Genomic DNA, 57671 nt, shown 5'->3' with positions numbered 1-57671 from the left:
AGATCAGTATGTAACTTTTCCAATTCTATTAATTTAAACGTTCTGAGATGGCCACGCAATGTGGAAATATCGGTAATTTTATCGTGTTTACTGGATACCTGAAATAAATCATGTGGTCCCAGATAGCAGAGCATATGGCTTTCTGGATGAAACAGTAAATCGCCCTGACGCTGCTCAAAAAAGTCCGCCAGTCGAAGTATAAAACCAGGCGTGAGCAGTTTCGCCATTTGCATCGGATCGCTGCCAAAGAAATTTAATTTCTGGTTGGTGCGAATGTCGCTGCTGTGCCAAGGATAAGCATAAGGATAATGAAATTTCTTTCTGGAGGTAGTCACGGCTAGCCCCTGAATCTGAACATCAAAAACAAATACCCCCCAAAGGTCTTTATGTACCTGGGTCAGTTTGACCGGTTGACCTTCCTTATTGCGTACCTGAACTTCGTGCACATAATGATATTGAAAGACCAGAACCTGATGTTGTTGACCATCTTCATCTTCCCAGACAGTGCTGGCATAGCGTGAAATTTCATTACTCAGAGAGCCTTGATTAAATACCGGGAACAGACGTTTTAAATGGCTAATAAAATGTACGGGATTGAGCGGAATCGAGATATGTTGTGGCTGCTTCTGAAAAGCCAGCTGGTATTTTTTGGCGAGCGCCTCATCTTCCAGATAGCGAATAACTTCATCCAGTGGCTTTCGATGTTCATAGCTGATATAAGCCCAGAACAATAGTAGACAGCCGAAGAAGACACCGCTTTGCATCCAGATATTGGCAGGTGCTACAAAAATGCAGCCAATCAGAAAGAGTCCGATTCCGGCCAGAGCAAGCGGTAAATTATTTTCAAATTTTAAGCTAATTGGGCCGTTCCATGGATGCAAGCCATCCAATAATTCCTGATGGCTTTTGGCCTGACGACCCAAATCCCAGAGCCGGGCGATGTTGCGAAACACAACTTCATTTTTCTTACGTCGAATATGAATGGAATGCTGCACAGACTCGATCGGCATCGGGAGGGTTCCTGCTGATTATTGCGCTTGATCAATCAGCATGGCATCGCCATAACTGAAGAAGCGGTATTTGCTTTCAACCGCGTGCTTGTAAGCATTCAGGATGTTTTCGCGGTTAGATAAAGCCGAAACCAGCATGAGCAGGGTAGATTCCGGTAAATGGAAGTTGGTGATTAGACGATCCACCACTTTGAACTCATAACCCGGATAGATAAAGATTTGGGTATCACCGGTCCAGCCTTTCAGTTCACCACCATTGGCCTGAGCCGCACTTTCAGTCGCACGGGTTGCGGTCGTACCCACAGCAATTACTTTATTACCGCGTGCTTTAGTGGCTTTGATCAGCTCCATAGATTCATCCGACACCTGACACCATTCGCTATGCATGATATGGTTTTCGATATCATTGGTACGAACTGGCAGGAAAGTACCTGCACCGACATGTAAGGTCACAAAGGTTTTCTGAATGCCTTTTTCTTCCAGTTTTTTCAGCAACTCTTCATCGAAATGCAGCGAAGCGGTAGGAGCAGCAACACTGGCCAGTTTAGTTGGATCATTAAAGACAGTCTGATATCGAACCGTATCAATTTCTTCTGCTTCACGATTGAAATAGGGGGGAATTGGCAGTGCGCCGTATTTGTCTAGAACATCTAAAATCGGCTGAGAAAATTCGACAATAAACAGATTTTCATGACGGCCTTGAACGGTGACTTTAACTTCATCTGGACCAATAAATAATTCTGCACCGGCTTTGGGTGTATTGCTGGCCTTGATATGACAATGCGCAATGAACTGATCCATCATACGCTCAACCAGTACTTCAACTGCACCACCAGACGCACGTTTACCTTTCAGGCGCGCTTTCATCACTTTGGTATCGTTCAGAACCAGCAAATCGCCTTCATTCAATAAATCCAAAATATCGGTGAACTGGTGATCGTGATATTGGCCTTGTGCATCAAGGTGTAACAGGAGAGAAGCACTACGTTGTTCAAGAGGATAGCGAGCAATCAGCTCATCAGGGAGATCGAAACTAAAATCAGAAAGTTGCATGACAATTTACGATAAAAAAACTGCGGCTAGTATAAACTTTTTTCTTTTTTATGGCGGGAATTGCTCGATTATAAAACAAAAAAATAAGAATTGTTTTAAAATTAGGCAAATGTGTTTTTTCTGCGTTGACAAGTTTTTGAAACAGAGTAATATAGCCGTCATCCACTCCCGAGGTGGTGAAATTGGTAGACGCGGCGGACTCAAAATCCGCTGTCAGAGATGACGTGTCGGTTCGAGTCCGACCCTCGGGACCAAGATTCTGAAAAACCCCAAGCATATTAAGTCTTGGGGTTTTTTTTATTGCCTAAAAATAAGCATGTGGATGCGAACTTCTTTGATTGATCGCATTCTTTATCTTTAATTTGGTAAGGCATCTCTCAGAATAAGTACCTTAATCAGCACTTTAAATTCAGTTATTTAAATAAACAAATTGTCTTTATTCTGAATAAAAAAAGCCCCACTCACCAAATTTTTCTTTCTCAATATTAAAAAAGAAATTTGAAGAGTAGGGCTGGATGCTAGGGTCTTAATAAATTAAGAAAATTCACCTTGAGAGCGTTCTTTAGCCCAGTCACGCAGGATAAATTTCTGTAATTTCCCGGTTGAGGTTTTTGGAATCTCGGTAATCACTACATCTTTAGGTACTTTAAAACGCGCCAGATGTTGCTTGCAGAATTCGATAATCTCTTCTGCTGTAGCAGTTTGTCCTGCTTTCAGTTCGACAAAGGCACATGGTACTTCCTGCCAGCGTGGATCTGGTTTTGCCACCACGGCTGCCGTGAGAATAGCAGGATGCTGATAGAGCACTTCTTCCACTTCCAGCGATGAAATGTTTTCACCACCTGAAATAATCACGTCCTTAGAGCGGTCGGTAATTTTTGCATAACCATCAGGTTGGCATACTGCCAGATCGCCAGTATGGAACCAGCCACCAGCAAAGGCTTCTGCAGTTGCTTCCGGATTCTTTAAATAACCTTTCATGACGATGTTGCCACGGAACATGATTTCCCCCATGGTCTGACCATCATGTGGCACTTCCTGCATAGTGTCAGGATCAAGCACTTTCATGCCGTCTTGCAGTGGATATGGTACACCTTGACGAGAATGCAGTTGTGCTTGTTCCTGAATCGACAGGTCTGACCAGCCTGCCTGAGACGCACAGAGCGCAGAAGGGCCGTAGGTCTCAGTTAGACCATAGACGTGAGTCACATTGATACCGATATTGCGCATGCCCTCAATGATTGCAGCAGGAGGCGCAGCACCGGCTACCATCACTTCGACACGATGATCAAACTTGGTCTTTTTCTCTTCAGGAGTATTGATCAGCATAGACAGTACAATTGGTGCACCGCAGAAATAATCCACTTTATGTTCAGCAATGAGTTTAAAGATCAGTTCCGGATCAACCTTGCGTAAGCAGACGTTCGTACCACCATTGGCTGCCATGGTCCAGGCAAAACACCAGCCATTACAGTGGAACAGCGGTAAGGTCCATAAGTAAGTGGCACGCGGCATCATGCCACAGGCAATGATATTACTTGCTGCATTAATATAGGCGCCACGGTGATGGTAAACCACGCCTTTCGGATTGCCTGTAGTTCCAGAAGTGTAGTTCAGGCTAATCGCATTCCACTCATCATCCGGTAAATGCCATTCAAAATTGGCATCGCCTTGAGCCAGCCAGTCTTCATATTCAATCTGGCCGATACGGGTATCTTCACCCTCAAATTCCTCATCAGCCACGTCAATCACATAAATGTCTTGCTGTGGAACCAATGCCAAAGCTTCTGTTGCAACTGCAGAAAATTCTGGATCGACCAGTAGTACTTTGGTCTCAGCATGTTCCAGCATGAACGCCAAAGTTTTGGCATCCAGACGGGTATTTAAAGTATTCAGGACCGCACCCGCCATTGGCACAGCAAAGTGTGCTTCAATCATTGCAGGTACGTTTGGCAATAAAACTGAAACGGTATAATTTTTACCGATGCCTAAATTTTGGAGTTGGTGGGCAAACTGACGGCAACGATTGTATTTTTCACGCCAGGTAATACGACGCTTACCATGAATGATCGCGCTTTGATTCGGGTAGATATAAGCCGCGCGATCGAGATAGCGTAAAGGTGACAGCGCTACAAAATTGGCAGGGGTGCGCGGTAATTCATCGTATGCCTTAACCATTGTAAAACTCCGTTCTATATTTATTTTTCATATCCTGTTAAAAAAGATATGCAATTCTTGGAAGTCTTGCAGTTATGCTTTAGTCGAGTGAGAATGCATAATTTTAAAAAATTAAATAATTGAATGTTAATAAAATTATTTTTAAGCACTGATTTTTTTGAACCTATGGGTTCCCATATTTGCCTTTTTAGGTATTTTACTCTAAATGAGTGTTAAAAATAGCCTCAGCCAAGGAATAATAATGAAAATACAACAGGCGGATGCAACATGGCGCAACTGGTCAGGAAGCCAATACAGTTCTCCTCAAATTTTCGAGCCTAAAAAAATCAATGAATTACAAACTCTGGTGAAGTCACATGCGCAGATTCGTGTGGTTGGTGCAGGACATTCATTCAGTGCGCTAGCCAAAACCGATGAGGTATTGATTCGTCTGGATCATTTCAAAGGCGTGATAGATGCAAATGAAGCGACAGCTCAATGTACTGTACAGGCAGGTACGCATCTATATGAACTGGGTGAATATCTGGTTCCTCTTAATCAGGCTTTGGTCAACCAAGGGGATATCGATCAGCAAAGTCTGGCGGGTGCAATCTCGACCGGTACACATGGCACGGGAATTGATTTACCGTGTCTATCTGCTTTCGTTCAAGGCTTTGAGTTACTGACTGCAGATGGCGAATTATTGTAATGTAATAAGCAGCAAAATACGGAAATTTTTCAGGCGGGGCGGGTGGCACTGGGCAGTCTCGGAATACTCACTAAAATTAACCTGCAAAATCGGCCGAGTTATAAATTAAAAGAACAGATCTGGTTATGTTCGTTAAAAGACATATTTTCCAATATCGATCAATGGAAACATCAGCATCGGCATATTGAGTTTTGGGCTTTCCTGCATGCTGATCAGGTCATGCTGAAAACACTAGATGAAACGGATGAAGTCCTTCAGCCGAGAAAAGAAAGCTGGCCATCAGAAGACAGTTTACTTATGTTATGTTCTGAATTGACACGGTTATTGCCGTCTAAAAATCCTTATCTGCAAAAGCTGCTCGGTGTTTTTGTCCAACCGACCTGTTTTGTGGATTGGTCCAGTCAGATTTTCCCTACACCGCGCAATACCCGATTTAATGAAATGGAATACCAGATTCCTGTCGAACTAGGCTTGCAGTGTCTGGAAGAAGTGCTGCATTGTTTAAGGCAGCATCGTGTGCCGATGCTCTTTCCGATCGAGTTTCGTTATGTCAAAGCGGATGACATTTGGCTCAGTCCATTTTATCAGCGGGATTCAGTTTCAATTTCTATCCATCAGTTTTATAAGCAGGATTATCACGTCATTTTTAATCTAGTGGAACCAATTTTTCAGAAATATCAGGGGCGACCACATTGGGGAAAATTGCATAGCATGCATGCCGCATCACTGCGCGACTTATATCCAAGATGGGATGAATTTATGGCGCTACGTCAGCAGCTGGATCCGCAAAAAAATGGCTGAATCCCTACTTAAAACAACTGTTTCTGGTTAAGTAAGAGGAGTAGAAGATGCGACCAACTTATTTTCAGCAACTGACTCAAGACCTAAAACAGCAGGGTACGGGTGCACCACAACTGATTCTGGATTTGGCTCAGTATCAACATAATCTGGATGTTGTGCAGGCAAAATTACCTCCGCAGTTAAAGCCTCGTCTGGCGGTGAAATCTCTGGCCAGTCAGCAATTACTACAATTCGCTAGTGAAAAGTTGAATACCCAATGTTTTATGGTATTTCATCTGCCCCATCTTCGGGAAATTATCGGAGCATTTCAGCAAGCGGACATTTTGCTCGGTAAGTTAATGCCGATTCATGCAGCGCAGCGCTTTTATCAAAGCCTGTTTAGTCAAAAGGGCTTAAATCCTCAAGTAAATATTCAATGGCTGATCGATAGTCAAGCACGCTTGGAGCAGTATCTGCAACTCGCGCAAAGTCTGAATCTCTGCCTGAATGTGAATATTGAAATTGATGTAGGCCTACATCGTGGAGGAGTAAGCAGTCAGGAGCAGTTTGTAGCCATGCTTAATTTAATTCAGCAGCATCCACTGTATCTAAAATTTTCCGGATTAATGGGCTACGATGCGCATGTAGCCAAACTGCCAAAAATTCTCAAAAAACCTGAAAAAAGTTATCAGCAATCACAGCAGATTTATCAACAATTCAAGCTGACGCTGCAACAGCAATTTCCTGATTTATGGCATGAAAATCTATGTTTTAATGGTGGCGGCAGTCCGACCTTTATGCAGCATTGCCAGCAGAGTGTCTGTAATGATCTAGCTTTTGGTTCCATGCTACTTAAACCCAGTGATTTTGATCTGGCCAATCTCTCTGCTTTAAAATGTGCCTTGTGGATTGCCACACCAATTTTAAAAGTGCTGCCTTATAGCCAGATTCCTGGTCTGGAAGTATTTAATCATCTACCGCATCAATAGACCTCTTGCGAAAGTATCGTTTTACCTAATTTTTGAATTGGCTAAAACCTTATAAAATGTAGCTTTGGGCTGTTTAAATTTTGACTAACGCAAGAAGTCTAATATAAAGCGCTATTCGTTTATGGTGGTTACTGGCAGGCGGACTATTATTTTCCAGAAAAAAGCCAGCCGCATGTTTTATATGGACGCAGTAGCAATCAGGAAATGGTTCTGGTACCGAAATCTTGTGAACTGAAAGTCGATGATTACGTGTTTTTAAGGCCGACCCAAAGTGAAGCCATCATTCCTCAGTTTTCTCAATTGTATGTCTATGCTGAAGGGTAATTTGAAGCGTGGCAAACCTTGAGAGAATAAATAATTCTTGAGCGAATAATCATCTTAACTCATTGCAGCTCAAAAGAACTTTTTGGTGATAAATCCTATTTTTATTAGGGAAAAGGTTTAATCATTGGCCCAAGCCGTGTAAAATTCTAGGTGATTTTTTATTTATCCACCGTTTTTATCTTTTGAGGTTCTCCCTCGATCATAATCTCGCGGTGACATGCTCCATGGTACGGGGCATCACTCCTTAAGGATTTCATATGCCAATTATCACTTTGCCAAATGGCGATCAAAAACAGTTTGATCACGCCGTATCTGTGATGGAAGTTGCTCAAAGCATCGGTCCTGGTCTAGCAAAAAATACTGTTGCAGGTCGTGTAAACGATCGTCTAGTGGACGCGTGCGATCTGATTACTGAAGACGCAACCTTACAAATCATCACGCCTAAAGATGAAGAAGGTGTCGAAATTATTCGTCACTCTTGCGCACACTTGGTGGGTCATGCCGTTAAGCAATTGTTCCCAGAAGCAAAGATGGTCATTGGTCCAGTCATTGAAGAAGGTTTCTACTATGATATCTGGATGCCACGTCCATTTACTTTAGATGACATGGCTGCGATTGAAGAGCGTATGAAAAAGCTCATTGATCAAGACTATGATGTCGTGAAAAAAATGACCCCACGTGATGAAGTGATTGCAGAATTCACAGCCCGTGGTGAAGAATACAAATTGCGCCTGATCGCAGACATGCCTGAAGAAACTCAAATGGGCCTGTACTACCATCAGGACTATCTGGATATGTGCCGTGGTCCGCACGTACCAAATACCAAATTCTTAAAATCATTCAAGCTGACTAAAATCTCCGGTGCTTATTGGCGCGGTGATGCGAAAAACGAACAGCTGCAACGGATCTATGGTACAGCTTGGGCTGACAAGAAACAGCTCGCAGCTTATATCAAACGTATTGAAGAAGCTGAAAAACGCGATCACCGTAAAATTGGTAAAGCCTTAGACTTGTTCCATATGCAGGAAGAAGCACCAGGTATGGTGTTCTGGCATCCGAACGGCTGGACCATTTATCAAGTGCTTGAACAATACATGCGTAAAGTTCAGCAAGAAAATGGTTACCTTGAAATCCGTACACCACAAGTAGTTGATTTCACGCTTTGGGAAAAATCAGGTCACGCAGCGAACTATGCTGAAAACATGTTTACGACTCATTCAGAGAACCGTAACTATGCCGTGAAACCGATGAACTGTCCTTGTCATGTGCAAGTGTTCAACCAGGGCTTAAAATCATATCGTGATCTTCCAATCCGTTTAGCGGAGTTTGGTTCATGTCACCGTAACGAGCCGTCAGGTTCTTTACACGGCATTATGCGTGTACGTGGCTTTACCCAAGATGATGCGCATATTTTCTGTACCAAAGAACAAATCGGTACTGAAGTTGCAGACTTTATCAAATTGACACTAGACGTATACAAAGATTTTGGCTTCGAAGAAGTACAAATGAAGTTGTCGACACGTCCTGAAAAACGTGTGGGTGATGATGCACTTTGGGATATGGCAGAAAAATCTTTGGCAGATGCTTTAGATGCTGCTGGCCTGGATTGGGATTTACAACCAGGTGAAGGTGCATTCTACGGTCCGAAGATCGAATTCTCATTGAAAGACTGCTTAGGCCGAATCTGGCAGTGCGGTACCATTCAATGTGACTTCAACCTTCCAGAACGTCTGGATGCCTCTTATGTCACTGAAGATAACGATCGTGATCAGCCTGTAATGTTGCATCGTGCAATTCTTGGCAGTTTCGAACGTTTTATTGGTATACTGATTGAGCACTACGCGGGCTTTATGCCACCTTGGTTATCACCAGTGCAAGCGTGTGTAATGAATATTACTGATGCTCAAGCCGAGGCTTGTGAGTCAGTCGTCGCGAAACTTAAAGAAAACGGAATTCGTGCAATTTCTGACTTGAGAAATGAGAAAATCGGCTTTAAGATTCGTGAACGTACTTTAGAGCGTATTCCTTACTTATTGGTACTTGGGGACCGTGAGGTAGAGGAAGGTACGGTGAATGTCCGTACCCGCTCAGGAAAAAATTTGGGTACTATGTCAATCGACGCTTTCGTTGACTTAGTAAAAGCAGCCGTAGCCGAACGCGGCCGGTACATTGTGGAGTAACAGCGATTAAACAGCCTGACCGTAATCAACAGGGCGGAAAATCAAACCGTCCTGCCTTGAATGATGAAATTCGTGCAAAAGAAGTCCGTCTTGTAGACGAAAATGGTGAGCAAAAAGGTATTGTTAACCTTGCAGAAGCATTGCGCGCAGCTGAAGCTGCCGATCTTGATCTTGTTGAGATCGTAGCCAATGCTGAGCCACCTGTCTGCAAAATCATGGACTTCAACAAGCATTTGTTTGATCTGAAACAAAAGCAGAAAGAAGCGAAGAAAAAACAGCATCAAGTCCAGGTGAAAGAAATCAAGCTACGTCCTGCGACAGATGTAGGTGATTACAACGTAAAACTACGTGCAATCATCAAATTCCTTGAAGAAGGAAACAAGGTAAAAATTACTTTGCGTTTCCGTGGTCGTGAAATGGCTCACCAGCAACTGGGTCTGGCTCAACTGCAAAAAGTTGAAGCAGACGTAGTTGAATATGGTGTAGTTGAACAAGCACCAAAAATGGAAGGTCGTCAAATGGGTATGCTGCTTGGTCCTAAAAAGAAAAAGTAAGCATCTCTTGATGAAAAAAGCCCTGTATTTGCAGGGCTTTTTTATGAGGTAACTTTGTCCCGTCCTGAAATAAGTTTACACCTTAAGAGACTTATTTTATGGAACATGCACAAGAACAACGAGTTAAACGCACACAACGTGATTATAGCTTCGCCTTTAAAATGATGGTTGTACATGAAGTAGAAAAAGGGCAAATTACTTATAAACAAGCTCAGGCAAAATATGGTATTCAAGGAAGATCAACTGTGCTGGTATGGTTACGCAAGCACGGACAACAGGATTGGACTTCGAATATGCCGACTTCTTCTAAACGCCAATTGACACCCCAACAACGAATCCGCCAATTAGAAAAACAGTTAGCCGCAGAAAAGCTCAAAACTGAATTTATACAGGATGTGATTTATCACATTGATAAAGAGTGTGGGACTGATCTTGGAAAAAAGTATACCGAGCACGTTTCAAAGATTGGCAAAGCCAAAGAAGACTAAGCGTTTCACGTTATTGTCAGTGGTTAGGAATCACTCGACAAGCTTATTATCAAGCAGAAAAACGTGCTCAAATGACTGCACAAGTAACAGAACAAATACTCGAGTTGGTTATGGAGTATCGCTGTCTCATGCCAAGTATCGGAACACGTAAGCTGTATTGGCTTATTAAAGGCAAATTGTTGCAGCGTGGTTTAAAGTGTGGACGGGATCAGTTATTTAAAATATTGAAAGAAAATAATTTATTGATTCGCCCCAAGCGTCGTTATACAAAAACTACGGATAGCAAGCATTGGATGAAGAAGCATCCAAATTTATTAAAGGATTATTCAGCGGTGCAAGCCAATGAAGTCTTTGTCAGTGATATTACCTATGTTGAGAGTGCTGAAGGCGTACATTATTTATCCTTAGTGACAGATGCTTATACCCGCCAGATTAAAGGTTATAAGTTATCGAATGATATGCGTGCAGAGAATGTTGTGCAGGCACTACATATGGCGATGCAGCATGTGACAGATCGGGCAGCCAGGATGATTCACCATTCAGACAGAGGCTCTCAGTATTGCTCTGAACTATATCAATCGGCATTACGCCATTATGGGGTATGTCCTTCTATGACAGATGGAGGAGACTGTTACCAGAATGCATTAGCAGAGCGGATTAATGGAATATTAAAGCAGGAGTTTTTAACTACACGATGTCAAACCATGAAAGAGTTAGATCACTTAATTGCGGAATCTATCATGATTTATAATTGCTATAGACCACATTTAAGTTTAAATATGAACACCCCGAATCAGACGTATGAGCAAACTAAAACCGAGCTAATTGCTTAACTCGGTTTGAAGTGGAATACTGTCAATCTATTTCAGGACAAGACACTTAATCTTTTATTGAGCAGGGTAGGATTTTCCTGCTTCTACAATCGGAATATTGGCCTCAGTGGGTACATAAATTATTTGTTGAATACGACCTTCTCGTAGGGCTTCACCAAATGCACCAATAAATTCCTGCTTGCGATATTCAGGATAATCTTTAGCTGCCTGCCCAACGAGTTTAATGGCTTCTGCACGCAGTTTGGCACTTTCCAGTTCCGCTTTTGCAACTTGCACTTGAATCATTTTGGATTGTTCTGCTTCAGCCAATGCTGCCTGACCATCCATGCCTTGTTTCCAAACTTTATAATGTGGCCAGCCAAACAATAGCAGTAAAATGACAATCAATAAAAAGAACAGCAAGCTCAATAGCATGAAAGGACTCAGGGCGTTGCGACGGACATAATTCATAGTGCACCTACGGCAGATTTTCTTATCTATGGTATTTATTGAATGTTTTATTCTGTTTCAGAAAAAGCATAGCCGAAATTTTATGTAAATCAAATATATGTAGTGATAGGGGAAAGTCCTAACCAGAACACCATTTTTTTAATAACTGCTTTTATTCTTTGAAATCTGATGAGATAAATTTCTTTCAGCTTAAACCATATAATTAAAAGTGTTTTTGAATCAGCCTTTATGATCTTAAATTCCAAGCACTGTACATGGCTTGAATAATTTCCTTAGCTTGCTGACGAGAAAACATCGATAAATAAATCCGGAATAATCTTAAACAGAGCCGGTCGCGCCAACTGGGCTGACAAAGAATAAAATCGAGCGTGCCATCTCGCTGATTAATTTGATGAGCCGGGAGTCTGGTTAGCCAGCGTTTGGTACGGGCTTTAAGTGAATCATATTGAGGATTGATAAAGCTGTAATGGACAGCTTCACGATATAAACACAGGCTGATCCGGTATCCTGCCAAAGTGTAATAAATTGTTCGCGAGGTGATTTTTAGTTTAATGCTATATAGCAAGAGCGATAGCATCAGGAAACCCAGCATATAGCCATAAAAGCTTGGAGACTCCTGCCATAAAAATACCAATCCTCGAACAAAACTGGAAGGAGGATCTGAAGTATGAAGGTACAAAGTCATCAAAATCCCAATGGGATAGCAAAGAAGGAGAAGTCCCATATGTTTCATCGTCTGGGCACTTTGATGAAACAGAATGATGTCTGATGTGTTCATATTGTTATTTTTATGATGGATGAAAATTGAACACTTTCAAGCTTAAGGATTCTGTCCTAAAAAAGAAAGACCCGTTCGGGCCTTTCTTTTGATTGTTGATCAGCTTTGCTGCTCGTTAGATTTATTTTTTTCAGCTAACAGTTTTTTGCCAATCGGAATCTGACGAGGCAATTTTTCTTCCGGCACATTGCGCTGCAATTCGATTTTCAATAAACCATTTTCAAATTCAGCGTGTTGTACCTCTACATGTTCATCCAGACGTAAAGACAGCTTGAATGAACGGTGGGCGATACCTTTATGTAGGAATTCCACAGCCGTATCTGAATTTTCTTCCATCGCTTTACCGCTAATGGTCAGAACCTGATTTTCCAGATTGATCTCTAGCTGGTCTTCATTGAATCCGGCAGCAGAAACTACAATGCGGTAATTGTTGTCGCCGGTTTTTTCAATGTTGTAATGCGGATAGTTTGGTACCTCACTTTGCATTGCATAATCAAAAAGGTCATTAAAGCGGTCAAAACCGATACTACGACGGAATAGTGGGCTAAGACTGAAATTGCTCATTGATCTTACCTCCTGATCTCAGAAAAGTTTTATAAACAACATGCAATTCTTAAATATGAACTCAGTGATTAGAAACAATCTCCTGAATAGATCATTGCTCTATTTCTAATATAGGATTGAGGCGAAGCTTTTCAAGACTCAAGATTTAAAAATATTTGAACCCATCTTGAGCTAAAAATAATGCTTTGAATTTAGCGATTTTACTGCCGAATCTATAACAAAATATGCGGAAGTGGGGCTTTAAATCATGCTATAACTAGATCAAGTTTCAATAATGTCATGTAAAAACGAAAAGGTAACAGGTAATCACATGATTGATCTCTATTATTGGGGAACGCCCAATGGCCATAAAATTACCATCGCATTAGAAGAAATGGGCTTGGAATATAAAATTTTCCCAATCAATATTCTGGAAAATGACCAGTTTCAACCTGATTTTTTACGTATCTCTCCGAACAATAAAATTCCTGCGATCGTGGATCAGGATGGCCCGCGTGGCGAACCGATTTCAGTTTTTGAATCTGGCGCGATTCTGCAATATTTGGGTCGTAAAACCGGCCTGTTTTATCCGGATGATGAGCAGCAACGTGTTGAAGTTGAGCAATGGCTAATGTGGCAAATGGGTGGCTTGGGTCCGATGCTGGGACAGAATCATCATTTTAGCCGTTTCGCTCCTGAGCGTATCCCGTATGCCACTGATCGTTATGTCAATGAAACCAAGCGTCTATACGGGGTTCTGAACAAACAGCTGATTGGTCAGAAGTATGTAGCCGGTGAGTATTCGATTGCGGATATGGCTATTTTGCCATGGGTGTTACGTCATGAATGGCAGCAGATTGATCTGGCGGATTATCCGGAAGTACAGGAATATGTGACACGCCTGACTGCGCGTCCAGCGGTGCAAAGAGCGTTAGCAATACAGGTCAGATAAGTCTGGCCTTTGTGCTAAACTAGATAAAAGTAGATTAAACCACCTTTGGGTGGTTTTTTATTGGGTGAGTGTATGAAAGATTTTTTCCTGAACTTTACTAAAATCGTGGAAACGAATCCTCGAATTTACTGGAGTATTATTTTCGGTATTGCGGCTTGTCTGCTGCTGTTCATTGCTGAAATTGTGCATGTGGATCAGGTGATCAGCGCCTTGAATACCAAAGATCGCCAGATTTTAAATGCAGCTCTTGAGCCGATCACCCAGAAATATCAATGGTCACGTATTTTGGTCATGGTTATGGCTATATTCTGGGCGAATTGGGAATATCTTAAAGCCAAGAAAAAACTGGGTTTAAGCCGTTAGTCTCGGGATGTCCCTGTTTCTGCTCTTTCTTGCCGCTTTTGGTGCAGCCACTTTATTACCGCTGCAGTCGGAAGCGGTTTTGCTGGGTTTATTATGGCAAGGGAGCTATTCGACGGCTTTACTTATCATGATCGCAAGTGCTGGAAATATCTTGGGTTCCTGTGTGAACTGGTATCTGGGGTTTAAGATTGAGCAATATAAACATAAAAAATGGTTTCCAGTCTCTGAGCAGCAGATGCTTAAAGCCCAAAGTACCTATCAGAAATACGGCTATTGGTCATTATTGCTGAGCTGGGTGCCGATTATTGGCGATCCAATTACGTTAATTGCTGGCTTGCTCAAGGAAAATTTTGCCCGTTTTATTTTGATAGTCAGTATTGCCAAAATTGGACGTTATTTGTTTGTCTATTGGGCGTATGCGATGTTTTAAAAAAGAGGCGTAAAGCCTCTTTTTATTTGTATTCATCATTAGTGCACAATATTTTCCTGATTGAAAATCCTACGCACATCAGAACTAAAAATTATTTTTCAGTTCCTTTGGTAATATCAATTCCAAACAGATCCTTGGTTCTTGCCCAGCTGATGGACACCACCAGTAGGGTCATGCTGCCACCAAACACTGTAGCCATAATTGTGCCCATATATTTCGCAGCCAGACCGGACTCAAAAGCACCCAGTTCATTACTAGATGAGACAAACATGCCGTTTACTGCAGCAACCCGGCCACGCATATTATCGGGTGGGTAAATCTGTAAAATCGTCTGGCGAATCACTACAGAAATACTGTCACAGGCGCCGGTCATGGCAAGAGCAAACAGAGATAGCCACATCGAGTTAGAAAAGGCGAATAGCAGGGTAAAGACTCCGAATCCTGCGACTGCAAGCAGCATATTACGCCAGGCATGTTGCGTAGGCGGAAAACGGGTCAGGGCAATCATGGTTATCAGTGCGCCAATTGAAGGGGCAGCCCGTAAATACCCCAAACCTTCAGGACCAACCTTTAAAATATCCTCTGCAAAAATCGGTAAGAGGGCAATCACCCCACCAAACAGTACCGAAACCAGATCTAGGGAAATCGACCACAGTACAATTTTGCTGTTCCAGATAAAACGGAAACCATCACCCAGACTATGCAGGACATTTTCAGTTTCAATTTTAGGAAAATCGCGCTTTTGCAATAAGTTAATCAGAACAAAACAGATGCTGACCAGTACTGCGACAGTTAGAAGACTGGTTTCCCGACCTAAAAACGCCAGCATAAAACCATCGAGCATCGGCCCGATAATTACCCCACTTTGCCAGCCAATTGTGGTCCAGGTTGCACCATTGGCATAGAGTGCACGTGGAATCAGAAAAGGTTTCAGTGAAGTTGCTGAAGGATTATAAAAGCCACGAATGGTACCCAGACAGAAAATGACGGCATAAATTCCCCAAGATAATTGACTGGTGCTGAGCTTTCCCAAGCCGTGATAATGAAACAGTGACCAGAGAATAAGCGGCATCGGAATGGCGAAAAATAAACAGATTTTCATAATGGTCTGCTTATTAAAGCGATCCGCGACATATCCACCCCATAAAGAAAGGGAAATAAAAGGAGTCGCTTCTGCTAGACCAATTAGTCCTAAGGTCAGCGGGTCTTTGGTAATCTGATATAGAGAATAGGCAACAATAATTTCCTGAATCAGAATGGCTAAAGTCAAACAAAACTGATTTAAGGTGACAATGGAAAAGTCTCGATAACGGAGTGCGGCAAACGCATCGGGCTGAATGTGCATAAAGAGCTGCAACTGAAAAAATTGACAAATTATAAAGTGATATCGCAAGCAGTATATAAATTCATCATTCAATTCTTATCGTAAAAAATGCTAAGTTTGCAGATTCATCAAGAAAAAAAGACTAGTGCTTTTGTTTTAAGCAAAGATGCATTAGAATATCGGCTCCCTTACCTGCAGGGCGTTCTTGCAATGGTGCAGACGTGCCGAACAGGTGTTCAAAAGAGGTTGTTATGCCTAAGATGAAAACTCGCCGTGGTGCAGCTAAACGCTTCAAAGCGACTGCTAACGGTTTTAAGCGTAAACAAGCGTTCAAACGCCACATTTTGACCAAAAAATCTGCTAAGCGTATTCGTCAATTGCGCGGCTGTGTAATGGTTCACGTAAGTGACGTTGCTTCAGTTCGTCGTATGTGCCCGTACATCTAAGGAGATTATAAATGGCTCGTGTAAAACGTGGTGTACAGGCTCATCGCCGTCACAAAAAAATTCTTGCTCGCGCTAAAGGTTACTATGGTGCTCGTTCACGCGTTTACCGCGTAGCGTTCCAAGCGGTAATCAAAGCTGGTCAATACGCTTACCGTGACCGTCGTCAGAAGAAACGTCAATTCCGTGCTCTATGGATTGCGCGTATCAACGCTGGTGCACGTCAAAACGGTTTATCGTACAGCCGTATGATCGCTGGCTTGAAAAAAGCTCAGGTTATCATCGACCGTCGCGTACTTGCTGACATCGCTATGCATGACGCAGTTGCGTTTGCAGCTCTAGCTTCTAAAGCTAAAGATGCGTTGGCTGCATAAGTCTTTATGACTTAGAAAAAAGACCGCTTTTAGCGGTCTTTTTTTATGTTTAAATAAAATCAGTGGGATCTTTGATTTTTTAAATCATTTATTTATTGATTTGGTGGAGATTAAGTCTCCACCAAGCCAAAGTGATTATTTATAGACAATATATTTTATTAAAGCCCGAAATAGTAGCCAATCAAACAGATCACAATCGTGATCAGAATCAGTTTGATCACACTTGAAGCACCGGTTTTATGGTGACTTTGTGGTCGTTCGGCTTTAGAGACTTTGACTGCGCGATCTTCAGTACTCATGCCCGCAAAAGGATCAGGCGCCACTTTAGGAGTAAGTTGTGCAGTTTTATAATGATTGGCCACTTTCATAATAAACTTGGCACTGATTTCATCAATTTTTTGCGCAAAGTGGCGCAGGTTTAATTGCTGCTCCGGATTTAGTACCTGACCATCATCATTATAAGGGTGTTGAATCTTAGTCTGAATAAAATCACTTAATGCATCCAGACGATATAAGGTCTGATGAGCATAATCAGATGAATAATCCGTTGGAATCAAAGCTAGGTGACTCGGATTTTCTGAGTGAGACTGAATCGTTGGGGTAGTACCGTAATAAGGCAATCCAGTATAAGCAGGCTCAGTAAATCCTTGAGCTAAATGGTGTGCAAATAATTCCTGTTCAGTATAGGAATGAATATCATCCCAGTTTGGTTGTACCAGATCAGCATCAATTCTTTTAGCCAGTTTACTGTTCAGTTCATAACGCCAGAATACTTCATGACGTAAAGGTGACTTCTGAGCTTCTGGTGCTTCATAATCATTATCAGCGGTATACCATTCAGCCAGCTCCTTACCGATCATCCAGGCGGTTTTACCTTGAGCATGATGACTGATAATCACATGAGCCAAAGGAACCAGCTCGACATTGGCATTAGGGTTATTTTCATCTTCCAGCAAGTGTGAAGAATGCAGACTAATACGACGAACACCTTGTTTTTTCAGGCCTTCAAGCCAGATTTGAAAGTGCTGTGCCAGTAAATGCTGGGAAATCAGATCACGAAAAGTTAAATGGTACTGATTAAAAATGGAGTGATTCAGCCAGCGGCTGAAACTGAGATCCTGAGTTAAAAACTCATTGCCATAAGTGACGAGGGTCAGTTGCTGTTTCCAAATTTGATCGAGTGCCATAGTGATTTGATCTGATTGATATTATGTTTATCTTATACTTTTTATAATTCATGATGCTATTCTAATTTTCATTAAAAGCGCACTTCATCAACTCGCCTAAAAACTGTTAGAATATGGGGTTTTTTAAAAATATTTCTAACCTGTTGCTTTGAGAGTTACTATGTCACTGGAAGCCCTGACCACTGAAGCGCTCGCTGCGATTGCAGCAGCTCAAGACCTTGCTGCACTTGATCAAGTACGAGTGCAATTTACGGGGAAAAAAAGCCAGCTCGCGGAACAATCTAAGTCGCTGGGGAAAATGGATCCTGAACAACGTAAAGCGTTTGGGGCACAAATTCATGCAGTTCGTGAAGCTATCACGGGTGCTTTGACACAACGTCAGGCTGAACTGCAGAAAGCTGCACTAGAGCAAAAGCTTGCTAGTGAAACAATTGATATTACCTTGCCCGGTCGTGGCCAACAGGTGGGCAGCACCCACCCAGTGACCCAAGTACAAGAACGTATCTGTCAATTCTTTACCAAAGCAGGTTTTACAGTAGCGACTGGTCCAGAAGTTGAAGATGACTATCACAACTTCGAAGCATTGAATATTCCGGGCCATCACCCTGCACGTGCCATGCACGACACTTTCTACTTTGATGTAAACCATTTATTGCGTACGCATACTTCAGGTGTGCAGATTCGTACCATGGAAACCCAGCAGCCACCAATCCGTATTGTGTGTCCAGGCCGTGTATATCGTTGTGACTCTGACCAGACGCATTCACCAATGTTCCATCAGATCGAAGGCCTATACGTTGCTGAAAATACCAGCTTCGCTGAATTGAAAGGTTTATTGGTTAACCTGCTGAATGAATTCTTCGAAAAAGATTTGAAAGTACGTTTCCGTCCGTCTTATTTCCCGTTCACTGAGCCAAGTGCTGAAGTGGATATTATGGATGAACGTGGCAAGTGGTTAGAAGTTTTAGGTTGCGGTATGGTGCATCCAAATGTACTTCGCGCTGCGGGCATTGATCCCGACAAATACAAAGGCTTTGCATTTGGTTTAGGTGTAGAACGTTTTGCAATGTTGCGTTATGGCATTAATGACCTGCGTATGTTCTATCAAAACGATGTGCGTTTCTTACGCCAGTTTGCTTAAAGGATTTAAACCTCTCCCTGACCTCTCCTAAAAGGAGAGGGGGCTGTCCTTATGTGACTCAGGGTTCTCCCCCTTTGTAAAAGGGGGAGTTAGAGGGGGATTTAAAAGATTAATTTATAGGTTTTAAAGAAATGAAAATTAGCGAAAATTGGCTGCGCACATGGGTTAACCCAGCCATCGATAGCGAAAAACTGTCTGACCAGTTGACTATGCTTGGTCTTGAAGTGGATGAAATTGCACCTGCGGCAAAACTGTTTACAGGTGTGGTTGTTGGTGAAGTCCTGACTGTCGAACAGCATCCAGATGCCGACCGTTTACGTGTTACCACTGTAAACATTGGTTCAGGTGAACCTCTACAAATCGTGTGTGGTGCACCTAACGTACGTGCGGGTATGAAAGCACCAGTAGCTACCATCGGTGCAGTATTACCAGGCGATTTTAAAATCAAGAAAGGCAAACTGCGTGGTGTTGAATCTCAAGGCATGCTATGCGGTGCTTCAGAAATCGATCTTGAAGATAAAATCGATGGTTTGTTAGAACTGCCTGCAGATGCACCGGTGGGTGTGAATGTTCGTGAATATTTAGACCTTGATGACAACGTGATTGATATCAGCATCACTCCGAATCGTGGTGACTGTTTCAGCATTCGCGGGATCGCACGTGAAATTGGTGTGATTAACCAGTTGCTGGTAACTCCACCTGAAATTAAAGAAGTAGCTGCAACCATCACCGATCAAAAGCAAGTCGTTGTTGAAACTCAAGGTTGCCCACATTATTTGGGCCGTATCATCAAAAATGTAAATACCAAAGCACCAACTCCTGAGTGGATGGAACGTGCATTAGTCCGCGCTGGTATCCGTCAGCACAGCATTTTGGTCGATATCACCAACTATGTATTAATGGAACTGGGTCAACCTCTACATGCGTTTGATGGCGGTAAGGTTCAGGGTTCAGTACATGTACGTCAAGCGACTGCAGGTGAAAAGCTTGTTCTATTAAATGAACAGGAAGTTGAACTGCAAGATGATGTGATGGTAATCGCAGATGATGAAAAAGCATTAGCGATTGCAGGGATTATGGGGGGCTTGTCTTCATCAGTAACTGATGAAACCACTGAAATCTTCCTGGAATCAGCATTCTTTGCGCCATTGCATATTGCGGGCCGTGCTCGTCGTTTCGGTCTACATACTGATGCGTCACAACGTTATGAACGTGGTGTCGATTTCGAACTTCCTATGATTGCAATGCATCGTGCTTCTCAGTTGATTGCTGAGCTTGCAGGCGGTGAGTTTGGTCCAATCATTGTAGCTGAAAAAACAGAGCTGTTACCAAAGCGTGAAGCGATTGAGTTAGAACAAGCGCAAGTCGATCAACTATTAGGTTATACAGTTGAATCAGATTTCATTACAGATGCTTTAACGCGTTTAGGTTGTGAAGTGACTGTAAAAGCTGAAGGTCAGTGGTCAGTGATTCCGCCATCCCACCGTTATGACATGGCAATTTACCAAGACCTGATTGAAGAGGTTGCCCGTATTCACGGTTATGACAATATTCAAATCAGCTTACCGGTCATTGATGTGAAATTGGCGAAATATGAAGACCAATTCGAACTGACTCAGCTTCGTCAAACAGCCGTGACCTTGGGCTATCAGGAAGCGATCAGCTTCAGTTTTGCTGACCTGAAACTGGAAAAACAGTTAAATCCAGAAGTCAATCCATTGGCATTGGCTAACCCAATTTCAAGCGATTTGGCAGTGATGCGTTCAACTTTACTGTCTAGCCTGATTCCATGTGTACAGTACAACGTCAATCGCCAGCAGAACCGTGTACGTTTTTTCGAACTCGGTCTGCGTTTTGATTACCAGAATGCGGCTTCAATTCATGATCTGAAACAGATTCCAACTTTTGCCTTGATTGCTACTGGTTCACGTACGCCTGAAACTTGGCATGGTAAAGCACAGCCAATGGATTTCTTTGACTTCAAAGGTGACATTGAGGAAATTCTGGCAGCTGCGCGTCTGGATGTGGAATATGTACGTTCTGAACGTAGCTGGTTACATCCTGGTCAATCTGCAGAAATTTTAGTGAATGGTCAGTCAATTGGTTATTTAGGTCGTTTACATCCCTCACTTGAAGACGAACTCGATTTGGCGACGACTTGGGTCGCTGAATTAGATCAATCGGCTGTTTTGCAAACTTATGTATCTAATTTTACAGAATTATCACGTTTTCCATCGGTTCGACGTGATATTGCGCTTTTAATTAGTGATAAGATTAATGTTAGCGAAATTCAGGGACTTATCGAAAAAACAGGTGGAGAGCTGCTAGGCTCGACATGGTTGTTCGATGTGTACACTGGACAAGGAGTAGAAGAAGGGAAACGCTCACTGGCATTTGCACTTCTCTGGCAGCATCCAAGCCGTACACTGGAAGATGCTGAAATTAAATCAGGTATGGATAATATCCTTCAGGTGTTGGAAAACACTTACCAAGCGACATTGAGGGCTTCATGACAGCATTAACAAAAGCAGAAATGGCTGATCATTTAAGTGAGCTCACGAGTTTAAACCGTCGTGAAGCTAAACAAATGGTCGAGTTGTTTTTCGATGAGATTAGCCAAGCGCTAATCTCGGGCGAACAAGTAAAATTATCGGGTTTCGGTAACTTTGAGTTACGTGATAAGCGCCAACGTCCAGGCCGTAATCCGAAGACGGGTGAAGAGATTCCGATTTCTGCACGCCGTGTTGTTACGTTCCGCGCGGGGCAGAAGTTCCGTCAACGTGTGGGGAATGAGCAGATCAATTGATCTGCTTTTTTTTTATATCTAACATTTTTATTTTTTACATAAAAAAAGAGAGCCAAAGGCTCTCTTTTTTGTACTGAATAATCGTAAAGATTATTGAGCAGCAGCTTCAGAAGCAGCAGTAGCGTCAGCAGCAGCGTCAGTAGCAACAGCAGCAGCAGCGTCAGCTTCAGCAACAGCAGCAGCGTCAGAAGCAGCAACTTCAGAAGTAGCTTCTACAGCAGCAGCGTCAGCAGCAGCTTCAGCTTCAGAAGCAGCTTCTACAGCTTCAGATGCAGCTTGGTTAGCGTCAGCAGCAGCGTCGTCAGCTTTTTTAGCACAACCAACGAAAGCTAAAGTAGTAGCAACTGCAGCAGCAATAGCGATTTTTTTGAATAACATGGCATCACTCTCTAAAAAATTGAGATTAAAAAAACCAAAGTCAGGCTGTAATATGCTTTTATTATTCCTAATAATGTTAGGGACTAACAACGCAGGAGCAGTCTAACTGGTCTGCAAATATGCTATCACTGCGCATTTTTAATTGCTACTAGGTGAGCATCAAAAACAGCGAAAAAACGATAAAAATTAAGGGTTTTTTAACAGAAAATAACAATTAATTGAAAGATATAGATTGGAGAAAGGCTTATTAAGCTTATAAAAATTATACAGTTATTTATTTGTTTACTTTAATAATCAAAAACTTAAAAAGAAGTTTACAGATAACTCAGTACATTGTTTTATTGTGTAACATACGTCAACCATAAAAAAAAGGCCACCTTGAATGGTGACCTTTCTGATAATTTTAGTTCGATGCTTTGCGTTTCATTTGATCAAAAAAATCATCATTGGTTTTGGTTTCTTTCATGCGGTCAAGCAAGAATTCCATCGCGACCAGTTCATCTTGGGTATGCAGAAGTTTACGAAGAATCCAGACTTTACGCAGTTTGTCTTCGGACATTAAACGTTCTTCACGACGCGTACCGGATTTCTTGATATTCATCGCAGGGAATACGCGTTTTTCCGCAATACGGCGATCCAGCGTGATTTCCTGGTTACCTGTACCTTTGAATTCTTCGTAGATCACTTCATCCATTTTACTGCCGGTTTCAATCAGTGCAGTAGAAATGATTGTAAGAGAACCGCCTTCTTCGATATTACGTGCAGCACCAAAGAAACGTTTAGGACGCTCAAGTGCATGTGCATCTACACCACCGGTCAGTACCTTACCTGATGAAGGAATCACAGTGTTATATGCACGTGCCAGACGGGTAATCGAATCCAGCAGAATCACCACATCTTTCTTGTGTTCAACCAGACGTTTAGCTTTTTCAATCACCATTTCAGCCACTTGAACGTGACGGGCAGGGGATTCATCAAAGGTAGAGGCGACCACTTCACCACGAACAGTACGTTCCATTTCGGTGACTTCTTCAGGACGTTCATCAATCAAAAGGACAATCAGGAAGCATTCAGGGTTATTACGAACAATCGATTGCGCGATGTTCTGTAATAGCATGGTTTTACCAGCTTTTGGTGGTGCTACGATAATCGAACGTTGACCTTTACCAATGGGTGCCACCAGATCGACGACACGTGCAGTTAAATCTTCAGTCGTACCATTACCAAGTTCCATCACTAATTGTTCAGTAGGGAACAATGGAGTTAAGTTTTCGAACAGGATTTTATTACGTGAATTCTCTGGGGTATCGTAGTTAATCTGATTGACTTTAAGCAAAGCAAAATAACGCTCACCCTCTTTAGGCGGACGAATGGTTCCCGTAATGGTGTCACCGGTACGCAGGTTAAAGCGTCGAATTTGTGATGGGCTGACATAGATATCGTCAGGACCTGCCAAATAAGAGCCTGCTGCAGAGCGTAAGAAGCCAAAACCATCTGACAAAATTTCTAGAACGCCATCACCAAAAATCTCTTCGCCATTCATCGCATGGCGTTTTAAGATGGCAAAAATAATGTCTTGCTTACGGTTACGAGCCATACCTTCAAGGCCCATAAACTCGGCAATCTTGATGAGTTCGCCAATCGGTTTTTTCTTGAGTTCGGTTAAATTCATAGGTGGTCAGATAGAATCAAAGTTCTAAGGTATAGGTTAGAAAGGGAGTAACATTCGGCCGCATATAAGCATTCAAACGAAAGCAATTGAATTTGCACAAGAACAATTCAGAGGTCTGTTTGATTGTTTCAAAGAGAAATGTGAAAACAATTTCTATTGCCGAGCGGCATGTTATGTAATGTGTCTTGTAAGAAACTGACAGGATTTAGCATCCTTTATCTCTTGAAGTTGAAATATAAGAGAGAAACAGGTTTTTGTCAATTTGTAGACGAAAAAAATACGCAACCTTTGGTCGCGTATTTTTAGTTGAGCATTTAGTGCTTAGATATTTTGATCAATAAATGCAGTCAATTTAGATTTTGGTGCTGCACCGACTTGAGTCGCTACCACTTCACCATTTTTGAACATCAATAAAGCTGGAATGTTACGGATATTGAAATTTACAGCAGTTTGTTCGCAAGATGTTACATCAACTTTGACAATTTTCACTTTGCCTTGATATTCATCAGCCAATACTTCAAGTACAGGGGCAATAGCTTTACATGGCGCACACCAGCCAGCCCAGAAATCAACCAGCACAGGAACGTCTGATTGAAGAACGTCTGCTTCGAAGTTTGCGTCAGTAGTGTTTACGATGTTGCCAGACATGGAGTGCTCCAGAATTAATTTTATAAAGATAACTATAAATTATTAGTATTACATAGCCATCTTTAACAATGTAGGGGAATCTGTAAATTTTCAAGCTTTAATGTTGTTTTGTCTAATGGATGATCACGATAGTCACCATCGCCTCATACAATTGTCCTATAAATGAAAAAAATAATTACGCGAAATTGTCCTGACAAATGGCTTTTAAATTGCATGGTTGTGAATTACTCTAAGCACAATTCTTAAAAGGTTTATTTCTAGAATGTCTGATTTTTTGATTGATGAAGAATTACTCGCAGCCATCGATATGGGATCAAACAGTTTTCATTTGGCGATTGCCCGGGTGGATCATGGCGAAGTGAAAAAAGTCGCATCAATGTCAGAAAAGGTTCAGCTTGCTGCGGGATTGGATGAAAATAAAAATTTAACTGAAGCCGCACAGCAGCGTGGTTTAGCTTGTCTGGCCCGTTTTGTCGGACGTTTGGGTTCTGTACAACCAAACCGTTTACGGATTGTGGCAACCAATGCATTACGCCAAGCCAAAAATGGTCATGAGTTCATTCAGAAAGCGGCTGAAATTTTACCAAAACCGATTGAAATTATTGCTGGTCGTGAAGAAGCGCGTCTAATTTATCTCGGTGTGTCACATACCATGGCCAATACTGGTCGTCGCCTGGTGGTAGATATCGGTGGGGGGTCGACTGAACTGATTATCGGGGAAGAATTCGAACCCATTCATACCGAATCTGTGCAGATGGGTTGTGTGACTTTTACCAAGAAATTCTTTGCTGATGGTGAAATTACCCATAAAGCCTTTGATAAGGCAGTGACTGCGGCGCGAAAAGAAATTTCAGGCATTGCCAATACGTATAAATCTGCCGGTTGGGATGCGGTGATTGGTTCGAGTGGTACGATTAAGGCTTGCCGTCAGATCTGTGTCAACATGGGCTGGAGCAATGATAAAGAACAGCTCACTCGTGAAGGTCTGGAAAAACTTAAAGACAAATTATTCAAATATAAGCATGTTTCGGACATGGAATTTGAAGGTCTGAAAGATGACCGCCGTGCAGTCTTGCCTGCAGGAATTGCCATTTTATATGCGGTATTTGATGTACTGAATATTCCACATCTGGTCTATTCAGATGGAGCATTACGTGAAGGTGTGATGTATGACCTCTTGGGTCGTTTCAAGCATGAAGATATACGTGATCGTTCAGTCCATGCCTTGATTGGTCGTTATAATGCCGATGCCAAGCAGGCCGAACGTGTAGTGCAGACTGCACAAAAACTGTTTGATGATGTAGCAGGTGATCTTGGCCTATATAGCGAGGACAGTGATTTACTTCGTCGTGCAGCTTATTTGCACGAAATTGGTTTAGCGATCAGTCATAGTGGTTATCACCGCCACGGTGCCTATTTGTTGCAACATTCTGACATTGCCGGTTTTTCGCAGGTAGATCAGAATTATTTGTCACATTTGGTCGCACATCATCGCCGTAAATTGCGCGCTGATGCCAAGCATGATGTGATGAAAGTCGGTGGAACTAAACTTTTACAGCTGTGTTTGCTGTTGCGTCTGGCGGTTTTGGTCAATCACAGTCGTAGTGATGAGATGCTTCCTGCCATTGAACTTAAGGTCAAGAATGCGCAACAATGGCAGCTCAGCATTTCTGGTGATGCCAAACAATGGCCATTATTGATTGCTGAACTGCATGATGAACAGGTGCAGTTTAAAAATTGGGAGATCGAGCTCTCGGTTCAATCTGAACAATTTGTTAATTAATACCTTTATAGGGATGAAAACGGTTGACCTATGAAAAATAAAGCTACCCCATCAAAAGCATGGACGACAGTACAGATTGCTCGTCATCCGGAACGTCCACAATTTCTGGACTACGTAGGTGAAATATTCACTGAATTTGATGCTTTGCATGGCGACCGTCTCTATGGTGATGATGGCGCAATGATCGGTGGTCTGGCACGTTTCGATGGACAACCAGTGATGATCGTGGGTCAGCACCGTGGTCGTAGTACCCGTGAAAAATTACAGCATAATTTTGGAATGAGTAACCCGGAAGGTTACCGTAAAGCTCAGCGTCTGCTCGATATGGCGGAACGTTTTAATCTGCCAGTCTTCACCTTTATTGATACCATGGGTGCATACCCCGGTGTGGGTGCGGAAGAGCGTGGTCAGGCTGAAGCGATTGCATCGAGTTTGGCACAACTTTCTAATCTGAAAGTACCTGTAATTGCCACTGTTCTGGGTGAAGGTGGTTCAGGCGGTGCACTCGGGATTGGCGTGGCAGATCGTGTAGTGATGCTCTCTCACAGTATTTATTCAGTGATTTCACCGGAAGGTTGTGCGTCTATTCTGTGGAAAACTGCAGAAAAAGCGGAACAAGCCAGTGAAGCTTTGGCATTAACTGCTGAAAAATTGCAGAAGATGGGCATTGTTGAATACGTCGTTGATGAAGGTGAAGGTGCACATCTGGATCCGGATGAAGTCATGTACCAACTGAAAGCAGTCCTGAAAGAAGCTTTAAATGAACTGCAAGCAATGGAACCACAAGCACGATGCGAAGCACGTTACCAACGTTTAATGAAGTTTGGCAGCGACAATTTAGGTCTGGCATCTTAAAGCAACTGCAGGGCTTTCCTGCAGAGACAAAATTTCTAATCGGATGTAGTGGCGGCGTGGATTCCATGCTGTTGCTGCATCTGATGTTTTTTTTGTGCCCGGAAAAAATCCGTGCGATCTATGTTGATCATCAATTGCAAAGTATCAGCGGGGAATGGAGCGCTTTTGTCCATCAACAGTGTCAGCAACTAAATATTCCCTGCATCATTCAGCCCGTCCATGTTGCCAGTGGCAATCTGGAATCTCAGGCTCGCCAATCGCGTTACCAAGCTTATTTACAACATCTTCAGCCCGATGAAATTTTGGTCTTAGCCCATCATCAGCAAGATCAAGCAGAAACTTTAATGTTGCGCTTACTTTCTGGTGCAGGGATTGATGGTCTGGCTGCCATGAAAGCGATCGATATACGCCACGATTTAACCATTTGGCGGCCACTGCTGGATATTTCCCGTGAGCAGATTTGCCAATGGGCAGCAGATTTAAACATCCAGAATATTGAAGATCCGACCAATCAGAATACCCATTATGACCGTGCTTGGGCACGTCAGGTGCTATGGCCAGTCTTAAGTCATCGCTATCCGAAAATGCAGTCCGCCTTGGCACGTACCAGTGAACTGATGCAAGATGCGCAAAACATTCTGCAAGAAGTATTGGAGCAAGATCTAAAATTCTGTGGCAACGACGAAATTCTCAATTTATCTCCTCTCTTAAGTTTATCCAAAGCACGACAGCGCCAGTTACTCTCAGTCTGGATGAAAGGTGAGGGACAATATCGTCCCTCTCTGGACATGGTTAAGCGTGTACAGACTGAAGTAATCAAGGCTAAACAGGATACTCAGGCAGCGCTACATTGGTCGGGTTATTACTATGTGCGTTATCAGCAGCAGTTACATCGCCTAAAAGCTGAAGTTTATCTGGCTGATCAACAGCTAAACGTAGCTGAACAGCAGATCATTTTACAGAATAAAGATCAGGTTCATCTTCCTTCTGGTCAATTCGGGATTCAAAGGGCTGAGATAGGATTGTCTCCCACTTTATTAGGACAACCCTTGTATTTACGTCAACGGAAGGGGGGTGAAAAAATTCATCTCTATGGCCGGATGGGGCACTGGCCGCTCAAAAAAGCCATTCAGGAAGCGCAAATATTTCCCTGGACTCGGCATACTATTCAAATATTAAGCACAGATAATGTTATGCTAGGCGTGTTTACACCTAAAGGATTTTGGTTAGCTCAATCTGCATATTGTGAGGCAGGGGGGTGGCTACCCATTTCGTTTTCTTCAACTTTAGAATTCAACGACGAGCATTAAACATGAGTGCAGCTTTAAATTGTAATATTAGTTTTATTGGTGGCGGTAATATGGCTCAAGCTCTGATTGGCGGGCTGATTTCACAGGGGTTGCCAGCAACGCGTATTACAGTTTCTGATCCGGTTGAGAAAGTACGCTCACTTCTTGCAGAAAAAGAAGTCAATGTCACTGATGATAATATTGCTGCTATTAAAGATGCGGATATCGTCCTGTTTGCAGTCAAACCACAGGTTTTAGCTAGTGTGTTAAAACCACTTCAAGGTTTACTTGATGGCAAGCTGGTGATCTCAATTGTCGCTGGTGCCGAGATTGCAACACTATCTGCGCTATTGGGTACTGACCGTATTGTCCGTGTGATGCCAAATACACCCGCATTGGTACAGACTGGTGCACATGGTTTATTTGCCAATGAAGAAGTGGGTAATGATGACCGTGAGCTGGCGAGTCAGGTTTTGGCTTCTACCGGCCTGACAATTTGGGTAAACTCAGAAGCTCAGATTGATGCCGTAACTGCTGTGTCCGGTTCAGGTCCTGCTTATTTCTTCTATATGATGGAAAGCATGATTCGTGCAGGCAAGAATTTAGGTCTGGATGAAAAAGTAGCTACTGCATTGACGTTGCAAACTGCTTTGGGGGCAGCGCAAATGGCGATCACCAGTTCTAATAAACCAGCAGAGCTGCGTAAGAATGTCACATCTCCGAATGGTACAACTCAAGCGGCATTGGAAGTATTTGATCGCGCGCAAATTTCTCAGAATATTCAGGCAGCGCTTGCTGCTGCGCAAAAACGTAGTCAGGAACTGGCCCAAGAGCTCAGTGACAATAGCAAATAATCTATCAGTTTAATTTTTAGGAACGTTCAAGTATGGGTGCAAATTCTGCGCTAATTTTTGGCATTATCATTAACGTCGCGATTTTGCTCGTATTCTTCCGCTTTTTAATGCAATTGGCCGCGGTAAGTCCTTATAATCCTGTCGTTCTATCTACTGTCAAAGCGACTAAAATTGTAGATGTTTTTGGGCGTATTTTCCCAACCGCAGGTAAAGGCCGGGTGAATACTGCTGCACTGGCACTTTTAGTCGTGCTGTATTTGCTGAAAATTTTTGGCATCATGTATTTGTCCGGGGGAATGCCAAATGGTCCAATCCATTTGCTTATTCTAACCTTCGTCACCATGATGCAGGATTTGATCCGCTTCTGTCGTTACCTGATTTTTGCAACGATTATTTTGAGCTGGGTGGTGATGTTTACGCAATCCCGCTCACCTTATATTGAAGTGGTTCAGGAACTTGCAGAACCATTATTGGCACCGTTCCGCCGTATCATGCCGAATATGGGAATGATCGATCTGTCTCCAATTCTGGCAATTTTGGCACTGATCGTAATTGAAATGATTATGAACCAGGTGGCAATTGTATTGCTAACCGGTCTTTAATCAGATCCCAAAGAAAAAGGACGCTTAGGCGTCCTTTTTTTATTTCAAGAAAATTCCCTCTCCTTGTAGGAGAGGGTCAGGGTAAGCGTCCGCTGAACACACCTTATGAATTCGTCCTATAAGCCTTAATTTAGTCCTCACTTAAAAACAAGTGGGAACTTAAATTTATGACTACAAATAACCAGACATCCATCGCATCTCTTACGATAAAACGAAGAACATATAGTGCTGAATTTAAACAGCAGATCGTTCAGGCGTGTAAAGCATCGGAGGTTTCAATTGCTTCGGTCGCTTTGCAACATGGATTGAATACAAATCTTGTATCCAAATGGATTCGCTTAATTGATGCTAAGCCAGGGAATGATCGCTCACTACTACCGAATAAACCTGCATTTATTGCCTTATCTTGCTCTGCACCATTAGATCCTATTTCTACTGGCATGTTAACGGTTCAAATTACTTTACCCCACTCAAAAGCAGAAATTGGCTTGAAATGGCAAGTATCAGAAATGTCTGCTTTAGCAAAATTACTCAAGGCACTTACAACATGATCCGTATCGATGAAATCTGGTTGTCTACTCAGCCCATGGACATGCGTGCAGGTATGGATACGGCCATGGCTCAGGTGGTGAGAGCCTTTGGCTACATCAAACCGCATTGTGCTTACCTGTTCTGTAATAAACGTGGCCATCGCATGAAAGTGCTGGTACATGATGGACTGGGGATCTGGCTGTGTGCTCGGCGGTTGGAACAGGGAAAATTTCACTGGGCTAAAGTTCACCAGGGTGAAAGCGTAGCCCTCAGCCCAGAACAGTTACAGGCACTGATCCAGGGTTTGCCTTGGCAGCGCATTGGACGACAGCAAGTGGTCACAATGCTCTAAACTAGCTTGGTCCAAGTTGCTATTCTCCAAACGTTCTATTTCATTCTTCTCATGACCTCAGGCATACTGCGGTCATGAATACACTGCCTGATTTAAGCCAACTGACCCATGAACAACTGCTGGAATTTACTAGACAGTTGGCAATGCAACATCAGTCTCTGGCACAATCAAACCAGCAATTAGATGCCAAAGTTCAGCATCTTGAAGTATCCAATCTGCAATTAGATGCCAAAGTTCAGCATCTTTCCATTCTCAATCAAAAATACGAGCATGAACTTGCGCTGTTTAAAAAGCACAAATTCGGCAGTAAAAACGAACATCTCACCGCAAAACAAATCCATCTCTGGGATGAAGCGGTCGAAGAAGATATTGCCGCTGTTGATCTGGAACTGGAACGGCTGAATGCAGATAAAACTGATGCAGCGACACACAAAGCCACAGTCAACAAACCTAAACGTCGACTGCTGCCCGATCATCTACACACCATCCGTATTGAGCATGAACCTGCATCAACCCAATGCAGTTGTGGCTGCCAGTTACGTCGTATCGGCGAAGATATCAGTGAAAAACTGCATTTCAGACCGGCACAGTTCTATAAGGAACAGCATGTACGTGGCAAATGGGTCTGTGATCAGTGTGACACCCTGACTCAGCAAGCGATGCCCGCCTATGTGATTGATAAAGGTATTGCCAGTCCTGAACTGCTCAGCCATGTGCTGGTATCGAAGTATGCCGATCATTTGCCGCTGTACCGTCAGCGCCTGATCTATCAGCGGGCGGGCATTGATCTGTCCAGATCCACGTTATCTGACTGGATTGGTCGCTGCGGTGTAGAACTGGAACCTCTGGCCAATGCCTTAAAACAGGTGGTGCTGCAACAGCGGGTGATCCATGCCGATGAAACACCAGTCACCATCATGCGGATGGGTGATGATGAGAAAAAACCGAAGAAAGGTTATGTCTGGGCCTATGCCACTACACAGTACAATCCAGTTCAAGCGGTGATCTATGACTTTCAGGATAGCCGTTCAGGTCAGCATGCAGAAGAGTTCCTGAATGGCTGGCAGGGCCATCTGGTCTGTGATGATTACAGTGGTTATAAAGCACGCTTTAAATCAGGCGATGTCATTGAGGTGGGCTGCATGGCGCATGCGCGTCGTAAATTCCATGAGCTACATGTGACTGGGAAAAGTCAGATCGCTGAACAGGCATTAGTGCTGATTCAGAAACTGTATGCGATAGAAGCAGAACTCAGGAAAAAGACCGATAGTACAGCAGAACACCGCCGCGAATACCGACAACAGCATAGCCAACCGGTGATGCAACAACTGTATGAATGGCTCAACCAGCATCAACTGACGGTGCCATCGAGTTCTCCAACCGCCAAGGCCATCAATTACACTCTGAAGCGTTGGCCAGCTTTAAGCCGCTATCTGGATGATGGCAATCTACCGATTTGCAATAATTGGGTGGAAAACCAAGTGCGGCCTTGGGCGTTGGGACGTAAGAACTGGTTATTTGCAGGTTCGCTGCGTAGTGGTCAGCGAGCGGCAAACATCATGACTTTAATCCAGTCAGCAAAGCTGAATGGGTTGGATCCGTATGCCTATTTAAGTGATGTGCTGAAAAGATTGCCGACCCATAAAGTGACCCAAATAGAAGAATTGCTACCACACCGCTGGAAATCCAACTCAAATTAAAAAATAGACATGGGGTTCAGCGGACGCTTACGGGTCAGGGTGAGGTCTATAAATTTAAATAACCTCCATCCCAACCTTCCTCCTAAAAGGAGGAAGGAGCTTTAGTATTAGTGTGCCTCATCCCAGTTCATGCCTTTACCAACTTCCACGACCAAAGGCACAGAAATTTCAATCACGGATTGCATCACTTCAGCCAGTTGAGGTGCCAGTTCATCTGCAATCGCTTCATCGACTTCAAATACCAATTCATCGTGGACTTGTAGCAGCATTTTGGCCTGATCTTTAGGTAGCATTTTATCAACCTCAATCATCGCCATTTTAATGATGTCTGCAGCCGAACCTTGTAATGGTGCATTAATCGCAGCACGTTCAGCGGCTTTGCGGACCATCATGTTACGGGCATCGATATCAGGTGTGTATAAACGGCGGCCTAGAATGGTTTCAACGAAGCCTTGTTCCAATGCCACCTGACGGGTACGCTGCATATATTCATAAATCCCCGGATAACGACGGAAATACTGTTTGATATATTCCTGGGATTCCTGACGAGTAAAACCTAACTGACGAGTCAGGCCAAATTCAGACATGCCATAGAGCAGACCGAAGTTCACGGCTTTAGCCTGACGACGCTGATCATTGGTTACTTCTTCAAGCGGGATACCCAGAACTTCAGCTGCGGTACGGCGGTGCACGTCCTGTCCATGGTTAAAGGCATCTACTAGCGCATCATCCTGAGATAAATGTGCCATCAGACGCAATTCAATCTGTGAATAATCGGCTGCGAGTAAGACACGGCCTTCAGGCGCAATAAAGGCCTTACGAATCTGACGTCCGATTTCCGCACGAATTGGAATGTTCTGCAGGTTTGGATCAGTAGACGATAAACGGCCGGTTGCAGTCAGTGCCTGATGATAACTGGTATGCACACGATGGGTGTCATTATTGGCCTGCTTGCATAGACCATCGGTATAGGTACTTTTCAGTTTAGACAGACCCCGATACTCCAGAATAAGTTCAGCAATCGGGTGTTCCAGTTTTTCCAGCACACTTTCACTGGTGCTGTACTGACCGGTAGAGGTCTTTTTGCCACCTTTTAGGCCTAGTTTATCAAACAGAACTTCACCGACCTGTTTCGGAGAGCTGACATTAAACGCTTCACCGGCTATTTCCGTGATCTGATTTTCCAGATTCTGCATGGTTTGAGCGAACTCACAACCGAGTTGATCCAGAAAAGCCAGATCCAGTCGGATGCCATTTTCTTCCATACTGGTCAGCACACGGGCTACTGGCATTTCAATATTATGCAGAATATTGACCAGTTCAGGATAAGTCTGCAGCTTTTTGCTGAGTACTTCAAACAGACGATAGGTCACATGTGCATCTTCTGCGGCGTAGTGTGCTGCGGCTTCGATCTCGATTTTATTGAAAGTTTTTTGTTTGGCGCCTTTACCTGCCACCTGTTCATAGGTCGTGGTTAAGTGGCTTAAGTACAGACGAGCCACATCATCCATGCCATGACGGGTGGCAACCGAGTTCAGCACATAAGAAGCCAGCATGGTATCAAAATACCAGCCCGCCAGATGAATGCCGTGATTTTCCAGAACATGCGCATCATATTTCAGGTGGTGGCCAATTTTCTGAATCGCTTCATCTTCTAAAATCGGTTTGATCTGAGCCAGAATTTTTTCACGATTTAGCTGTTCTGGTGCACCTTCATAATCATGTGCCAATGGTACGTAATAGGCATCCTGTGCATCAAAAGCCACCGAAAAACCGACAATCTGTGCAATACGATAATCCAAACTGGTGGTTTCAGTATCAAAAGCAAAGCGTTTTTCAGTATTTAAACGTTCAAACAGCTTGTCCCAATCTTCCTGAGTTAATACAGTATGATATGTCGCTTCTCCAAGCTGATCGTTATCACTGCTCAGTGTCGCTTGCTGCTCATCGGCTTCTTGAGGTTCAGGTACGGCTTTGGCAGTAATCGATTGAGTAGCCTGTTTATAATTACGGTTGTTTGGATTATTCGGATGGTCCAGTGATTGTAGCTGGTTACGGAATTCCAGTTCGGTATACAGATTACGTAAAGCTTCTACATTTGGATCCTGAAGTTTCAGGTCATCATAAGTGAAGCTTAAATCCAGATCGCAAATGATGCTGGCCAATTGATGATCCAGTGCAATGCCATCGGTATTGTCTTTAATATTCTGACCCACTTTACCTTTGATCTTGTCGACATTTTCCAGAATGCCACCAATCGAGCCATATTCATTGAGTAATTTGGCTGCAGTTTTTGCTCCGATCCCAGGCACACCCATAATCCCGTCTGAGGCATCGCCCATCAGGGTCAGGTAGTCAATGATCTGGTTCGGCCATACACCAAACTTTTCAAAAACCCCATCAACATCCATTGGTTTTTCTTTGAAACTGTCTTCCAGGGTCACTTTATCAGTCACCAGCTGTGCCATGTCTTTATCACCAGTTGAAATCAGTACCTGATGACCTAAAGCTTCAGCACGTTTAGCCAGTGTACCAATAATGTCATCGGCTTCCGCACCTGGCAGCATATGCAGGGGAATGCCTAATGCGCGAATCAAGGCATGTAAGTATGGAATTTGCTGTGACAGTTCTTCCGGCATGCTCGGACGGTCACCTTTATAAATAGGTGATAGCTCGTGACGAAAAGTCGGTTCAGGCGTGTCGAAAATCACCGCCATATGGGTTGGCTGGGTACGGCGCATCAGTTTTTGAATAGCAGAAATTGCACCACGAATTGCATTGGTGTGCAGACCGGTTGACGTGGTTAATGGTGGTAGTGCATGAAAGGCACGAAATAAAAAGTAAGAGCCATCGACCAAGACAAATGGTGGCATGTAATCAATTCCTTATTCAAAAAACAGTTTTATTGTACGTGATTTTTACCGCACTCGCAGGGGCAAGTCGGTTTCTACAGCTTAGCGAATATTGGGTGAAGATGAAATAAGCAGTACAAGCTGTTGTATGATGACATGGTTAAGGAACGAGAACGAGAAGAATGACGGCAGGGCAAAATGAATTGCGTATGATCTGGCTGATTAGTCTGGTAATTGTGGGAATAAGTGCATGGTATCTGGAATTGCAGATCGTGACTTATCTCACTGGTCTGGGTTTCCTGATCAGCGTGATGCAATATATCAGTGCCATTGAAGCGCCCATGCGGGATCTGGCAGCACCGACGCAGGTGATTATGTCAGCCAATTCTAAAATACCGCTATATATTTCTTCTATTATCGCCATTGTCGGAGGCGTGACTGAGCTTAACTGGCTCATGGGCATTGGTATTACCGCCTGGATTTTCTTTCTATTACGCTGGCTACAACGTTTGGAACGTAATATTATCCAGTTGCAATCTCGTTACCGATCAGCAGATCAGACACATCCAGAAATCACTCAACCAGATATTCCTTTACCTATTGCTGCTCAAGCTAGTCCAGATCAATCACAATTGCTGGATCAGATCCAACAGTGGATTTTTCGCGGAAATCCAGTTCTCAAAGCTGCGATCGCCATTTTGGTAATCGGAATCATTTTATTACTTCGTTTTGCAACAGAGCACTGGCAGCTGAGCTTGGCGGTAAAATTAGGACTGGTCGCTTTATCTGCTGTTGTTGTGACCGGATTGGGTTATACCCTGATCGCTAAAAACCGCAGTTTCGGTCTGGCACTAGAAGGCTTGGGATTAGGGGCACTATTTCTGACCTTGTTCTTTGCCTATTACAATCTGGTGATTGCCACGTTGCCACTGGCAGCTCTGGTGTTCTTGGTCATTTTGGCAATTACGCTGTACTTAAGCTTGAAACAGGAAAGTATTGAGCTGGCAGTCATGGCCTTATTCATTGCCTATCTGGCGCCGTTTACCTTGCCGACCCGAGATGCTTCTGCGGTTGAGTTCATCAGTTATTATCTGCTGATTAATATCGGCGTGCTGTTACTCAGCAGTTTGCGGCCCTGGAAAATCCTGAACCAGATTGCTTTTCTGGTCACAGTCATAGTAGGTGGAATGTATAGCCTGATTCATGGTCATACATACGAACGTTATACGATGACGACTCTGATTCTGGCACATAGTGCGGTATTCATCTGGCTGGGCTTTCGCTTTAGCCAGTTACTGGCCCGGCAGGATCTTTCCCGTTTTCGTTTAAAACCGGTTCTGGATCTTGCCCTAATTTTCGCTGCACCGATTACCGCCTATATTTTCCTGTATCTGATTCATTTCAATCAGCCTGATCAAAAGCTTTGGCAAGCCGGATTTAGTCTGTTATTTGCCGGGATATTTGCAATCTGTTGGACTTTAGTGCGTCGTAGAGAAAGTATTCAGGTCATTTCCCAAAGTTATCTCAGCTTGATGCTGATCTTTCTGGCTTTGGTTCCACCCATTTTATTGACAGAGCAGTGGAGCGTAGTCGGTTGGGCGGTTGAAGGAGTACTAATTTATCTCTGGGCATTGGAAAAGAATATTCGGGTTGCGCATTATCTGAGTATGGGACTGCTGATCATGGCAGGCTTCAGTAGTGTTTACTATCTGATTGAGCTTAATCCCACACCGCGGGAAATTTTCTGGATTCTCAGCTTCTGTTATGTCGCCGTCGTCTTCCTGAGTCAGCTTAAAGCCAAATATCGCCAGCAGCTGAATAGTTTAAGTATCAGTTTTCTGAGCATTCTCAGTTTTGCTGGAATTTTGATGTTGTTTGCCTTGCTTGAAGATGAATTTGCTCATGAGCAGACCTATATTTATAGTTTATTCAGTCTTGCACTGGGTCATACGGTTCTAAGTGAAATCATACAACGCAAGCATCAGGAATGGTGCTGGTTATTGCCAAAATGGAGCAGTCTTACGCCATTGGTGATCATTGCGATTTTGCTGGCTGTTGATCATAGCGAAAATGGGATTCTGGTTTGGCCAAGTGCTTTGGAGCGTGGAATCTTTGCACTTTCATCATTATTGCTGGCTGCTTTATGGTTAAGACCGGTGAAAGGGATTGATTTATCCAAAGAGTGGATGAGCTTTGGTGTTTTTGCCAGCCTGGCTTTAGCCAGTTTATGCCTAATACCGAGCATGCCTTATCTCAGTATGGTAATTCTGCCTCTTGTATTCTGGTTCTGGTGTTACCGGCAAAAAGAAAATTCAGAGTGGCGCTTACTCTGGCAGAGTAAAAACTGCTTAGTGTTAATGGGAGCTTGGTTAATATGCTCACAGCTGTTTAACCAGCAAGCTTTCCAATATTACTGGCTGCCTCTATTCAATCCATTTGATCTGATCAGTCTGGCCATGCTTGCCAGTTTCCTATGGATGCTGTTGCAGCAGATTCGGGCAGGACACGATCGCGGTATGATGTCGGTACTGATGGTGCTAAGCCTGTTATGGCTGTCGAGCTATATTGTATTACGGGCTCTACATATCTATCTGCAAATACCATTTAATAGTCTGGAATTATGGAGCAATGCTACGGTGCAGCTAAGCTTGACGATTCTTTGGGTATTGTTGGCTTGGGCAACCATGTGGACGGCTACGCTAAAAAGGCTTAAACCAATGTGGATTTTAGGAGGCAGTATTCTGGTGATCGTCAGCTTGAAGCTGGTGTTATTCGACCTGTCTCATACCGGTACACTGACACGTGTGATTTCATTCTTGCTGGCCGGTGGGGTCATGCTACTGATTGCGTATATAGCACCAATGCCGGATGGAGAGAAAAGGGTTTGAATCTAAATTACTCGATTTGAGCGTTAATTTAATCTCCCCAAACCCTGAACGAGCTTAAAGCACAGCTTTAAGCGATATGTAAAAGAAAGACAGGCTTTTTATGACAGTTCCTCCCTTAGTAAAGGGAGGTGAGGAGGGATTTAGAAAAAGTTATTTTAAATCCGGCTCTCTCTTCAGCTCCTTCTCATTGGCATATTGATCAACGTCTTCATTTTCCAGTGGGCGAGCCAGTGGATGATCAACAAAGCCCATTTTCGGTACCGGAATTTCAATCTGGTTATCGAGAAAGCCATTTCGAATCCGTTCCTGCATTTCATCACGGACTTTCAGATAATTTTCCTGCTGACACCAAATCGCAAACAAAAGTTCAATCGAAGATTCACGGAAGGCGGTGACTGTGACTGCAGGCTTTGGATCGGCCAGAACCAGCGGATATTTATTGGCAACATCAAGCAGTACTTCACGCACCTTGATGATGTCTTCATGAAAATTAATAGCCAAGGTAATCGGAATACGCCGGATTGGAAACTTGGACAGGTTGTGTACCGGAGCCCGAATCAGTTGTTCGTTCGGCAAACGTATATAGATATTATCTTGAGTAAGCAGTTTAACCGAGAGCAGATCAATCGAAATCACTTCACCTTCAACGGTATGTCCACGAATCAGTGTAATCTGAATGGTATCACCGACCTCAAAAGATCCTTCACCAATCAGGAAGATACCGCTGATCAGGTTGGATGCAGAGGTTTGAGAAGCGAAACCCAAAGCCACAGTTAAAATACCCGCTGCACCGAGGAAAACACTGAGTTTAAAGCCGGCTTCCTTCAAACTCGCCATCACAAACAACAGGAAAATAAAGTAGAAAATCCCGCGGCGCCAGACCATTTGCTGATGCGCATTAAAGCGTATACCGATAGTACGGATAAAAGCATTCGAGAAAAAACGTGCGATCAGGAAACCAATAAAACACAGCACAACCGCGACGACAATTTCAGTCAGGCGATCCGTATTAATATTGGTAAATACTCCCTTGAGACTGTTGGTGACTTCGGTTGGAATATTCGAATTTGGCATCACACGCTCTTAGAAAAATGAATCAAACATATTAAATAAATTTCCCGCTGGATCACGCGGTGGGTGTAAATAATCCACTTCACCCGCATTGGGCGGGGTACGGTTTTCCACCCGGATCCGGGGGGGGCGATCCAGACCTTCATGCAGAACCTTAATCTGCGAGGTCCATAAACGTTCAGTGCTGGCACTATAAAAGAGAGGCAATGCAGGTACTGGAACATTCATCCGATCGAAACGCAGTTGCTGCTGACTGGTATTATGAAATTCAATCGGGGTCACAGCACGGAATGCACGAGGACGTAATTGTTGGAGCTCGGTTCTTCCGTCAACTGCGGTAGCATAGCAAATTTCACCGGAACGATGATTGGGTCCAAACCAGGTGTCTTTCGGTAAAATCACTGGAAGATCAAAAATCGGTTCACGTTGACCTTCGACAAAACCGGCAATCCATAGCGGGGTGCTGATATAGAGGGTTCCACGTTGTCCAGCCGGAATATAAATCGGATCAACCGGTTTAATTACTACGGAGCGATTCGCCAGACGCGGCATAAGCTGTAACTTGCTTTGGGTAGATTTGAACATATAGCGTTCAATTTTCACCGGTTTCGGAAATGCAAACAGTGGATCATTAATCTGATGCCATTGCTGTTCATAATCGTACTGCACCGTCGGACGATAATATTCCAGTCGCCATTCCTGCAAACCTCTGGTCAAACGAAACAGCAGAGAGCCAAATTGCCAAGCCTTGGACTCGTTAATTTCAAAACTTTGCTCTCCCCACCATTGAATTCTGGGAGACTGCAGGTTTAATTCCTCTTGATCTTGCGGCAATGTTGGCATCCTTTCTTACTAAATCTTTGAAAACATACTTCACGCTGTCATATGCTTAGAGTACACTCAATTTAAATTTTTTCATCATTATTATAATCTGCGATGCAAGTACTGAAACAATTACAAATCCCGTATAGCTTTGCGAAACGTCATGGTGTGCTATTGCGTTATGAGGGAGATCAGGCTTTTATTGTCCGTCGTGACAATACATCTATGCTTGCATTACAGGAAGCACGCCGTTTGCTGGGTCATCCGGCTCAGTATCAACATTGTACAGAACAAGAATTCAATCAGTTACTCAGTTCCAGTTTTGCCGGCGATAGTGGTGAGTCACAGCAGGTCGCGGCTGGTCTGGAAGATCACCCGGATTTATTAAGCCTTGCTGATTCGGTCCCTGAAGCCGAAGATCTGATGGATCAGGAGGATGATGCGCCTATTGTCCGTCTGATCAATGCCTTGTTGTCTGAAGCAATCCGTGTTGGCGCCTCAGATATTCATGTGGAATCCTTCGAAAAACGACTTTCTGTACGCTTGCGTGTCGATGGGCAACTACGTGAAATTGTGCAGCCGCGTCGTGAGCTGGCACCATTACTGGTATCACGGATCAAGGTCATGGCCAAGCTGGATATTGCGGAAAAACGGATTCCTCAGGATGGCCGTATTTCCTTGCGTCTGGCAGGTCGCGAAGTCGATGTTCGTGTTTCGACCTTGCCATCTTCTTATGGTGAGCGGGTGGTGATGCGTTTGCTGGATAAGCAGGCTGGCCGTCTGAATATGACTCATCTGGGCTTGATGAATAACGATTATGATCGACTCAAGACCCTGGTGCATCGTCCTCATGGTATTATTCTGGTGACTGGACCTACCGGTTCGGGTAAGACCACCACCTTATATGCAGCACTCTCTGATCTAAATGATGGTTCCAAAAATATTCTGACAGCTGAAGATCCAGTGGAATATCAGTTAGAAGGGATTGGTCAGACTCAGGTAAATACCAAAGTCGATATGACCTTTGCCCGTGCCTTAAAAGCTATGTTACGTCAGGATCCAGATGTGGTGATGGTGGGGGAAATCCGTGATCTGGAAACTGCAGAAATTGCAGTTCAGGCATCATTGACTGGTCACCTGGTATTATCAACACTACATACCAATACTGCGATTGGTGCAGTGACGCGTTTAAAAGATATGGGAATTGAGCCATTCTTACTATCCAGCTCTTTAATTGGCGTAGTTGCTCAGCGTCTGGTGCGTACCTTATGTCCACATTGTGCGACCTGGAAGGATGCAGATGCATTTGAGAAAAATCTGTTTGAACATATTGAGCATCCACAGGATTTAAGATTACCTCAACCGCACGGTTGTGAACGCTGTGGGAATACCGGCTTTAGTGGACGTACTGCCATTTATGAAATTGTACCGGTTGATGAACATATGCGCCGTCTGATTCATGGCAATGCGGCTGAATATGAGCTGGAAACCTATGCACGTCAGCAATCAGGTTCAATTCGCGATGATGGTTTACGTAAAGTGCTGGCTGGTAAAACCACGATTGAAGAAGTTCTGCGTGTAACCAATGAGGCGGCAGAGTAAATTTTTATTCGATGGGATAGGAAGGCACTGTTTTCTTAAATAAATATCTCAAATGATCATTTTTCTATTAAATAGCATAAAGCAATTTTGATCAAAATTTTATAAGAATGATCAGCTCTATCCTGAAATGACTTCTGATTTTTCAGGATAGAGAGTCAAATATTTATTTAGACTTAGGTGATGACATTCAAAGTAACATCAATATTGTTACGGGTTGCATTTGAATAAGGACAAACGATGTGTGCGGCATCGACCAGCTTTTGAGCTTCTTCCTGTTCCATGCCTTCTAAATGAACATTTAAAGTCACTTCAATACCAAAACCGGTAGGAATCGGACCAATGCCAACTTCACCCTCAATATAGGCATCTTTGCTAATATTGATTTTATCCCGGTTGGCAACAAACTTCATGGCACCTAAAAAACAGGCTGAATAACCTGCAGCGAACAATTGTTCAGGATTGGTTCCGCCACCTGGGCCACCCATTTCCTTAGGCACTGCCAGTTTTACATCCAGAATCTGATCGTCAGAGGTTGCACGGCCATCTCGACCGCCTGTAGCTTTGGCACGTGCGGTATATACTGCTTTTTCTAATGACATGAGAGTATTTCCTGCTTGTTCTTTTATGGAACTTCTATGCTCCATAATTTCTAGGGAAGAATAAGCAGGGATTTTGTTAATTTATGCAAGCGAATGAGAATGCAGTAGAAAGTCTGACTTAAGAAAATTGTAATAACTTGTGATGCTGCATGAGTGGCATAGACTCACGCACTTTGGCCTGCTCAGTCAAATCAAAATCAACCGTAATAATCTGTGCGCCTTCCGCATGCACCATATCGAGAAGTTGACCACGGCTGTTTGTGGCAGCGGCATGTCCCCAAGTTTGACGTTTTTCACCATGCCAACCCTGTTGAGCAGCACCGAGAACTGTGCATTGGGTATCCATAGCACGTGCTTGCAATAATAATTGCCAGTGCATTTGGCCAGTGGTGTAAGTAAAGGCAGATGGCGCAGTTAAAATATTCGCGCCTTGGCCACGTAAATGAAGCGCGAGTTCAGGGAAACGCAGGTCATAGCAGACCATCATACCGATATTGCCAAAAGGCGTTTTCGCAACAACAATATCGGTACCTGGTTCAAAAAATTGGGATTCCTGATAGCCACCAACAGCATCACCGACCTGTACATCAAAGAGGTGAATCTTGTCATAGCGGGCTTCAGTTTTTTCTGGGCTAATACATAGACTTACGGTTCGAACCCGGCCATCTTCAATAATCGAACCATCAGGACGATAAGGACAGGGTAATGTCCCCGCGATAATCCAGATCTGATATTGATGAGCCAGCTGTTCCAGACGTTGTTGAATGCTCTCGAACTGAGCAGCAGTTTCGTGCTGTTTACCAGCAGCAAAACAGACGAAATTTTCAGGAAAGACAATAAGTTCAGCGCCTTTTGCTTTACTTTGTTGAATTAATGATTCGATGGTCATGAAATTTTGCTCAATTTCATTCTGGGAATTCATCTGTGCAACAGAAAGTAAAGTCATAGGGATTCCTTATTGTGTGTTTATACCTTTTGTTCAGACACTTGATCTAGATTATCTTGTTCTTTTTGCAACTGTTTGACCAAGGGCTCAAACATATTCTGGTTGCTCTGATTTAACCGCATTAAAGTCTTGTGTGCATCCAGAACAGTTTTCAGCATCGCTTGATGCGTCACATGTTCTTCCATCAGTTTACGCGTACATACATTTGAATCACCGCAGTAATCCAAAATGACAAAGACCTGCCCCAAGCCCATACTGTTGGCCAGAGTCGTGATATCAGAGTTAGTCGACAACATCACCGCCTGGATCTTATGGAGCTGCTTAAGTTTAAGTCCTAATTTTGCCAGGACACCCAGTACAGTGCTGTCAATAAAGCTGGTTTCAGTCAGATCAACAATTGCGCCAACAACGTTGTCCTGCTGCTCAAGTTTGTTCAGTAATTTGTCTAGACTAATACAAGATTGGGCCCGCACTTCGCCGATAAGCTTAAAAATATGCGTTCCATTCAAGCTTGCATATTCAACATGACCTGTTGACATATAAATGCCATTTGCAGAGAAGGATATTAAATTATCCCATAGGGTCTATAGATACTCAAGTAGCTGAAAGTCGCAATCAAATTAAGTGCTTATAAAACTTGTGATTATACTGCTATTTCACTCTTATAAAGCTGAGAATGGCAATATCGTCGGCAACATGTTCGGGTGCTTCGAAGGATTCGTTTTGTAAGTGATGCAATAATTGGGAAAATTGTTCATTCAGACCGCCGCTAAACGGCTCCAATGCCCCATCTGAACAGATAATGAAACGTGCATTGCGGCTGAAGATATACTCATTTTCGTCTACCTCAAGGTCTTCAGTGAGGCCAAGAGGGAAGCTGCTGGATGACAGGATTTTTGGTTCCTGATTCGGTTCAAAGATAATCGGAGGAGGGTAGTGACCAGCACTGGACCATTTCAAGACATGGGTTTCCAGGTTCAGGATTCCGGCAATCATGGTGATATGCTTTTCGATATTTTCCTGAACCAGCATCCCGTTTAGTTTCTTGATTAGCTCACGAGGCGTTTTGGAGCGACCATGAAAAGCCGCCATCCAGGACGTTAATAAACTGCTGGTAACGCCATGACCAGAAACATCCGCAAGATAAAAAATGATTTCTTTATCGCTGATTTTCCAGTAATCGTACCAATCGCCAGATAGATAGGCAGAAGGCTGAAAATAGGTTTCAACCGCATAATTGGTTAATTCAATTTCATTCGGCAGCAGACGTTTTTGTAGCTCTGCCGCAGAAGGAAGATCACGACTATCCTGATTACGCTTATATTGCGCATCAATTTTTTGTAATGCGATATCGGGTTGTTCAGGCAGTTTATCCCAGATCCAGCCTGCCAAAGCACCTTGTTCCCAAGCTTGTGCCAAGGCTGTTCCTTCATTTTCTAGCGCTAATACTACAGTCGGAAGGTTCCACTTATATTTCAGATAATCATGTACATCTGCAATAGCAATAATCGTTGCATCGTACAACTCGTGATCTTCCAGCTTGATTACTTGAACGTGCGGAAGCTTCTCAAGTACTTGATCTAAATAAGGAATATCACGGGTAGGTTGAATGAAATACATAGACAGGTAGTTCGATCCTGGAATGAGTTATAAGATGTACTATAACAAGCAAATGATTGCTAGCGAACAGTTTCCGCTAGCAAATCATCATTGAGCTTAGGTTTCAAAGGTCATCACTAGAAGATTCAGTCTCATTTTCATCGAGAGATTCATCTTCAAGATTTTCATCATCGAAGTCATCTTCAAGGAATAAAGATTCCTGTTCCAGACCTTTTTCTGGGCAATCATATAATTGGTGCGCTGCAAATAAATATCGCGAATTTGTGCATAACGATCACCTGTTAACACACCTTCAATATCAAGTAATTCTGCACGATTATCAATTGCACGCCAGAATTGATCACCCCAATACAAGCCTTCATCATCTTCAAGAATATATTTCTGTGGACGGGTCTGGCTATCGACTGCCATACCGAAAGTATCACGCACAGAACTTGGGCCTAGGAACGGTAACATCACATAAGGGCCAGAAGGTACACCATAATAACCTAGTGTGATCCCGAACTTTTCATCTTCATGATCCAATCCCAGACGACGGGCAGGATTTGCCAGACCTAAAGTAGTTAAGGTATTAATGGTAAAACGGCCCAAAGATTTTGCCGCACGAGCAGGACGGCCCTGAATCAACTGGTTTACCGCATTCCATGGTTCACCCAAATTGCTACGGAACTGGGTGTAGCTGCCACGAACATCTTGAGGAACCTTTTTCTGATACTGAACCGCAATGGGGCGAACGACTGCCTGATCGATTGCATCATTAAATTGATACACCTTTCTATTCCAGCTCTGAAAAGGATCTTTAACTTCTTCAGCCTGTGCAGCACTAGCATCGACTTTTAGCTGGGTTTGCAGGTGACTCACCTTGGAAGATATTTTTTCTCTGAGTGGAACCGTATCAGTAGTAGTAGAAGATTCAGTTTCTATTTCAGTCTGTTCAGCCTGAGTAGTGTCTTCAGCAAAAATTAATGGGCTAGAGGCCAAAGAAAATAAGCATAAAGATAAATAAATAGAGCGATGCATAAGGAAACCCCAAAGCCTTGTTCTGAGTATAGTGGCGTTGTTTAACCCGGAATAATAAACTGTATTACTAGGAATAGGCGTAATTTAAGCAAAATTGTATAATAAATGGATAAAAACTTCATAAAAGACTAAAAATTAGACATGCGGTAAGATTTATTTAAAAAAGTTGTTGCAAGGCATCTGAAATACTGTAGAATGCACATCCATCGGCGGTGATGAAGATTAAAACTTCTGATAAAACAGTAACTTAGCATAAATGGTTGAGTTGGGTTTTAGAAAGGGAGTTTAAAAATAATTTTCATTACTGGTTGACTTTCTAGAGATAGAGAGTAGTATAGCCGACCTAGCTTGCTACTGACGAAGTAGTAAGAAGATCATTAAGAGATTATGAAGAACAACTTGTGTGGATTTTTACTGGTTGATTGATCGAAATTATTTTCATTGATTGATTGGTTTGAATTACTCGAAGTTTATTTGAGCGAAATTTAAGTCAGGAAATTGATGAGCCAAGTTTAAGAGTTTTACTTATAAAACTCGAAATGATTTTAACTGAAGAGTTTGATCATGGCTCAGATTGAACGCTGGCGGCAGGCTTAACACATGCAAGTCGAGCGGGGATAGGGTGCTTGCACCTGATTCCTAGCGGCGGACGGGTGAGTAATGCTTAGGAATCTGCCTATTAGTGGGGGACAACGTTCCGAAAGGGACGCTAATACCGCATACGTCCTACGGGAGAAAGCAGGGGATCTTCGGACCTTGCGCTAATAGATGAGCCTAAGTCGGATTAGCTAGTTGGTGGGGTAAAGGCCTACCAAGGCGACGATCTGTAGCGGGTCTGAGAGGATGATCCGCCACACTGGGACTGAGACACGGCCCAGACTCCTACGGGAGGCAGCAGTGGGGAATATTGGACAATGGGGGGAACCCTGATCCAGCCATGCCGCGTGTGTGAAGAAGGCCTTTTGGTTGTAAAGCACTTTAAGCGAGGAGGAGGCTTACCTGGTTAATACCCGGGATAAGTGGACGTTACTCGCAGAATAAGCACCGGCTAACTCTGTGCCAGCAGCCGCGGTAATACAGAGGGTGCAAGCGTTAATCGGATTTACTGGGCGTAAAGCGCGCGTAGGTGGCTAATTAAGTCAAATGTGAAATCCCCGAGCTTAACTTGGGAATTGCATTCGATACTGGTTAGCTAGAGTATGGGAGAGGATGGTAGAATTCCAGGTGTAGCGGTGAAATGCGTAGAGATCTGGAGGAATACCGATGGCGAAGGCAGCCATCTGGCCTAATACTGACACTGAGGTGCGAAAGCATGGGGAGCAAACAGGATTAGATACCCTGGTAGTCCATGCCGTAAACGATGTCTACTAGCCGTTGGGCCCTTGAGGCTTTAGTGGCGCAGCTAACGCGATAAGTAGACCGCCTGGGGAGTACGGTCGCAAGACTAAAACTCAAATGAATTGACGGGGGCCCGCACAAGCGGTGGAGCATGTGGTTTAATTCGATGCAACGCGAAGAACCTTACCTGGCCTTGACATACAGAGAACTTTCCAGAGATGGATTGGTGCCTTCGGGAACTCTGATACAGGTGCTGCATGGCTGTCGTCAGCTCGTGTCGTGAGATGTTGGGTTAAGTCCCGCAACGAGCGCAACCCTTTTCCTTATTTGCCAGCACTTTGGGTGGGAACTTTAAGGATACTGCCAGTGACAAACTGGAGGAAGGCGGGGACGACGTCAAGTCATCATGGCCCTTACGGCCAGGGCTACACACGTGCTACAATGGTCGGTACAAAGGGTTGCTACTGCGCGAGCAGATGCTAATCTCAAAAAGCCGATCGTAGTCCGGATCGCAGTCTGCAACTCGACTGCGTGAAGTCGGAATCGCTAGTAATCGCGGATCAGAATGCCGCGGTGAATACGTTCCCGGGCCTTGTACACACCGCCCGTCACACCATGGGAGTTTGTTGCACCAGAAGTAGGTAGTCTAACCGCAAGGAGGACGCTTACCACGGTGTGGCCGATGACTGGGGTGAAGTCGTAACAAGGTAGCCGTAGGGAACCTGCGGCTGGATCACCTCCTTAACGAAAGATTGACGATTGGTAAGAATCCACAACAAGTTGTTCTTCATGACGATGTATCTGAGGGTCTGTAGCTCAGTTGGTTAGAGCACACGCTTGATAAGCGTGGGGTCACAAGTTCAAGTCTTGTCAGACCCACCACTCCTGACGAAGCAAGTAATTGCAGAGTAAAGCAGAAAATCAGAACATTGAATCCTATATGATAAGCTGGGGACTTAGCTTAGTTGGTAGAGCGCCTGCTTTGCACGCAGGAGGTCAGGAGTTCGACTCTCCTAGTCTCCACCACTCATTGCGATGCAATGAGTTAAACATTAAGCAAACGGTTTGATAGCTTATAGAGCTTAGTAAGAAAGCGGCGTATAATACGCGGCATTGTTATTAATCTCTGTGATTTATCACAGTAATGCAGTCCGACGAGGATGCATTAAATCATTAACAGAATATATTTGAGTTGAAATAATTTGTTCATACTCATACAAGAGCGGAAACAAGAGATCGCAAGATTGATTGTTGAAGTGATTGAATGAGAACTAGCGAAATTAACTGAATCAAGCGTTTTGGTATATGAATCTAATTGAAGCTGTACAGTGATTAAGTTCACAAGATCGCAAACAACTACGTTGCTACACTGACTTGTAGGTGTAACGACTGTTTGGGGTTGTATAGTCAAGTAATTAAGTGCATGTGGTGGATGCCTTGGCAGTCAGAGGCGAAGAAAGACGTGATAGCCTGCGAAAAGCTCCGGGGAGGCGGCAAATATCCTGTGATCCGGAGATGTCTGAATGGGGGAACCCACCGGCTATAAGGTCGGTATCATAAACTGAATACATAGGTTTATGAGGCGAACGCGGAGAAGTGAAACATCTCAGTATCCGTAGGAAAAGAAATCAATTGAGATTCCCTCAGTAGCGGCGAGCGAAAGGGGAACAGCCCATTAAGTCATATCAGTTTTAGTGGAATGCTCTGGGAAGTGCAACCATAGTGGGTGATAGTCCTGTACACGAAAGGGCTGATATGATGATGTCGAGTAGGGCGAGGCACGTGAAACCTTGTCTGAATATAGGGGACCATCCTCTAAGGCTAAATACTCCTGACTGACCGATAGTGAACCAGTACCGTGAGGGAAAGGCGAAAAGAACCCCTGTGAGGGGAGTGAAATAGATCCTGAAACCGCATGCATACAAGCAGTGGGAGCCACTTCGTGTGGTGACTGCGTACCTTTTGTATAATGGGTCAGCGACTTATATTCAGTAGCGAGGTTAACCGCATAGGGAGCCGTAGAGAAATCGAGTCTTAATAGGGCGTATAGTTGCTGGGTATAGACCCGAAACCGGGTGATCTATCCATGAGCAGGTTGAAGGTTGGGTAACACTAACTGGAGGACCGAACCCACTGTCGTTGAAAAGCCAGGGGATGACTTGTGGATAGGGGTGAAAGGCTAATCAAACTCGGTGATAGCTGGTTCTCCCCGAAAGCTATTTAGGTAGCGCCTCGGACGAATACCATTGGGGGTAGAGCACTGTTTCGGCTAGGGGTCATCCCGACTTACCAAACCGATGCAAACTCCGAATACCAATGAGTACTATCCGGGAGACAGACTGCGGGTGCTAACGTCCGTAGTCAAGAGGAAAACAATCCAGACCGCCAGCTAAGGTCCCTAAATCATAGTTAAGTGGGAAACGATGTGGGAAGGCATAGACAGCTAGGAGGTTGGCTTAGAAGCAGCCACCCTTTAAAGAAAGCGTAATAGCTCACTAGTCGAGTCGGCCTGCGCGGAAGATGTAACGGGGCTAAAACTATGTACCGAAGCTGCGGATTTGCAATTTATTGCAAGTGGTAGGGAGCGTTCTGTAAGCCGATGAAGGTGGATTGAGAAGTCTGCTGGAGGTATCAGAAGTGCGAATGCTGACGTGAGTAACGACAAAACGGGTGAAAAACCCGTTCGCTGAAAGACCAAGGGTTCCAGTCCAACGTTAATCGGGCTGGGTGAGTCGACCCCTAAGGCGAGGCCGAGAGGCGTAGTCGATGGGAAATTGGTTAATATTCCAATACTTCAGTGTAATGCGATGAGAGGACGGAGAAGGTTAAGTCAGCCTGGCGTTGGTTGTCCAGGTGGAAGACAGTAGGCATGCATCTTAGGCAAATCCGGGGTGCTCTATGCTGAGAGTTGATAGCAAGCCAGTTTACTGGTGAAGTGGCTGATACCATACTTCCAGGAAAAGTCTCTAAGCTTCAGTTACACTGGAATCGTACCCGAAACCGACACAGGTGGTCAGGTCGAGTAGACCAAAGCGCTTGAGAGAACTCTGCTGAAGGAACTAGGCAAAATGGTACCGTAACTTCGGGAGAAGGTACGCTGCCGGCGGTGATAGGACTTGCTCCTTGAGCTGTTGGCAGCCTCAGAAACCAGGCCGCTGCAACTGTTTATTAAAAACATAGCACTCTGCAAACACGAAAGTGGACGTATAGGGTGTGATGCCTGCCCGGTGCTGGAAGGTTAATTGATGGGGTTAGCGTAAGCGAAGCTCTTGATCGAAGCCCCAGTAAACGGCGGCCGTAACTATAACGGTCCTAAGGTAGCGAAATTCCTTGTCGGGTAAGTTCCGACCTGCACGAATGGCATAATGATGGCGGCGCTGTCTCCAGCAGAGGCTCAGTGAAATCGAATTCGCCGTGAAGATGCGGTGTACCCGCGGCTAGACGGAAAGACCCCGTGAACCTTTACTGCAGCTTGACATTGAACTTGATCTTACTTGTGTAGGATAGGTGGGAGGCTTTGAAGTGGTGACGCTAGTTGCCATGGAGCCGTCCTTGAAATACCACCCTGGTAATATTGAGGTTCTAACTCTGCTCCCTGATCGGGAGCGAGGACCATGTCTGGTGGGTAGTTTGACTGGGGCGGTCTCCTCCTAAAGAGTAACGGAGGAGTACGAAGGTGCGCTCAGCGTGTCGGAAATCACGCGTAGAGTATAAAGGCAAAAGCGCGCTTAACTGCGAGACCCACAAGTCGAGCAGGTACGAAAGTAGGTCTTAGTGATCCGGTGGTTCTGTATGGAAGGGCCATCGCTCAACGGATAAAAGTACTCTGGGATAACAGGCTGATACCGCCCAAGAGTTCATATCGACGGCGGTGTTGGCACCTCGATGTCGGCTCATCTCATCCTGGGGCTGAAGCAGGTCCCAAGGGTATGGCTGTTCGCCATTTAAAGAGGTACGCGAGCTGGGTTAGAACGTCGTGAGACAGTTCGGTCCCTATCTACCGTGGGCGCTGGAAATTTGAGAGGATCTGCTCCTAGTACGAGAGGACCAGAGTGGACGAACCTCTGGTGTACCGGTTGTGACGCCAGTCGCATCGCCGGGTAGCTATGTTCGGAAGGGATAACCGCTGAAAGCATCTAAGCGGGAAGCCTACCTCAAGATAAGATTTCCCCGAGACTTTATGTCTCCTAAAGAGCCGTTGAAGACTACGACGTTGATAGGTTGGATGTGGAAGCATAGCGATATGTGAAGCTGACCAATACTAATTGCTCGTGAGGCTTGACTATACAACACCCAAGCAGTTGTATATAAAGCATCAATTGATTCACAAATAACCGAAGCAACTTGATTTAGTTCAAAAGCTAGATACAATGAACACCTTAAATTAACTCAGATATATCTGTTAATAACTCATTTGGTAGAAACCTTAGCAATATGTAAGACTAAGCGAGTATCCATAAACAGTTGTGCTGGCGACCATAGCAAGAGTGAACCACCTGATCCCTTCCCGAACTCAGAAGTGAAACCTCTTAGCGCTGATGGTAGTGTGGGGTCTCCCATGTGAGAGTAAGTCATCGCCAGCTCATTATTCCAAAAGCCCTCTGCTTACGCAGGGGGCTTTTTTTATGGGAAGGATTTAGTCAAATAAATGTTATTTATGTGTAAGCGTCCGCTGAACCCCATGTCTATTTTTTAATTTGAGTTGGATTTCCAGCGGTGTGGTAGCAATTCTTCTATTTGGGTCACTTTATGGGTCGGCAATCTTTTCAGCACATCACTTAAATAGGCATACGGATCCAACCCATTCAGCTTTGCTGACTGGATTAAAGTCATGATGTTTGCCGCTCGCTGACCACTACGCAGCGAACCTGCAAATAACCAGTTCTTACGTCCCAACGCCCAAGGCCGCACTTGGTTTTCCACCCAATTATTGCAAATCGGTAGATTGCCATCATCCAGATAGCGGCTTAAAGCTGGCCAACGCTTCAGAGTGTAATTGATGGCCTTGGCGGTTGGAGAACTCGATGGCACCGTCAGTTGATGCTGGTTGAGCCATTCATACAGTTGTTGCATCACCGGTTGGCTATGCTGTTGTCGGTATTCGCGGCGGTGTTTCTGCTGTACTATCGGTCTTTTTCCTGAGTTCTGCTTCTATCGCATACAGTTTCTGAATCAGCACTAATGCCTGTTCAGCGATCTGACTTTTCCCAGTCACATGTAGCTCATGGAATTTACGACGCGCATGCGCCATGCAGCCCACCTCAATGACATCGCCTGATTTAAAGCGTGCTTTATAACCACTGTAATCATCACAGACCAGATGGCCCTGCCAGCCATTCAGGAACTCTTCTGCATGCTGACCTGAACGGCTATCCTGAAAGTCATAGATCACCGCTTGAACTGGATTGTACTGTGTAGTGGCATAGGCCCAGACATAACCTTTCTTCGGTTTTTTCTCATCATCACCCATCCGCATGATGGTGACTGGTGTTTCATCGGCATGGATCACCCGCTGTTGCAGCACCACCTGTTTTAAGGCATTGGCCAGAGGTTCCAGTTCTACACCGCAGCGACCAATCCAGTCAGATAACGTGGATCTGGACAGATCAATGCCCGCCCGCTGATAGATCAGGCGCTGACGGTACAGCGGCAAATGATCGGCATACTTCGATACCAGCACATGGCTGAGCAGTTCAGGACTGGCAATACCTTTATCAATCACATAGGCGGGCATCGCTTGCTGAGTCAGGGTGTCACACTGATCACAGACCCATTTGCACGTACATGCTGTTCCTATAGAACTGTGCCGGTCTGAAATGCAGTTTTTCACTGATATCTTCGCCGATACGACGTAACTGGCAGCCACAACTGCATTGGGTTGATGCAGGTTCATGCTCAATACGGATGGTGTGTAGATGATCGGGCAGCAGTCGACGTTTAGGTTTGTTGACTGTGGCTTTGTGTGTCGCTGCATCAGTTTTATCTGCATTCAGCCGTTCCAGTTCCAGATCAACAGCGGCAATATCTTCTTCGACCGCTTCATCCAGAGATGGATTTGTTTTGCGGTGAGATGTTCGTTTTTACTGTCGAATTTGTGCTTTTTAAACAGCGCAATTCATGCTCGTATTTTTATTGAGAATGGAAAGATGCTGAACTTTGGCATCTAATTGCAGATTGGATACTTCAAGATGCTGAACTTTGGCATCTAATTGCTGGTTGATTGTGCCAGAGACTGATGTTGCATTGCCAACTGTCTAGTAAATTCCAGCAGTTGTTCATGGGTCAGTTGGCTTAAATCAGGCGTGTATTCATGACCGCAGTATGCCTGAGGTCATGAGAAGAATGAAATAGAACGTTTGGAGAATAGCAACTTGGACCAAGCTAGTTAGAGCATTGTGACCACTTGCTGTCGTCCAATGCGCTGCCAAGGCAAACCCTGGATCAGTGCCTGTAACTGTTCTGGGCTGAGGGCTACGCTTTCACCCTGGTGAACTTTAGCCCAGTGAAATTTTCCCTGTTCCAACCGCCGAGCACACAGCAGATCCCCAGTCCATCATGTACCAGCACTTTCATGCGATGGCCACGTTTATTACAGAACAGGTAAGCACAATGCGGTTTGATGTAGCCAAAGGCTCTCACCACCTGAGCCATGGCCGTATCCATACCTGCACGCATGTCCATGGGCTGAGTAGACAACCAGATTTCATCGATACGGATCATGTTGTAAGTGCCTTGAGTAATTTTGCTAAAGCAGACATTTCTGATACTTGCCATTTCAAGCCAATTTCTGCTTTTGAGTGGGGTTAAAGTAATTGAACCGTTAACATGCCAGTAGAAATAGATCTAATGGTGCAGAGCAAGATAGGCAATAAATGCAGGTTATTCGGTAGTAGTGAGCGATCATTCCCTGGCTTAGCATCAATTAAGCGAATCCATTTGGATACAAGATTTGTATTCATCCATGTTGCAAAGCGACCGAAGCAATTGAAACCTCCGAGCTTTACACGCCTGAACGATCTGCTGTTTAAATTCAGCACTATATGTTCTTCGTTTATCGTAAGAGATGCGATGGATGTCTGGTTATTTGTAGTCATAAATTTAAGTTCCCACTTGTTTTAAGTGAGGACTAAATTAAGGCTTATAGGACGAATTCATAAGGTGTGTTCAGCGGACGCTTACATTTATGTGCTATTTCGACTAAATATCACATAAAAATAAACTTGGAGGCTTATACTGAACCGGTCTAAGGAGCGGATATGTCCTCAAATTCATCTTCAAGCCATATCGAATATGGTTCATCTGCTTTTAAAGCTATTTTATTCTCCTTATTTCTGGCGGGTTTTGCGATTTTCTCATCGCTGTATTTGTCCAGCCCATGATGCCGATTCTGGCGGATTATTTTCATATCTCTCCAACACAAAGTAGTTTTCCACTTTCCTTCTCTACCATTGCCTTAGCTATTGGCCTGATTTTTACAGGACTTATTTCAGACCGTTTTGGCCGTAAACCAATTATGGTTTGGTCTTTATTCTCTGTTTCAGTCTTACTGTTACTCAGTGCTTTACTGCCGATCTGGTCGATATTTCTGGCAACACGAGTGCTAATAGTCTCACAGTCAGTGGCGTAGCGGCAGTGGCAATGACCTATATCGGAGAGGAAGTGGCGGAGCAGGATGTGGGCTTTGCCATGGGACTGTATATTTCCGGGACTGCGATTGGTGGTATGAGTGGTCGGTTGATTGCTGGAACATTGGTGGATTTTATTTCCTGGCAATCCGCGACTTTGATTATTGGATTGCTGAATCTATGTATCGCGGCAACTTTCTACTTTCTACTACCGAAGTCCAGACATTTCAAAGCTTATCCAATACAATTCAGCCGTTTTATCAGAGCATTTCAGCAGAATCTGAGTGATCCCAAATTAAGAATTCTGTTTCTACAGGGCTTTATCTTGGGGGGCTTTGTCTCGGTATTTAACTATCTGAGTTATCGTTTGATTCAAGTGCCATTTGAACTGTCTCATGTCTGGATAGGGTTGATTTCGATTACTTATCTGGCCGGAATTTATAGCTCTCCACGAGCCGCAGCTTGGAGCAGAAAGTTTGGACGTTATAAGGTGCTTGCCGCCATGCTTTGTACCATGCTGTTCGGCTTAGCCTTAATGTTGATTGATAACTTGGCTTTGGTTTTTATTGGTTTGCTGATTTTTACCTTTTCTTTTTTTGCGGCTCATTCAACTGCCAGTAGCTGGGTATCGGTGCAATCCTTACAGTATCGTGCGGTAGGTTCGTCCCTTTATTTGTTCTGTTACTACCTCGGTTCAAGCTTACTTGGAAGTTCAAGTGGACTAGTCTGGGAAAATGCCGGATGGTTAGGACTAAGTGTATTTATCGCTATTATTTTAGGATTAGGCTTGCTGATGGCACAGCGTTTAAAACCTAAATGATTCTTCAAAATCAGGATAAGTATATATTCCTAATAAAGGTCTTAAAGCTGTTTTCGTATAAATTATAATCAAGCAACCTAAGCTGAATTCATGCTAAAATACTCGGCTTTCATCTTTGATCTATTTTCTGATCTTCCATCTGCCAGCCGAGAATTGCTAGCCATGTCTACTGCTTATACCGCTCAGACTGCGCCTAAAGCGTTGTTTGATTACGACAAATATTGGGCGTCATGTTTTGAACCCGCGCCTTTTTTGCCGATGTCACGCGAGGAAATGGACCAACTCGGTTGGGACAGCTGTGACTTTATTTTTGTCTGCGGTGATGCCTATATTGACCATCCGTCATTTGTGACCGGGATCATTGGACGTGTGCTCGAAGCACAAGGTTTCCGCGTCGGGATTATTGCCCAGCCAGACTGGACCAATGTAGAAGCCTTCCGTGTACTCGGTAAGCCGAATATTTCCTGGGGTGTTTCTGCCGGTAATATGGACTCGATGATTAACCGTTATACGGCAGATCGTAAGATTCGTTCAGATGATGCTTACTCACCAGATAACCAGCCGAATAAACGTCCAGACCGTGCCGCAACCGTCTATTGCCAACGTTGTCGTGAAGCTTTCCCGGATGTGCCGGTATTGCTTGGTGGGATTGAAGGTTCATTGCGTCGTATCGCGCATTATGACTATTGGTCAGATAAAGTTCGTCGTTCGATTCTGATGGATTCTAAAGCAGATCTGTTGATGTACGGTAATGGCGAACGCTCGATCATTGAAATCATGCATCGCCTGGCTAAAGGTGAAAAGATTCATCAGATTACCGATGTCCGTGGTACTGCATTCATTATTAATAAACATAACCGAGCTGCGAAAGCCCAGTTTGTCGAAATTGCATCCAATGATGTCGATACTATTGGCCGTGTTGATCCGATCATCAATCCATATGTGATGAGCGAAGATATTGACGGCTGTGAAATCGAAAAAGATAAAGGCAATAGCTTAAGCCAATACCAGAATTTCCAGAAAGAAATCGTAGCGAATCCAATCGTGCGTGAAGGGGATAACCTGGACCCAGATACGCAAATCGTGCAGCTACAACCGGCATCTAAAGCGATTAAACATAAATTACCACCACGTGAATTAGCAGTGATTCGTTTGCCTTCTTTTGAAGAAGTGGCAAATGATCCTGTGCTGTATGCGCATGCCAACCGTATTCTGCATCTGGAAACTAACCCAGGGAACGCGCGTGCTTTGGTACAAAAACATGGTGAACGTGATGTCTGGATCAACCCGCCACCGATTCCACTGACAACTGAAGAGATGGACTATGTGTTTGACCTGCCTTATGCACGTCTGCCACATCCATCTTATGGTAATGCACGTTTCCCGGCCTTTGACATGATCAAGTTCTCGGTGAACATCATGCGTGGCTGTTTTGGTGGTTGTACTTTCTGTTCGATCACCGAGCATGAAGGCCGTATCATTCAGAACCGTTCTGAAGAATCAATCCTGCGTGAAGTTGAAAAAATTCGTGATACGGCTCCAGGTTTCACCGGCATTATTTCAGATTTGGGTGGCCCAACAGCCAACATGTACCGTTTAGCCTGTAAAGATCCTGAGATTGAGAAGAACTGTCGTAAGCCGTCTTGTGTATTCCCGGGCGTGTGTCAAAACCTGCATACTGACCATGCACCATTAACTCAGTTGTATCGTAAAGCACGTGCTTTACCGGGTATTAAAAAGATTCTGATCGGCTCAGGTCTGCGTTATGACCTAGCTGTACTGAACCCGGAATATGTTAGAGAGCTGGTCACCCATCACGTCGGCGGTTATCTGAAGATTGCGCCAGAGCATACAGAGAAAGGTCCATTATCGAAGATGATGAAACCGGGGATCGGAACGTATGACCGCTTCAAGCAGATGTTTGACCGTTTCAGTA

At 44.0% G+C, this 57671-nt stretch carries 42 protein-coding genes, 3 tRNA genes, 3 rRNA genes and 5 pseudogenes (1 of these 53 running past the window's edge); 31 read left to right on the top strand and 22 right to left on the bottom strand.

Annotated features, from left to right (window positions below; genetic code table 11):
• Positions 1-1010 carry the 5' portion of a hypothetical protein gene (locus tag FOC32_RS01525; RefSeq protein WP_175966026.1) on the bottom strand. 19 nt of this gene lie to the left of the window's left edge, so the window shows 1010 of its 1029 coding nt (coding positions 1-1010); the start codon lies at positions 1008-1010; the stop codon falls past the left edge of the window.
• Positions 1011-1028: 18 nt separating this feature from the next.
• Entirely contained in the window at positions 1029-2063 is a 1035-nt protein-coding gene (gene queA, locus FOC32_RS01520; protein WP_175966024.1) for a tRNA preQ1(34) S-adenosylmethionine ribosyltransferase-isomerase QueA, read from the bottom strand.
• A 167-nt stretch (positions 2064-2230) separates the two neighbouring features.
• Here queA and FOC32_RS01515 point away from each other — a divergent pair.
• Positions 2231-2317 (top strand) — tRNA-Leu (locus FOC32_RS01515).
• Positions 2318-2597: 280 nt separating this feature from the next.
• Here the strand turns inward: FOC32_RS01515 and FOC32_RS01510 are convergent.
• Positions 2598-4241 carry an acyl-CoA synthetase gene (locus FOC32_RS01510; RefSeq protein ID WP_175966022.1) on the bottom strand — a complete coding sequence of 548 codons (1644 nt, stop codon included), beginning with the start codon at positions 4239-4241 and terminating at the stop codon, positions 2598-2600.
• A gap of 241 nt (positions 4242-4482) precedes the next feature.
• Between FOC32_RS01510 and FOC32_RS01505 the strand changes: the two are divergent.
• From FOC32_RS01505 to FOC32_RS01485, 5 genes and pseudogenes are all read left to right on the top strand, one after another.
• Positions 4483-5765, top strand: a pseudogene (locus FOC32_RS01505) (D-arabinono-1,4-lactone oxidase).
• Between the two features lie 12 nt (positions 5766-5777).
• Positions 5778-7022 (top strand): annotated as a pseudogene (locus FOC32_RS01500) (alanine racemase).
• Positions 7023-7279: 257 nt separating this feature from the next.
• On the top strand, positions 7280-9202 hold the full coding sequence (gene thrS, locus FOC32_RS01495) for a threonine--tRNA ligase (protein WP_004783592.1): 1923 nt from the start codon (positions 7280-7282) through the stop codon (positions 9200-9202).
• A gap of 5 nt (positions 9203-9207) precedes the next feature.
• Positions 9208-9756, top strand: a complete 549-nt coding sequence (gene infC / locus FOC32_RS01490; protein WP_081402664.1) for a translation initiation factor IF-3 — start codon at positions 9208-9210, stop codon at positions 9754-9756.
• Between the two features lie 98 nt (positions 9757-9854).
• Positions 9855-11077, top strand: a protein-coding gene (locus FOC32_RS01485; protein ID WP_175966018.1) for an IS3 family transposase whose coding sequence is annotated in 2 segments (ribosomal slippage) — positions 9855-10191 and positions 10191-11077 — 1224 coding nt in all. Because the reading frame shifts where the segments join, the coding sequence is not laid out codon by codon here.
• A 54-nt stretch (positions 11078-11131) separates the two neighbouring features.
• Here FOC32_RS01485 and FOC32_RS01480 read toward each other — a convergent pair.
• The 3 genes from FOC32_RS01480 to FOC32_RS01470 all read right to left on the bottom strand — a co-directional run bounded on the left by FOC32_RS01480 (position 11132) and on the right by FOC32_RS01470 (position 12869).
• Entirely contained in the window at positions 11132-11491 is a 360-nt protein-coding gene (locus FOC32_RS01480) for a hypothetical protein (protein WP_373687226.1), read from the bottom strand.
• Positions 11492-11753: 262 nt separating this feature from the next.
• Positions 11754-12305, bottom strand: coding sequence for a hypothetical protein (locus tag FOC32_RS01475; RefSeq protein WP_175966016.1), 552 nt, complete (start codon positions 12303-12305; stop codon positions 11754-11756).
• Positions 12306-12404: 99 nt separating this feature from the next.
• Positions 12405-12869, bottom strand: coding sequence for an Hsp20 family protein (locus tag FOC32_RS01470; protein ID WP_175966014.1), 465 nt, complete (start codon positions 12867-12869; stop codon positions 12405-12407).
• Positions 12870-13179: 310 nt separating this feature from the next.
• Here FOC32_RS01470 and FOC32_RS01465 point away from each other — a divergent pair, with 310 nt between their 5' ends.
• From FOC32_RS01465 to FOC32_RS01455, 3 genes are all read left to right on the top strand, one after another.
• On the top strand, positions 13180-13800 hold the full coding sequence (locus FOC32_RS01465) for a glutathione S-transferase N-terminal domain-containing protein (protein WP_004783581.1): 621 nt from the start codon (positions 13180-13182) through the stop codon (positions 13798-13800).
• Positions 13801-13872: 72 nt separating this feature from the next.
• Positions 13873-14163: a hypothetical protein gene (locus FOC32_RS01460; RefSeq protein ID WP_034580699.1), complete on the top strand. Its 291-nt coding sequence runs from the start codon at positions 13873-13875 to the stop codon at positions 14161-14163.
• 7 nt (positions 14164-14170) lie between these two features.
• Positions 14171-14593 (top strand): YqaA family protein, encoded by a 423-nt coding sequence (locus tag FOC32_RS01455; RefSeq protein ID WP_175966012.1) that lies wholly within the window; start codon positions 14171-14173, stop codon positions 14591-14593.
• Positions 14594-14684: 91 nt separating this feature from the next.
• Here the strand turns inward: FOC32_RS01455 and FOC32_RS01450 are convergent, their stop codons facing one another.
• Positions 14685-15938 (bottom strand): MFS transporter, encoded by a 1254-nt coding sequence (locus FOC32_RS01450; protein WP_175966010.1) that lies wholly within the window; start codon positions 15936-15938, stop codon positions 14685-14687.
• 230 nt (positions 15939-16168) lie between these two features.
• On the opposite strand from FOC32_RS01450, the gene rpmI reads away from it, so the two are divergent.
• Both rpmI and rplT read left to right on the top strand, forming a co-directional pair.
• The gene (gene rpmI, locus FOC32_RS01445) at positions 16169-16363 is read left to right on the top strand and encodes a 50S ribosomal protein L35 (protein ID WP_004278281.1); all 195 of its coding nucleotides are present in this window, start codon (positions 16169-16171) and stop codon (positions 16361-16363) included.
• A gap of 11 nt (positions 16364-16374) precedes the next feature.
• The gene (rplT, locus tag FOC32_RS01440) at positions 16375-16734 is read left to right on the top strand and encodes a 50S ribosomal protein L20 (RefSeq protein WP_004647525.1); all 360 of its coding nucleotides are present in this window, start codon (positions 16375-16377) and stop codon (positions 16732-16734) included.
• A 158-nt stretch (positions 16735-16892) separates the two neighbouring features.
• Here the strand turns inward: rplT and FOC32_RS01435 are convergent, their stop codons facing one another.
• Positions 16893-17921 carry a hypothetical protein gene (locus FOC32_RS01435; RefSeq protein WP_175966009.1) on the bottom strand — a complete coding sequence of 343 codons (1029 nt, stop codon included), beginning with the start codon at positions 17919-17921 and terminating at the stop codon, positions 16893-16895.
• A gap of 160 nt (positions 17922-18081) precedes the next feature.
• On the opposite strand from FOC32_RS01435, the gene pheS reads away from it, so the two are divergent.
• From pheS to FOC32_RS01420, 3 genes are all read left to right on the top strand, one after another.
• Complete coding sequence (pheS, locus tag FOC32_RS01430; RefSeq protein WP_175966007.1) at positions 18082-19062, top strand: phenylalanine--tRNA ligase subunit alpha; 981 nt, start codon at positions 18082-18084, stop codon at positions 19060-19062.
• A gap of 131 nt (positions 19063-19193) precedes the next feature.
• Positions 19194-21575 (top strand): phenylalanine--tRNA ligase subunit beta, encoded by a 2382-nt coding sequence (gene pheT, locus FOC32_RS01425; protein WP_175966005.1) that lies wholly within the window; start codon positions 19194-19196, stop codon positions 21573-21575.
• On the top strand, positions 21572-21868 hold the full coding sequence (locus FOC32_RS01420; RefSeq protein WP_004783565.1) for an integration host factor subunit alpha: 297 nt from the start codon (positions 21572-21574) through the stop codon (positions 21866-21868). The genes pheT and FOC32_RS01420 overlap by 4 nt, the downstream gene beginning before the upstream one ends.
• A 90-nt stretch (positions 21869-21958) precedes the next feature.
• Here FOC32_RS01420 and FOC32_RS01415 read toward each other — a convergent pair whose 3' ends face one another.
• The 3 genes from FOC32_RS01415 to trxA all read right to left on the bottom strand — a co-directional run bounded on the left by FOC32_RS01415 (position 21959) and on the right by trxA (position 24566).
• Positions 21959-22246, bottom strand: a complete 288-nt coding sequence (locus FOC32_RS01415) for a hypothetical protein (RefSeq protein WP_005233936.1) — start codon at positions 22244-22246, stop codon at positions 21959-21961.
• Positions 22247-22649: 403 nt separating this feature from the next.
• On the bottom strand, positions 22650-23918 hold the full coding sequence (gene rho / locus FOC32_RS01410; RefSeq protein WP_004783562.1) for a transcription termination factor Rho: 1269 nt from the start codon (positions 23916-23918) through the stop codon (positions 22650-22652).
• A gap of 321 nt (positions 23919-24239) precedes the next feature.
• Positions 24240-24566: a thioredoxin gene (gene trxA / locus FOC32_RS01405; protein WP_005233946.1), complete on the bottom strand. Its 327-nt coding sequence runs from the start codon at positions 24564-24566 to the stop codon at positions 24240-24242.
• 262 nt (positions 24567-24828) lie between these two features.
• Between trxA and ppx the strand changes: the two genes are divergently transcribed.
• The 8 genes from ppx to tnpC (FOC32_RS01365) all read left to right on the top strand — a co-directional run bounded on the left by ppx (position 24829) and on the right by tnpC (FOC32_RS01365) (position 32532).
• Entirely contained in the window at positions 24829-26349 is a 1521-nt protein-coding gene (gene ppx / locus FOC32_RS01400) for an exopolyphosphatase (RefSeq protein ID WP_175966003.1), read from the top strand.
• A gap of 30 nt (positions 26350-26379) precedes the next feature.
• Entirely contained in the window at positions 26380-27204 is an 825-nt protein-coding gene (locus tag FOC32_RS01395; RefSeq protein WP_004783557.1) for an acetyl-CoA carboxylase carboxyltransferase subunit alpha, read from the top strand.
• Positions 27141-28514: a tRNA lysidine(34) synthetase TilS gene (gene tilS / locus FOC32_RS01390; RefSeq protein ID WP_175966001.1), complete on the top strand. Its 1374-nt coding sequence runs from the start codon at positions 27141-27143 to the stop codon at positions 28512-28514. Before FOC32_RS01395 ends, tilS begins: the two co-directional genes overlap by 64 nt.
• A gap of 2 nt (positions 28515-28516) precedes the next feature.
• Positions 28517-29347, top strand: coding sequence for a pyrroline-5-carboxylate reductase (gene proC, locus FOC32_RS01385; RefSeq protein WP_034170822.1), 831 nt, complete (start codon positions 28517-28519; stop codon positions 29345-29347).
• Positions 29348-29379: 32 nt separating this feature from the next.
• The gene (locus FOC32_RS01380) at positions 29380-29949 is read left to right on the top strand and encodes a YggT family protein (RefSeq protein WP_004783550.1); all 570 of its coding nucleotides are present in this window, start codon (positions 29380-29382) and stop codon (positions 29947-29949) included.
• Positions 29950-30116: 167 nt separating this feature from the next.
• Positions 30117-30500, top strand: coding sequence for an IS66-like element accessory protein TnpA (gene tnpA, locus FOC32_RS01375; RefSeq protein WP_005100737.1), 384 nt, complete (start codon positions 30117-30119; stop codon positions 30498-30500).
• Positions 30497-30832: an IS66 family insertion sequence element accessory protein TnpB gene (gene tnpB / locus FOC32_RS01370; RefSeq protein ID WP_004642106.1), complete on the top strand. Its 336-nt coding sequence runs from the start codon at positions 30497-30499 to the stop codon at positions 30830-30832. Before tnpA ends, tnpB (FOC32_RS01370) begins: the two co-directional genes overlap by 4 nt.
• Positions 30833-30906: 74 nt before the next feature.
• Positions 30907-32532, top strand: a complete 1626-nt coding sequence (gene tnpC / locus FOC32_RS01365) for an IS66 family transposase (protein ID WP_175965981.1) — start codon at positions 30907-30909, stop codon at positions 32530-32532.
• A gap of 107 nt (positions 32533-32639) precedes the next feature.
• Here tnpC (FOC32_RS01365) and polA read toward each other — a convergent pair whose 3' ends face one another.
• Complete coding sequence (polA, locus tag FOC32_RS01360; protein ID WP_034170821.1) at positions 32640-35405, bottom strand: DNA polymerase I; 2766 nt, start codon at positions 35403-35405, stop codon at positions 32640-32642.
• 161 nt (positions 35406-35566) lie between these two features.
• On the opposite strand from polA, the gene FOC32_RS01355 reads away from it, so the two are divergent.
• The gene (locus tag FOC32_RS01355; RefSeq protein WP_175965999.1) at positions 35567-38272 is read left to right on the top strand and encodes a DUF2339 domain-containing protein; all 2706 of its coding nucleotides are present in this window, start codon (positions 35567-35569) and stop codon (positions 38270-38272) included.
• 150 nt (positions 38273-38422) lie between these two features.
• Here FOC32_RS01355 and FOC32_RS01350 read toward each other — a convergent pair whose 3' ends face one another.
• The gene (locus FOC32_RS01350; protein WP_005233958.1) at positions 38423-39346 is read right to left on the bottom strand and encodes a mechanosensitive ion channel family protein; all 924 of its coding nucleotides are present in this window, start codon (positions 39344-39346) and stop codon (positions 38423-38425) included.
• A gap of 9 nt (positions 39347-39355) precedes the next feature.
• A complete protein-coding gene (locus FOC32_RS01345; protein WP_122959115.1) occupies positions 39356-40186 on the bottom strand; it encodes a hypothetical protein in 831 nt (276 codons plus the stop codon).
• A 93-nt stretch (positions 40187-40279) separates the two neighbouring features.
• Between FOC32_RS01345 and gspE the strand changes: the two genes are divergently transcribed.
• The gene (gene gspE / locus FOC32_RS01340) at positions 40280-41767 is read left to right on the top strand and encodes a type II secretion system ATPase GspE (protein ID WP_004783540.1); all 1488 of its coding nucleotides are present in this window, start codon (positions 40280-40282) and stop codon (positions 41765-41767) included.
• 173 nt (positions 41768-41940) lie between these two features.
• On the opposite strand, the gene FOC32_RS01335 is transcribed toward gspE, so the two are convergent.
• The 5 genes and pseudogenes from FOC32_RS01335 to FOC32_RS01315 form a co-directional block, all read right to left on the bottom strand.
• Complete coding sequence (locus tag FOC32_RS01335) at positions 41941-42366, bottom strand: organic hydroperoxide resistance protein (protein WP_159123044.1); 426 nt, start codon at positions 42364-42366, stop codon at positions 41941-41943.
• A 118-nt stretch (positions 42367-42484) separates the two neighbouring features.
• Positions 42485-43312: a carbon-nitrogen hydrolase family protein gene (locus tag FOC32_RS01330; RefSeq protein WP_175965997.1), complete on the bottom strand. Its 828-nt coding sequence runs from the start codon at positions 43310-43312 to the stop codon at positions 42485-42487.
• A gap of 20 nt (positions 43313-43332) precedes the next feature.
• A complete protein-coding gene (gene gigB, locus FOC32_RS01325) occupies positions 43333-43851 on the bottom strand; it encodes an anti-anti-sigma factor GigB (protein WP_004783532.1) in 519 nt (172 codons plus the stop codon).
• Between the two features lie 112 nt (positions 43852-43963).
• Complete coding sequence (gene gigA, locus FOC32_RS01320; RefSeq protein ID WP_034170815.1) at positions 43964-44932, bottom strand: RsbU family protein phosphatase GigA; 969 nt, start codon at positions 44930-44932, stop codon at positions 43964-43966.
• 103 nt (positions 44933-45035) lie between these two features.
• Positions 45036-45952, bottom strand: a pseudogene (locus FOC32_RS01315) (VacJ family lipoprotein).
• A 546-nt stretch (positions 45953-46498) separates the two neighbouring features.
• On the opposite strand from FOC32_RS01315, the gene FOC32_RS01310 reads away from it, so the two are divergent.
• From FOC32_RS01310 to rrf, 5 genes are all read left to right on the top strand, one after another.
• Positions 46499-48034: ribosomal RNA gene (locus tag FOC32_RS01310) — 16S ribosomal RNA — on the top strand.
• A gap of 61 nt (positions 48035-48095) precedes the next feature.
• Positions 48096-48172: transfer RNA gene (locus tag FOC32_RS01305), tRNA-Ile, on the top strand.
• Positions 48173-48240: 68 nt separating this feature from the next.
• Positions 48241-48316, top strand: a tRNA-Ala gene (locus FOC32_RS01300).
• Positions 48317-48695: 379 nt separating this feature from the next.
• Positions 48696-51576 (top strand): 23S ribosomal RNA (locus FOC32_RS01295).
• Between the two features lie 182 nt (positions 51577-51758).
• Positions 51759-51873 (top strand): 5S ribosomal RNA (gene rrf, locus FOC32_RS01290).
• The 16S, 23S and 5S rRNA genes sit together here with 2 tRNA genes alongside, the layout of an rRNA operon.
• A gap of 109 nt (positions 51874-51982) precedes the next feature.
• Here the strand turns inward: rrf and tnpC (FOC32_RS17100) are convergent.
• The 3 genes and pseudogenes from tnpC (FOC32_RS17100) to FOC32_RS16940 all read right to left on the bottom strand — a co-directional run bounded on the left by tnpC (FOC32_RS17100) (position 51983) and on the right by FOC32_RS16940 (position 54249).
• Positions 51983-53576: pseudogene (gene tnpC, locus FOC32_RS17100) on the bottom strand (IS66 family transposase).
• Positions 53577-53761: 185 nt separating this feature from the next.
• A complete protein-coding gene (gene tnpB / locus FOC32_RS01280) occupies positions 53762-54010 on the bottom strand; it encodes an IS66 family insertion sequence element accessory protein TnpB (protein ID WP_175965995.1) in 249 nt (82 codons plus the stop codon).
• Between the two features lie 83 nt (positions 54011-54093).
• On the bottom strand, positions 54094-54249 hold the full coding sequence (locus FOC32_RS16940) for a hypothetical protein (RefSeq protein ID WP_228761270.1): 156 nt from the start codon (positions 54247-54249) through the stop codon (positions 54094-54096).
• Between the two features lie 297 nt (positions 54250-54546).
• Here FOC32_RS16940 and FOC32_RS01270 point away from each other — a divergent pair.
• Positions 54547-55735 (top strand): annotated as a pseudogene (locus FOC32_RS01270) (MFS transporter).
• Positions 55736-55897: 162 nt separating this feature from the next.
• Positions 55898-57671: YgiQ family radical SAM protein (locus FOC32_RS01265; protein ID WP_175968228.1), on the top strand; the 1774-nt coding region annotated here is incomplete at its 3' end.

It is taken from the genome of Acinetobacter sp. FDAARGOS_724, assembly GCF_013364475.1.
GTDB classification, from domain to species: domain Bacteria; phylum Pseudomonadota; class Gammaproteobacteria; order Pseudomonadales; family Moraxellaceae; genus Acinetobacter; species Acinetobacter variabilis.
The sequence above is the reverse complement of the archived record's forward strand: the minus strand, read 5'-3'. Positions and strand labels throughout refer to the sequence as shown.

Excerpts from the sequence above, each read along its gene's own strand:
- rplT (WP_004647525.1), top strand. The coding sequence starts at position 16,375 with ATGGCTCGTGTAAAACGTGGTGTACAGGCTCATCGCCGTCACAAAAAA.
- queA (WP_175966024.1), bottom strand. The coding sequence starts at position 2,063 with ATGCAACTTTCTGATTTTAGTTTCGATCTCCCTGATGAGCTGATTGCT.
- FOC32_RS01475 (WP_175966016.1), bottom strand. The coding sequence starts at position 12,305 with ATGAACACATCAGACATCATTCTGTTTCATCAAAGTGCCCAGACGATG.
- polA (WP_034170821.1), bottom strand. The coding sequence starts at position 35,405 with ATGCCACCATTTGTCTTGGTCGATGGCTCTTACTTTTTATTTCGTGCC.
- FOC32_RS01345 (WP_122959115.1), bottom strand. The coding sequence starts at position 40,186 with ATGCCAACATTGCCGCAAGATCAAGAGGAATTAAACCTGCAGTCTCCC.
- FOC32_RS01415 (WP_005233936.1), bottom strand. The coding sequence starts at position 22,246 with ATGTTATTCAAAAAAATCGCTATTGCTGCTGCAGTTGCTACTACTTTA.
- proC (WP_034170822.1), top strand. The coding sequence starts at position 28,517 with ATGAGTGCAGCTTTAAATTGTAATATTAGTTTTATTGGTGGCGGTAAT.
- FOC32_RS01380 (WP_004783550.1), top strand. The coding sequence starts at position 29,380 with ATGGGTGCAAATTCTGCGCTAATTTTTGGCATTATCATTAACGTCGCG.
- FOC32_RS01465 (WP_004783581.1), top strand. The coding sequence starts at position 13,180 with ATGATTGATCTCTATTATTGGGGAACGCCCAATGGCCATAAAATTACC.
- FOC32_RS01510 (WP_175966022.1), bottom strand. The coding sequence starts at position 4,241 with ATGGTTAAGGCATACGATGAATTACCGCGCACCCCTGCCAATTTTGTA.
- rpmI (WP_004278281.1), top strand. The coding sequence starts at position 16,169 with ATGCCTAAGATGAAAACTCGCCGTGGTGCAGCTAAACGCTTCAAAGCG.
- FOC32_RS01460 (WP_034580699.1), top strand. The coding sequence starts at position 13,873 with ATGAAAGATTTTTTCCTGAACTTTACTAAAATCGTGGAAACGAATCCT.
- thrS (WP_004783592.1), top strand. The coding sequence starts at position 7,280 with ATGCCAATTATCACTTTGCCAAATGGCGATCAAAAACAGTTTGATCAC.
- FOC32_RS01395 (WP_004783557.1), top strand. The coding sequence starts at position 26,380 with ATGAAAAATAAAGCTACCCCATCAAAAGCATGGACGACAGTACAGATT.
- gigB (WP_004783532.1), bottom strand. The coding sequence starts at position 43,851 with ATGTCAACAGGTCATGTTGAATATGCAAGCTTGAATGGAACGCATATT.
- FOC32_RS01470 (WP_175966014.1), bottom strand. The coding sequence starts at position 12,869 with ATGAGCAATTTCAGTCTTAGCCCACTATTCCGTCGTAGTATCGGTTTT.
- FOC32_RS01435 (WP_175966009.1), bottom strand. The coding sequence starts at position 17,921 with ATGGCACTCGATCAAATTTGGAAACAGCAACTGACCCTCGTCACTTAT.
- tnpC (WP_175965981.1), top strand. The coding sequence starts at position 30,907 with ATGAATACACTGCCTGATTTAAGCCAACTGACCCATGAACAACTGCTG.
- FOC32_RS01480 (WP_373687226.1), bottom strand. The coding sequence starts at position 11,491 with ATGCTATTGAGCTTGCTGTTCTTTTTATTGATTGTCATTTTACTGCTA.
- FOC32_RS01455 (WP_175966012.1), top strand. The coding sequence starts at position 14,171 with ATGTCCCTGTTTCTGCTCTTTCTTGCCGCTTTTGGTGCAGCCACTTTA.
- tnpB (WP_004642106.1), top strand. The coding sequence starts at position 30,497 with ATGATCCGTATCGATGAAATCTGGTTGTCTACTCAGCCCATGGACATG.
- FOC32_RS01420 (WP_004783565.1), top strand. The coding sequence starts at position 21,572 with ATGACAGCATTAACAAAAGCAGAAATGGCTGATCATTTAAGTGAGCTC.
- FOC32_RS01335 (WP_159123044.1), bottom strand. The coding sequence starts at position 42,366 with ATGTCATTAGAAAAAGCAGTATATACCGCACGTGCCAAAGCTACAGGC.
- pheS (WP_175966007.1), top strand. The coding sequence starts at position 18,082 with ATGTCACTGGAAGCCCTGACCACTGAAGCGCTCGCTGCGATTGCAGCA.
- FOC32_RS01330 (WP_175965997.1), bottom strand. The coding sequence starts at position 43,312 with ATGACTTTACTTTCTGTTGCACAGATGAATTCCCAGAATGAAATTGAG.
- gspE (WP_004783540.1), top strand. The coding sequence starts at position 40,280 with ATGCAAGTACTGAAACAATTACAAATCCCGTATAGCTTTGCGAAACGT.
- gigA (WP_034170815.1), bottom strand. The coding sequence starts at position 44,932 with ATGTATTTCATTCAACCTACCCGTGATATTCCTTATTTAGATCAAGTA.
- ppx (WP_175966003.1), top strand. The coding sequence starts at position 24,829 with ATGTCTGATTTTTTGATTGATGAAGAATTACTCGCAGCCATCGATATG.
- FOC32_RS16940 (WP_228761270.1), bottom strand. The coding sequence starts at position 54,249 with ATGAATACAAATCTTGTATCCAAATGGATTCGCTTAATTGATGCTAAG.
- tnpB (WP_175965995.1), bottom strand. The coding sequence starts at position 54,010 with ATGATCCGTATCGATGAAATCTGGTTGTCTACTCAGCCCATGGACATG.
- FOC32_RS01350 (WP_005233958.1), bottom strand. The coding sequence starts at position 39,346 with ATGCCAAATTCGAATATTCCAACCGAAGTCACCAACAGTCTCAAGGGA.
- FOC32_RS01450 (WP_175966010.1), bottom strand. The coding sequence starts at position 15,938 with ATGCACATTCAGCCCGATGCGTTTGCCGCACTCCGTTATCGAGACTTT.
- rho (WP_004783562.1), bottom strand. The coding sequence starts at position 23,918 with ATGAATTTAACCGAACTCAAGAAAAAACCGATTGGCGAACTCATCAAG.
- FOC32_RS01355 (WP_175965999.1), top strand. The coding sequence starts at position 35,567 with ATGACGGCAGGGCAAAATGAATTGCGTATGATCTGGCTGATTAGTCTG.
- tilS (WP_175966001.1), top strand. The coding sequence starts at position 27,141 with ATGCGAAGCACGTTACCAACGTTTAATGAAGTTTGGCAGCGACAATTT.
- trxA (WP_005233946.1), bottom strand. The coding sequence starts at position 24,566 with ATGTCTGGCAACATCGTAAACACTACTGACGCAAACTTCGAAGCAGAC.
- pheT (WP_175966005.1), top strand. The coding sequence starts at position 19,194 with ATGAAAATTAGCGAAAATTGGCTGCGCACATGGGTTAACCCAGCCATC.
- tnpA (WP_005100737.1), top strand. The coding sequence starts at position 30,117 with ATGACTACAAATAACCAGACATCCATCGCATCTCTTACGATAAAACGA.